Below are 57,671 nucleotides of genomic sequence, written 5' to 3'. Positions count from 1 at the left end.
CCCGGCACCACCAAGCGCATCTTCGGATACATTCTCCAATACAAGCTGCACGTCGCGCTCGTCGTGGTCTGCATCCTCGTCGGCGCCGCCGCGCAAGCCGGATCGGCGTTGTTCCTGCAGTCCCTCATCGACAGCTACATCCTGCCGCTGGTCGGCGCGGACAACCCCGACTGGGGGCCGCTGGTGCGCGCCGTCAGTCTCATCGGATGCCTCTACGCCGCAGGCATCTTCTGCAGCTGGCTGTGGCAGTGGCTCGTCGTCGCCGTCGAACAAGGCACCCTGAAGAAGATCCGCGACGACATGTTCGCGCATCAGCAGAGCCTGCCGGTCCGCTACTTCGATGCCAACGAGCACGGCGATATCATGAGCCATTACACGAACGACACCGACACGCTGCGACAGGCCATCAGCCAGTCGTTCCCGCAGATGCTCGCCTCCGCGGTCTCCTCGTTCGCGGCGTTCATCTCGATGCTGTGGCTGTCCGTGCCGATCACCGCATTCGTGCTCGTCTTCACCGTGCTGCTGTTCGTCATCGTACGCAAAGTCGTCTCCCGCTCCGGACGCTACTTCGTCAAACAGCAGAAGGAGCTCGGCGACGTCAACGCCTTCGTCGAAGAGGCCGTCAACGGACAGAAGGTCATCAAGGTCTTCAACCACGAAGACGCCACCCAGGCGACCTTCGACGAAAAGAACGAAGCGCTGTTCGAGGCTTCGGCCGAAGCGAACACCTGGGGCAACGTCACCATGCCGATCGTCGGCAACATGGGATACCTGCTCTACATCCTTCTGGCGATCGTCGGCGGCGCCATGGCATTGGGCGGCGTCGGCAACATCGGACTGTCCGGCACCGGCACGCTCACCCTCGGCACACTGGTCTCCCTGCTGACATTGAGCCGTTCTTTCATCAACCCGCTCGGCCAGGTCTCCATGCAGTTCAACATGGTGATGATGGCGTTGGCCGGCGCATCGCGCATCTTCGCGTTGATGGACGAGCCGTCCGAAAGCGACGGCGGAACGGTGACGCTCGTCAACGTCGAACTCGGCGAAGACGGCCGCACCATGACCGAAGTCGACCATGAGACCGGCCACTGGGCATGGAAGCGCGAACCCGGCGACGACGGCACCCGTTCGCTCAAAGCCGCCGAAAAGCTCAAGGGCTCCGCCCGTGAAGTCGCATTGAAGGCCAAGGAACAGGCCATCACCTCGCCCGACGGCCGTCTGACCCTGCTGCGCGGCGATGTGCGCTTCACCAACGTGACCTTCGGCTACAATCCGGACAAGCCGGTGCTGCACGACATCACCTGGTTCGCCAAGCCTGGTCAGAAGATCGCGCTCGTCGGCGCGACCGGCGCCGGCAAGACCACGGTGACCAACCTGATCAACCGCTTCTACGACATCCAGGAAGGCCAGATCCTGTACGACGGCATCTCCGTGCGCGGCATCCGCAAGCCGGACCTGCGCCGTTCACTGGGCGTCGTGCTGCAGGACGTGAACCTGTTCACGGGCACCGTGATGGACAACATCCGATACGGACGACTCGACGCCACCGATGAGGAATGCATCGCCGCGGCGAAACTGACCAACGCGGACGGCTTCATCCGCATGCTGCCCAAGGGCTACCAGACCGTGCTCGAAGGCGACGGCTCCGGGCTGTCGCAAGGCCAGCGCCAGCTGATCTCCATCGCACGCGCCGCAGTGGCCGACCCGCCGGCGCTGATCCTGGACGAAGCGACCTCGTCGATCGACACCCGCACCGAAGAAGTGGTGCAGGCCGGCATGGACAACCTGATGAAGGGACGCACCGTGTTCGTCATCGCACACCGCCTGTCCACCGTGCGCAACTCCGACGTGATCATGGTGCTCGACCACGGCCGCATCATCGAACGCGGTTCGCACGACGAGCTGATCGCGCTCAAGGGCGAATACTACCAGCTGTACACCGGAGCGGTGGAACTGGAGTAGTTTGCTTTGGCTGAGGCGGCGCTGAGGCGGCGCCTCGCGTGCATGAGAGGGGAGGGGCTTTCCGCAGGGATTGCGGGAGGCCTCTCCTTTTTTGGTTTTGTGAGGGGGCGCTGCGGGCGGGAGTCAGCGGCATTTGGCATGTATTTGGCCAATTGTGCGGTGCCTTCCGACCTTGTTGTCTTTTATCTGACACTTTTGGTCGCAACATGCCGTGTATTGCGACCAAATGTGCTACCTACCTTTGTTGAATGTGGCATGATTGGTCGCAACATGCCGTGTATTGCGACCAAATGTGCCACATGCTTTCGTTGTAGATGGCAGGATTGGTCGCAATGTGCCGTGTGCAGCGACTCAAACTGCCACCTGCTCTCGTTGAAGGTGGTAGTTTGAGTCGTTTACATGATTCGAAGACCCCCTTAAATAGTTAATTGTGTTTGCGTCGTAGAATTGGAATAAGCGGAGGGAAGAGTACTACGCGGATGAAAAGGGTCAATGATGAGTTCCTATTATGCACGAAGTAGTGATCATGGATATGAGACATGTGTTGAACATTTAAGTATGGCTGCGTGCTTGTCTGGCGCTTTCGCACAACAATTTGGTTATTTGTATGATGGTTTGCTGTCTGGTTTGTTTCATGATCTTGGTAAATATTCCGACGCATTCCAGCACAGAATTCGTAATCCAAAGGATTCCACGCGAGTCGACCATTCCACTGCTGGAATGCTCCTGTTAGGGAACCATGGTCGTTTTGAAGATGCAATGGTAGTGGCGGGGCATCATGCCGGCTTATCTGATATGGGTTCCGCAGGCGATATAGATGCTCCGACTTTTATGAGTCGTGTGCAAAAGGCGGTAAATGCTAGCAATAATAATTTACTTGATCAAGCCAGTGCATGGCAGACGCAGATGCATATTCCAGATGAAATAATCGATGCCGATACTCAAGCAGATCCTGCATCTCCATACGAAGCCATGATGCGTATTCGAATGTTGTTGTCTGCATTGGTGGATGGAGACCGTCTCGATGCTGAGTTCTTTACGGAAAATCGTCTGGATCGTGCTGAGCATGAATTGCTGGATCAAATAAAGCATCAACTTGGAGCGGAAGATTTAGCTGCAGAGCATGCTCCAACGTGGAATAAGCTTCATGAGACTGCGCTGCAGGCTGCATCTGAATACGATAAGGAGGCCAGGCTGGTAATCCGTCGACTTGCTGAAATTGTCGAACATGAAGCTCGCCGTTATCTTGACAAGCCGAGTAAAAGTCCATTGGACGTCAAACGTTGTGAATTGCTTCAGCAGTGTATTAGTGCCGGGAAAGATTCTTCGCGCAAGCCAGGCCTATACACGTTAACAGCACCTACAGGTAGCGGCAAGACGTTGTCTTCGATAGCGTTCGCTCTTGAACATGCCCATGCGCAGGGATTGCAGCGCGTTATTTACGTGATTCCGTATATGTCGATTATCGATCAGACTGTCGAAGGATTCGAAAGAATATTCGGCGAGGAAGCAGTATTACCTCACTATTCCGAAGCGTCATATCAGCTTAAAGATGAGTCTGATATGAGCGAGATTGATCTGAAACGTGCGCTCGCATCGGAGAACTGGAATGCTCCCATCGTGGTCACTACCGCTGTTCAATTCTTTGAAAGCCTATATTCAAATAAGACTTCGCGTTGTCGCAAACTGCATAATATTGCGAATTCCGTCGTCGTGTTTGATGAAGCGCAGACGTTGCCGGTCTCTTACTTGCGCCCATGTGTTAAGGCTATCGCCGAGTTGGTGCAGCATTATAATATCAGTGCCGTCTTGTGTACGGCCACCCAGCCTGAACTTAGGCCATTGTTTGATCGAGCATTTGAAAACAAGTGTCCAAAGATTTCTGAGATATCGCCATTTTCTGGCAAAGATCAAAAGGCATTTTCTAGAACGACGATTGCATCACTTGAAGGTGATATCGGTTTGGATGATTTGGCAGAGCATCTGCATAGGCATGATCAGGTGCTGTGCGTTGCCAATACTCGTAAAGATGTGCAATATCTATATCGGCAACTTAAAGAAATGACAATTGGTGAGGGAACGTACTGCCTAACCACATTGCAATGTGCTGCTGATCGAAAGCGATTGCTTAAGGAGATTCGTTTGCGGCTTGCAGAGGGAAAGCCTTGTCGTGTTGTATCTACGTCATTGATTGAGGCTGGTGTGGATGTCGATTTTCCGGTGGCGTATCGAGAAGAAACAGGTTTGGACTCCATTCTGCAGACAGCTGGACGTTGCAATCGAGAAGGGAAACGTTCGAAGCAAGAAAGCATTGTCTATGTGTTTTCCAGTGATGGCAATACTCCGCGTTTCCTTCTTCAAAACGTTGCCGTATTCCGTAGCGTGAGAAATCGTTATCATGATGACTTGGATACCGATGAGGCAATGCATGAGTATTTCCAGCAATTGCTGGAAATACGCGATGGCGTTGCGCTCGGTTCCAGAAATGATGCGCTGGATAAAAACCGTATTCTGTCGATGTGCGATGACAATACGATGCCGTTTTCTGAAATTGCTCGTCGATTTAATCTCATTGATGCTCCAAGTTCGGCGGTATATGTTCCGTTGGCTGGGGAAGGCGCGGCATTGTGTGAACGATTGGAATCAGGAGACGTTGATCGTGGGCTGTTTCGTCGTTTGGGCAAATATGCCGTTAATGTTTGGCCGCAATATTTAGAGAAGCTTTGTATAGCCGGTGCGGTTATGCCGGTTTCGCATGATGATAGCTGTTTTATTCTGCGCGATATGGAACTATATGCTTCCGACCTTGGTCTGGTACTGGATGAGGTCAATCCTGATGGCATCTTTATTTGAGAAAAGCGCATGCTCGTTTGCGGGGTGCAAACGAGCATGCGCCATATTGGGTAGGCAAATAAACAAAACTAACCGATTTCAATCCACACTCGGAAAAGGATGGTTCCTTGAGTGTCATAAACACAATAGCATGTAATTCTTATAGATTTCAGATCGTTGATAACAGAAAATTATCTTCCGGTTCGTTTTATTTAAAACATGTGTTATAGTTATTCATGTCAACGAGGACGCCTCCTAAAGGCTTTATCTCCAAACTAGAAAGGAGGAGGTATGTCAGTACAGCTAGAGGTCTGGGGTGAGCGTGCGCTTTTCAGTAGGCCTGAATTTAAAGCCGAGCGAGTCACTTATGATGTGATGACGCCATCGGCGGCAAGAGGCATATTGGAAGCAATATTTTGGCGTCCTGGACTCCAGTGGCGCATTGACCGTATAACGGTGATGAATCCTATTAGATTTGATACTGTTCGCCGTAATGAAGTTAGTAGTGTGATAAGTGCTCGTCAAATTCGTTCGATGGCAGAAGGGCACGGCGACGGCGGTACTATTTATACTGCGGATTCCATCCAACAAAGATCCTCCACGATTCTTCGTGATGTCAGATATGTAATCGACGCACATTTTGAAATTAATCACGCAAAAATGACTCCGACGGATTCGCCGGAGAAATTCCAGAATATGTTTCGCAGACGAGCTTCCAAAGGCCAGTGTTTTCATCACCCCTATTTCGGGACGCGTGAATTTCCGGTCGAGTTCCGGCTATGGGATGAAACCGATTCACCTGAAGGCTTTGAACAAGGCCAACGCGATTTGGGCTATATGCTATATGACTTTGACTATAGGAATCCGGCTTATCCTAAACCGTTGTTTTTCCGCGCGGCATTGAATGATGGCGTGCTGGATGTTTCGACTGTGCAGGTGAAATCATGATTATTAGTGATCTTCAAACGGAATACCAAGCGTTAGCGGATAAAGGTCAGGTTCCGGTTTATGGCTATGATGAGGCGAATGTACCGTATTCTTTGGTCATTGACGCGGACGGGGCGCTAGTTGATGTGCGTTTTTTGGGAGACCGCTCAGAGAAAAAGGCACGTCATATTATCCAAGTGCCTCATCGTTTCACCAGATCTTCGGGCATCGTGCCTAACTTTTTGTGCGACACCGTTACATACATGCTTGGCTATGATTCCAAGGGCAAACCTGAACGTGCTGCGACATGTTTTTCTGAGTGCGGCGAGCTGCATCGCCGTGTGCTTAACGGAGTGGATTCCCCTGCGGCAAAAGCGACGCTTGCTTTTTTTGAACGGGGACCGCAGTGGGAAGCTGCCGAACGGATTGTTCGAGGAAATTCAGATAAGGAGTGGAAGGCTGCGCAGACGGCGAACTTTATCTTGCAGTTTCAATCCGAGTCATCGATTGAATTTATTAAAGATGATCCAGCTGTCAGGCAGGCATGGGATGCATACTTTAATCAGGAAGATGACGAGGATGAGACGGTAAAGGCCTCTAGTCTTCTTTCAGGAGAATCGATTATTCCTGTGAAAACTCATCCGAAAATTAAAGGTGTTATGGGAGCGCAGTCTGCTGGTGCTTCATTAATTTCATTTAACGCACCAGCATTTTGTTCTCGTAATCTTGAACAATGCGAGAATGCGCCTTTAAGCAAGCGAGAAGCATATGAGTACACAACGGCGTTAAACACTCTGCTCGCTGATTCGAATAGAGTGATGCATATTGGTGATGACACTGTGGTGGCGTGGGCGAAATGCGGAGAAAATACATATTCGGATGTTCTTCGGAATGCGTTTTTCCCGATGACATCATCGCAGAGGGCCACACGTAAAAGTTCAGATGGTATACACCTTGATGAAGATGTGCTTAAAGCGAGCATGAGATCGCTCGCTCAAGGCAAATCATACAAATACAAAAATGTCATCCTTGATCCTGGTGAAGAATCCCATATTCTTGCTTTATCTCCGAATGCTGCGCGTGTATCAGTTCGCTTTTATTTAACCAATACGTTCGGTAAATTTGCGGAAAATATCGAGCAGCATTATCAGGATTTGAGCATTGTCCGTCCGGTAAATGATAAAACGGTTTTTCTTCCAACCTGGAGGTTGTTGAGACAAACAGTGAATCAGGAGACGGAGAGAGCGAAAATATCGCCAGAAATTGCTGGTGCGGTGATGAAAGCTATACTCAATGGCACGCCATATCCGGTGACACTGATTAATGCAGTGGAACGGCGCATTATTGCAGAACACAAAGTTTCTCCGGATAAAGCGGCAATCATTAAAGCATATTATCTGCGTAAAACAAAAAATCCAAAATTTAAGGAGGTATTGCAGATGAATATCAATGAAGATAGCGATTATCTACCATATGTACTTGGTAGGTTATTTTCAATTTATGAGCAGATTCAATTAGCTGCTATACCGGGCATAAAAACAACAATCAAAGACAAATATTTTACAAGTGCTTCTGCTACTCCGGCACGTATCTTTCCGATTTTGGGCGATCTTGCGGCGAAGCATATGCGCAAAACTTGGCGCTCGGAAGGGTATAAAGTCAAGCTCGATAAAGCGCGCGGGGAACTATCCGGCAGAGTTGGGATTAGATATCCGTTGCGATTGACGTTGGAAGAACGTGGAGCCTTCCAACTCGGTTATTACTTTGAAAATCAAAAACGGTTTAATAAAACCGTGAGTGATGAAGCAACTAACAAGGATTAAGAAGTGCATCATGTCTGACTACAAACCAATTGAAAACCGGTATGACTTCAGCATTCTCTTTGATGTGGAGAATGGTAATCCCAACGGAGATCCTGATTCCGGTAATATGCCTCGTGTCGATATTGAAACAGGACAGGGGTTGGTGACCGATGTTTGTATCAAGCGAAAGATTCGAAATTACGTGCAGATGGCCAAAGACGAGGTTTCACCATGGCGAATTTACATACAGAATCAACAGACGTTGAATCGTCTTGATTGTGAGGCTTTAGCCGCTTCTAATATTGACACGAGTCTTGAAGGTAAAGAACTTGTTGATGCGATTAAGGTATCTAAAAAGAATGATCCCGAATTAGATCGGCGACTGCGCGACTATATGTGCGATAACTTTTTCGATATTCGTACATTCGGCGCAGTCATGACCACCTTTGTTAAAGGCAGCTTGTCTTGCGGTCAAGTGAGAGGTCCCGTCCAACTTGGGTTCGCTCGTTCTATTGATCCTGTCGATGTGCAAGAAATCAGCATTACTCGCATTTCCGTAACAACTGAGGCGGATGCAGCCGAAAAGAACAACACAATGGGTAACAAATTCATTGTTCCTTACGGTTTGTATCGTATGAATGGCTATATTTCAGCGAAATTTGCTCAAACTGTCACAGGTTTTAGTGATGAGGATCTTGACATGCTATGGCAAGCGATTCTAAACATGTTCGAATTCGATCGCTCTGCAGCACGTGGCAATATGGCGGTCCGAAAGCTGTACGTATTCAAACACAGCAGCGCACTTGGGAATGCGCCTTCGTATAAGCTGTTTGATCTAGTCAATGTGAAAAGGCGAGAAGACATAACGGTTGCCCGTAGCTTCAACGATTATGCTGTCACTTTTAATAGTGAAGACATTCCCGAGGGCGTTGAGGTTGATGAATTAGTCGATCACATGCTGTGAGTATTGAGGTCAGCCGGGCCACCGTATCGCGTGAGCCCGGCTTTTGAATAAATAAACTTGGTCCGTTTTTAGTCAGGGAGAATGGCTTCGGTATACCCAAAGAAGGGTGTGTTCATACAATGACTGAGTATCGGGAAGACGATTGGCTTGCCTTGTCAGGCATTCAACACTTTGCATTTTGCCGTCGGCAGTGGGCCCTTATTCATATAGAGCAGCAATGGGAGGATAATTATTTAACTACATCCGGCAATCTGGAGCATGAACGTGCACATGATTATGCTGCGTCGGAAACGAGGGGAAAACTTCTGATTATGCGTGATCTTCGAGTCTTCTCACGCTATTTGGGTGTAACGGGTGCGTGCGACGTTGTTGAATTCCATCAATCAGAAGATGGCGTTCCTTTACGTGGAAGGCAAGGAAAATGGCTGCCTTATCCCGTGGAATACAAGCACGGCTCACCCAAGGAGAACGATGCCGATCGGCTTCAGTTGTGTGCGGAGGCTATATGTTTAGAAGAGATGCTTGGTTGTGACATTTTAGAAGGGGCGCTGTTCTATCAAAAAATCCGGCATCGTGAAATTGTTATTTTTGATACTGAAATTCGCAATAAAGTTGTCGAGATGTTTACTCAAATGCATGAGTGGTATTTGCATGGCCATACTCCAAAGGCTCGAATATCAAAAAAATGTAAAGCATGTTCCTTGTGGGGTGTGTGTCTTCCTCAAATGGTCAAGGAATCGCATTCTGTACAAAAATATATTGATTCTGTGATTGTTGCCGAATGAAGCTGGTAGATGACCGCTTGATTAATGGTAGTGAAAAGAGATAACGATGAGACAATTATTAAACACGTTATTTGTTACGTCTGAAGATGCGTATCTATCTCTCGAAAACGATAATGTTGTAGTGTCGAAAGCAGAAAAATTGCTTGCTAGGATTCCGTTACGTTCGTTAGAAAATATTATGAGTTTTTCGTACAAAGGTGCGTCGCCTGCATTAATGGGAAAATGTTCCGAATTTGGTGTAGGCTTATCCTTTTTCTCGCCGCGTGGACGATACTATTGTTCCATTTTGGGTGAAAATAATCGAAATGTTTTACTTCGTCGTGAACAATTTCGTTTTGCTGATGAGGAGAATGACTCTTTGCGTTTTGCAAAATCATTCATTATGGGGAAAATATATAATTGTCGTTGGGTCCTTGAAAGAACTAAGCGTGACCATGCGCTGCGGGTTGATTCTGAACGACTTACAAATCAAAGTAAAAAGCTTCATCAAGAACTTCTAAATGTAAAAAAGTCTGCTTCGCTTGATGAATTGCGTGGAATAGAAGGTTTGGCCGCAAAAGAGTACTTTTTCGCTTTTGATGATTTAATTCTACGTCATAAGGATGAGTTTTTCTTTCAAGAGCGTAGTCGAAGGCCTCCGATGGATCGAATGAATGCTTTACTGTCATTCCTGTATTCAATCTTGTCTAATGACTGTATTGCTGCTTTGCAGGGGGTCGGGCTTGATCCCTATGTCGGATTCCTTCATACTGATAGGCCTGGTAGAGCGTCTTTGGCATTGGATCTACTTGAAGAACTTAGACCAGTCGCTGCGGATCGGTTTGCGTTATCATTGATTAATACTGGAGTGGTTAAGCCTTCGCAATTTGATGTTCGAGAGAATGGCGGAGTGTTTCTTTCGGATAGCGGACGAAAGACTGTACTGGCTTCATTTCAAAAGAAAAAGCAGGAAATTATTATTCATCCATTTATCAATGAGAAAATTCCATGGGGATTGGTGCCGTATGTGCAAGCGTTACTGTTAGGGCGTACAATTCGTGGCGACCTGGATGCGTACCCACCGTTTCTGTGGAAATGATGAATTAGTTTATTTGGACGTTGCGTGTAAGGTGATTTTGGAATGATGGTTGTAGTAACTTATGATGTCAACGCTGAAACGTTGGAGGGAAAACAGAGACTTCGACGGGTAGCTAAAATATGTATGAAGTATGGTCAAAGAGTACAGAATAGCGTTTTTGAATGTTTGGTGACTCCATCTGACTATTTGAGTTTAAAGCATGATCTTGAAAAGGTTATGGATAAATCGTGTGATAGTTTGTGCTACTACAATCTAGGTTCAAAATATGAGTCGAAAATTGAGTATTGTGGTAAGTGTAATCATTTACCTGTTGCTGAGGTGATGATAATTTAAGTGTCCTGTCGATACAGAGATAAAAGAACTACGGTTCTGGGAATCAGAAGTACGGTGCGAGATTCAAGTTCTCATAAAAATAATGAGTATTCGCACTAAAATCTTAAAACTTTGGAAGCGTCCCGTACGTTCCCTGTTGTTTGATAGCTAAATAGTGGATATAGAAATGAGATTTTGGTGATGTTTGGATATTCTAAGATGGGGCTGAAGATAAGTTGCAGTCGTCTTGTATCACCAGTATTCTTCGGTTGAAGATCCCATAACCACAATGTGAGAGATGGTGATCATTTTTGCAGTCGCCTCCCACACGGGAGGCGTGGATTGAAATTCCTGATCCAAGACGACGTTGATGGTCTCGGTGCGTCGCCTCCCACACGGGAGGCGTGGATTGAAATCTCGACACCCACGACGACGAATCAACGCAAACCGGTCGCCTCCCACACGGGAGGCGTGGATTGAAATAGCGAATCCGTCGCATCATTGACCGACTCGCTGACGTCGCCTCCCACACGGGAGGCGTGGATTGAAATCTCCAGGCGACCGACGCGAACGGACGCCCGCTGCGTCGCCTCCCACACGGGAGGCGTGGATTGAAATATCGTCCGCGACAAGAAGAAGTTCGTGGTCATCGTCGCCTCCCACACGGGAGGCGTGGATTGAAATTGGGACAGGCCCGCGGCCTGCGCCGCGTTCCTGGAGTCGCCTCCCACACGGGAGGCGTGGATTGAAATATGCCGGCGTCCTTGACGGTGTCCCAGTTCGCGAGTCGCCTCCCACACGGGAGGCGTGGATTGAAATAAATCGTCGCCGGCGCGTTTGAGGCCCCGGGCGAGTCGCCTCCCACACGGGAGGCGTGGATTGAAATCTCGATGGACTGCCATGATGTCGCATCCGGTTCGAGTCGCCTCCCACACGGGAGGCGTGGATTGAAATAAGGTCTACCGCAAAAACACGTCGGGCGATGCGGAGGGTCGCCTCCCACACGGGAGGCGTGGATTGAAATCTTCCTGAGATGCGGGCATGTCCCGTCGAGAACGCGTCGCCTCCCACACGGGAGGCGTGGATTGAAATACGGGACGAACTGCGTGGAGCCTCGAAGATATAGTCGCCTCCCACACGGGAGGCGTGGATTGAAATCATGATTGTGTTCCGGTATTCTCCGATCAGGCGGTCGCCTCCCACACGGGAGGCGTGGATTGAAATCTCAACATCACAATCGACTGACCACGCAGAATCGTCGCCTCCCACACGGGAGGCGTGGATTGAAATCTCGACATCACGCTCGGCCGCACCTCCGACACGGTCGCCTCCCACACGGGAGGCGTGGATTGAAATAGCGAAGGTGTATCGAAAATCGTCATCCATCGTGGTCGCCTCCCACACGGGAGGCGTGGATTGAAATGAGACCCGTGTCAAAGAATTTTTGACAAGTGAAGGGTCGCCTCCCACACGGGAGGCGTGGATTGAAATGGAATACGTCGCCCATCGTAGATTATCTAGAGAGGTCGCCTCCCACACGGGAGGCGTGGATTGAAATCAGCAGGTGAAAAAAATCAGCGGCAAGTACGATGTCGCCTCCCACACGGGAGGCGTGGATTGAAATTTGATGGTGTCGCGTTGGATCTCGGCGAGCGCGGTCGCCTCCCACACGGGAGGCGTGGATTGAAATTGAAGCGGCATCATGTCGCCGGTGACGATCATCGGTCGCCTCCCACACGGGAGGCGTGGATTGAAATCCGCTGCGCAAGGCGAAAGCGGTAGCGAAATGAGTCGCCTCCCACACGGGAGGCGTGGATTGAAATCCCGGGCAGAAGGTGGAATACCAGCTGCTGACAACGTCGCCTCCCACACGGGAGGCGTGGATTGAAATCAAGCCAAGCCTCCAGATCACGCCGAAACAGTACGGTCGCCTCCCACACGGGAGGCGTGGATTGAAATAGATACCTGTCGGATCAATGATTCGAACCGCAGGCCGTCTCTCATGCGGGGAGGCGCGGCCTGCAATAAAAGACATCTGTCAGCTTGACGTCTCGAATCGTAGAAACCCGCATGCATTACAAATTGTCATATAGCAGAAATTGATGAAGCGCCCGCTATCGCCTTTGGAGTAGTAGCCGAGGCGCTCATCGTTTCTCTGTGGTTTTGTGGTTCTTTGTTGCTTACGTCGATCAATGGTTTCATGAGAACGCCTACCGCTTTCTGTTGACTGTATCCTATTCTCGTTCGTATGCCTAGCTTTACACGCAGCTTAAAATCGGCCACCTTCTATGAATGAAACAAGTGCCTGGTCCATCACACATGGGCAATGGCTGAGACACTTGCCGATTGCGATAATGCCACCATTTGCTGATTGTAGAAGTCCTCATTTGCCTTCATTATCGCTTCATCCACTTCCTATGTAATCCTTCCCCAAACGCCTCAGCACCCCCTAAAAAACTTATCCACATATCCCCACCCCACATTTCAATCCCACCCACATCCCTCAACCCGACCTACACTGGAATTGTGCGCAGCCGCACACGCGCAGCCGCGCGCACAGCAGCATGCTGCACACTGCCGCGCGCAACACACAAAACGACGCCATACGACGCCGCACAACGGACAAGCGCCGCGCAACGCAAAACGAAACACCACAAAACCACACAACCCGTCAAATCGGAGGCGATAGCAATGACGCTGCAACATAGGGCATCATCGTATTCGATGGACGAGGTCAGCCGCATGTCGACGGATGCCGTCTACAAGGCCATGCGTACGGGCGAGGACGGTCTTTCCGCCTCGCAGGCGCGGATTCGCTTGGATGCGTACGGCCCCAACGCCATTGAAGAGGAACATAAGACGCCGACGATCATCGTGTTCCTGCAAAGCTTCACCCATCTGATGGCGATGCTGTTGTGGGCGGCTGGTCTTATCGCTTTGATTGCGGGAATGCCGGAACTGGGCATCGCCGTGTGGCTGGTCAACATCATCAACGGCGTGTTCAGTTTTTGGCAGGAGTATAAGGCCGGTAAGGCCGCCGAAGCGTTGAAGCGCATGCTGCCGCAGTATGTGACGGTGATCCGCGACGGCGAAACGAATCGCATTCTCGCCGAGGAACTGGTTCCCGGCGATGTGTTCACGGTCGAGGAGGGCGATCGCATTTCCGCGGATGCGCGCTTGGTCGCGGCGAGCCGTCTGCAGGTCGACCAGTCCACGTTGAACGGCGAATCCACGCCGGTGCGCAAGCATGCGGACGCCGCGGATACGGAGGGGCTTCCTGCCGCTGAGATGCCGAATCTGCTGTATGCGGGCACGTCGGTCGCGGGCGGCAACGGCCGCGCCGTCGTCATTCATACCGGCATGAACACGCGTTTCGGCAAGATCGCGCGCCTGACGCAGAATACGCAGGACAATGGCAGTCCGTTGCAGCGTGAGTTGAATCATGTGACGCGGCGTATCACGGTGTTTGCGGCTCTTATAGGGGCCGTCTTTTTTGTTTTGGACGTGCTGTTGGTCAGGAACGCGGTCGCTGAGGCGTTTATTTTCGCGCTTGGCATGATGGTCGCGTTCATTCCCGAAGGACTGCTGCCGACGGTGACGTTGTCGTTGGCGATGGCGGTGCAGCGCATGAGCAAACGCAATGCGCTGGTCAAACGTTTGTCGAGTGTGGAATCGTTGGGCTGCACGTCGGTTATCTGCACGGATAAGACGGGTACGTTGACGCGCAATGAGATGACGGTGGAACGTTTGTGGACGTTGGGTCGTGAATATGCGGTCAGTGGAACCGGATATGCGCCTGAAGGCGATATCACAGCGGATGGCCGACAGTGGAGGGCTGATGACGACGCCGATCTGCGCGCGCTCGTCTTGGGCGGCGCGCTCTGTTCGAACGCGCATGTGATCCGTTGCGATGATGACGAAAACATCGCTGATGCCGCTTCAAAGAAGATCGTCGATGATAAGGCCGGCATCAATGATGACATCATCAGTGAAAACGCCTCCGACAGGGACGCCTCCGACAAGGACGCCGCCAACAGGGACGCCACCAAAGAAGACGCCAGCAGAAACAATGACGCCGCCAAAAACACCCCCTGCCAGCACTGGCGCGTCACGGGCGATCCGACGGAAGCCTGCCTGCTGGTGGCCTGCAATAAGGCGGGCGTCGATCCCGATGAGGCGATCCGCAGATTGCCGCGCGTCGCTGAATTGCCGTTCGATTCACGCCGAAAAATGATGTCCGTCATCATCCGCGATGACGGCAGTATCGAAGACGGCGACGCCGGCCGCCTGATCGCCGTCACCAAAGGCGCCCCCAACGAAGTGGCGCGCCTGTGCACGCATGCGCATGTCGGCGGCAGGACCGTGCCGCTGACGGGCGTCATGATGGATGACATCAATCATGTGAATGATGTTTACGCCGACAAAGGATTGCGTGTCCTCGCCGTCGCCTGCCGCCGTATCGGTCTGGACGAGTCGACGTTGCAGGATTGCGCGCCGGAAGACGTCGAACATGATCTGACTTTTCTTGGATTGGAGATCATGGTCGACCCGCCGCGTCCGGAAGTCGCCGACGCGGTGCGCGTATGCCATGAGGCTGGCGTACGCATCATCATGATCACCGGCGATTACGGGCGCACAGCCAAGGCCATCGCCCGACGCATAGGCATCATCCGTGACGACGACGCCCGCGTCATATCGGGTGCCGAATTGGCGATGATGAACGACGCCGACCTGACCGAAGCGCTGCGCGGCGAGGTCATTTTCGCCCGCATGGCGCCCGAACAGAAGCTGCGCGTCGTCGCATGCCTGCAGGCGATGGGCGAAATCGTCGCCACCACCGGCGACGGCGTCAACGATGCTCCCGCTTTGAAGAAGGCGGATGTCGGCGTCGCCATGGGCATCACCGGCACAGACGTGGCGAAGGAGGCCGCCGACATCGTCCTGACCGACGATAATTTCGCCTCCATCGTGTCCGCCATCGAGGAAGGACGCGCCGTGTACGCGAACATCCGCCGTTTCCTGCTGTACATCCTCAATTCGAACATGCCGGAGGCTGTGCCGTCCGCCGTATACCTGTTCTCCGGAGGCGCGGTGCCGCTGCCGCTGACCACCATGCAGATTCTTACCATCGACTTGGGCACCGACATGATTCCCGCCTTGGGCCTTGGCACGGAGCCGCCTGAAAAAGACGTGATGAAGCAGCCGCCGCGCGATCCGAACGAACGTCTGCTGACCGGCCGCATCATGGCCAAGGCGTTCCTCTGGTATGGCCTGATCGCCGCGGTGCTGTCGATGCTCGGCTATTTCTACGTCAACATGCTCAACGGCTGGCCGAATGTGCCGCTGGCCGGCCTCGACGATGAAAGCGATCCCGTATACGCGCTCGCCACGACGATGACGCTGGCGTCCATCGTGTTCGCGCAGATCGGCGCGGTCTGGAATTGCCGCACGGAAACCGAATCGACGTTCTCCGTGGGCCTGTTTTCCAATAAGACCATCAATCTGGGCATCATCATCGAAATCATTCTGCTGGTGTTGATCGCGACGGTGCCGGTTTTGCAGGGCGTCTTCCACACGGCCCCTTTGGCGTGGGCGGATTACCTGTATTTGGCGGTGCTGCCTTTCATCACGCTCGGCATCGAGGAATTGCGCAAGCTGATAACGCGTCGCCTGCACAGGCGTCGCGCGGCCGTGCGGGATTGATTTGCCGGTGTGCGTCGGCGGCCGGCCGCCGTTGGGCGATCCGAAATCAATACCCTGCACAATGCGGCCGTCTCCCGCGATTTACGATGGAACAATGCGGGAAACGGCCACATTGTGCAGGGATAGGCATAAAACACGATTGATTATGACGAAATCCGCGATTCCGCATGTAACGTGACGTCCGCATCCCGGTGATACAATATGCGGCAGTGTGGCAGTGATCCGTTATCAGCGGGGAGCCATCGGAAGAACGGCGATTACACATCGTGCGGCATCCACGCGGCATTGCGTATTCGCTTATTAGACCCGACGGGACCGGCCCGACACAGCCGGAGACAAGCGGTCGTTCGCCCGCCCACGCGCTTCAAGCGCGAAAAACGGCGGACGGCAAGCGAGGTGGTACCGCGGTGGAGTCGTGATGCATACGATTCCGTCGTCCTCGTGGCAGTAGAAGTAGCGAAACACCTGCACGAGGAGACCAATGGTGAGCGAATCCACCAATCATGTGTATCCGAAGGCCGCGGCCGGCGACCAAAGCGCCAACGTCGCGCCGAACCCCAGCTTCCCGAAGCTGGAGGAATCCGTTCTCGATTATTGGGATAAGAACGACACCTTCCAGAAGTCCATCGACCGCAATCCTTCCGGCGACCACAGCCAGAACGAATTCGTGTTCTTCGACGGCCCGCCGTTCGCGAACGGTCTGCCGCACTACGGCCACCTGCTGACCGGCTATGCCAAGGATGTGATTCCGCGCTACCAGACCATGAAGGGCCATAAGGTCAATCGTGTGTTCGGTTGGGACACGCACGGCCTGCCGGCGGAATTGGAAGCCCAGAAGGAGCTCGGCATCGATTCGGTCGACCAGATCGAACAGATGGGCATCGACAAGTTCAACGACGCCTGCCGCGCCTCCGTGCTCAAGTACACGAACGAATGGAAGACCTACGTGCACCGTCAGGCACGTTGGGTCGATTTCGAGCACGGCTATAAGACCCTTGACATTCCGTACATGGAATCCGTGATGTGGGCCTTCAAGACGCTGTACGACAAGGGCCTGGCCTACCAGGGCTACCGCGTGCTGCCGTACTGCCCGAAGGACCGCACGCCGCTGAGCGCGCACGAGCTGCGCATGGACGCCGACGTGTATCAGGACCGTCAGGACACCACCGTCTCCGTCGCGGTCAAGCTGCGCGACGAAGAGGACGCCTACGCGGTGTTCTGGACCACCACGCCGTGGACCGTCCCGACCAATTTCGCCATCGTCGTCGGCGCCGACATCGACTATGTCGAAGTCAAGCCGGCCGAGGGCAGGTTCGCCGGCAAGAAGTTCTACCTGGGCAAGGCGCTGCTGGGCTCCTACACGAAGGAACTCGGCGAAAACTACGAGATCGTCCGTGAGCTCAAGGGCGCCGACATGGAAGGCTGGCGCTACTGGCCGGTGTTCCCGTACTTCTCCGGCGACGAAGCGGAAACCGAAGGCAATGTGCCCGGCCCGAACGGCTACACGATCTTCACCGCCGACTACGTCGACACCGTCGAAGGCACCGGCCTGGTGCATCAGGCCCCGTACGGCGAAGACGATATGAACACGTTGAACGCCAAGGGCATCAAGAGCGTGGACGTGCTCGACGCCGGCTGCCGCTTCACCTCGCTGTGCCCCGACTATGAAGGCATGTTCGTGTTCGACGCCAACCTGCCAATCCTGCGCAATCTGCGTGCAGGTGACGGCCCGTTGGCCTCGATTCCGCAGGAGCGTCGCGCCATCCTCTTCCAGGAGAAGAGCTACGTGCACTCCTACCCGCACTGCTGGCGCTGCGCGACCCCGCTGATCTACAAGCCGATCTCCTCCTGGTTCGTGTCCGTCACCAAGATCAAGGACCGTCTGCTGGCCCACAATCAGGAAATCAACTGGATCCCGGGCAACGTCAAGGACGGCCAGTTCGGCAAGTGGCTCGCCAACGCCCGCGACTGGTCGATCTCCCGCAACCGTTTCTGGGGTTCCCCGATCCCGGTGTGGGTGTCCGACGATCCGGCATATCCTCGCGTCGACGTGTACGGCTCGCTTGAAGAGCTCAAGGCCGATTTCGGCGACTATCCGCGCGACGACAAGGGCGAAATCAACATGCACCGCCCGTGGATCGACAACCTGACCCGCGTCAACCCGGACGATCCGACCGGCAAGAGCCACATGCACCGCATCACCGACGTGCTTGACTGCTGGTTCGAATCCGGTTCCATGCCGTTCGCCCAGTATCATTACCCGTTCGAAAACAAGGAAACCTTCGAACAGCACTTCCCGTGCGACTACATCGTCGAATACATCGGCCAGACCCGCGGTTGGTTCTACCTGCTGCACGTCATGGCGACGGCGCTGTTCGACAAGCCGGCCTTCAAGAACGTGATCTGCCACGGCATCGTGCTCGGCTCCGACGGCCAGAAGATGTCGAAGCATCTGCGCAACTATCCTGACGTGAACGGCGTGTTCGACGACTTCGGCTCCGACGCCATGCGCTGGTTCCTCATGTCGTCGCCGATCCTGCGCGGCGGCAACCTGATCGTCACCTCCGAAGGCATCCGCGACACGGTCCGCCAGATCATGCTGCCGGTGTGGAGCTCCTACTACTTCTTCACGCTGTACGCCAACGCCGCCAACAATGGCGCCGGCTATGACGCCCGCATGCTGAAGGCCGACGAGGTCGCGTCCCTGCCGGAAATGGACCGTTACCTGCTGGCCCGCACCCGTCGTCTGATCGACAAGGTCGAGCGTTCGCTGGACGAGTTCCTGATCTCCGACGCCTGTGAAGCGGTGTCCGATTTCATCGACGTGCTGACCAACTGGTACATCCGCAACACGCGCGACCGCTTCTGGAACGAGGACGAGAACGCGTTCAACACGCTGTACACCGTGCTGGAAGCCTTCATGCGTGTGCTCGCCCCGCTCGCCCCGATGGAAGCCGAAGCGGTGTGGCGCGGCCTGACCGGCGGCGAATCCGTGCATCTTCAGGATTGGCCGTACCTGACGGAGAACGGCGAGAATGACGGCGTGGCCACCGAACTGGGCGCCGTGCTGGTCGACGATCCGGCTCTGGTCGCGGCGATGGAGAAGGTCCGCGAAGTCGTGTCCTCCGCGCTTTCGCTGCGTAAGGGCGAACAGATCCGCGTCCGTCAGCCGCTGGCCCGCATGACCGTGGTCGTCTCCGATCCGGAAGCCGTCGCCGCCTATACGGAAACGTTGAAGTCCGAGCTCAACATCAAGAACGTGGAGTTCTGCACGCTCGAAGACGCTCCGGAATACGGTTTGAAGATCGTCAACGAGCTGAAGGTCAACGCCCGCGCCGCAGGCCCGCGTCTGGGCAAGCAGGTGCAGTTCGCCATCAAGGCCTCCAAGTCCGGCGCCTGGTACGTGAACGGCGACGGTGCCCCGGTCGTGGAAACGCCGAACGGCGAGATTGCACTGGTCGAAGGCGAATACGAGCTGATCAACCGCGTTGAGGAGGCGAATCCGTCCGACAGCGACAACATCGTGTCCGCGGCCCTGCCGACCGGCGGCTTCGTCATCCTCGACATCACGCTGAACGACGAGCTCATCGCCGAAGGCTACGCCCGCGACGTGATCCGTTCCGTGCAGGACGCCCGTAAGGCGGCCGATCTTGACATCGCCGACCGTATTACGCTGAACCTGACCGTTCCCGCGGCGGACGTCGACAAGATCGAACGGTTCCGCGAGCTGGTGGCGGGGGAGACCCTGGCCACGATGCTGAACGTCACCGCCGGCGACGAACTGCAGGTGGAGGTCGCAAAAGCTTGATTCCGTCCCCGTCGTGAGACGGGAGCGGAATCACCGCGAATGGTTCTCAGGATTACCCATGTGAGTCAAGCACACAGATGAGAAGCAGTCGCAACAGATAGACCGTAGGCGGCCGTCCTGTACAAGGCGGCGGCCTACGGTTTTTATATACGTCATGCAGCGGCGTCATATCACGTTGCGGAATGTGTCAGGGAGCGCGCGCATCATCGCGTGAAAGGAACAATCATGCATCATATCGTCACCGGCATCCTCGCCCACGTCGACGCGGGCAAAACCACCCTGTCGGAGGCGCTGCTGTATTCAAGCGGGACACTGCGCAAAATGGGGCGCGTCGATCACGGCGACGCCTTTCTTGACACGAATGCGATGGAACGGCAGCGTGGCATCACCATTTTCGCCGAACCAGCCGTCATTCAGACCGACGATGCGACGCTGACGCTGCTGGACACTCCGGGGCACGTCGATTTTTCCGCCGAAACCGAACGCACATTGCGCGTCCTCGACTATGCGATCCTCGTGATCAGCGGCAGCGACGGCATACAGGGCCACACCGAGACGCTGTGGCGGCTTTTGGCGCGATATAACGTGCCAACTTTCATCTTCGTCAATAAAATGGACGCGCCCGGTGCCGACAAGGCCTCGCTGCTGGCACAGCTGCGCCGTCGCCTGGGCGACGGCTGCATCGATTTCGAAGGAGACGTCGTACCTGAAGCGCAGGAGGAGGTCGCCGTACAGGATGAGACGGCGATGGAGGAGTTCCTTGAGAACGGCGGCGTCAGCGTTGATGTGATCCGCGATATGATCGCCGCGCGGAAGATCTTCCCCTGCTATTTCGGCTCGGCGCTCAAAATGGAAGGCATCGGCGCCTTCATGGCCGGCTTCGGACGGTATGCGCGCACGCCGCGGTACGGCAGTGAATTCGGCGCGCGCATATATAAGGTGTCGCATGATGCGCAAGGCAATCGTCTGACGTGGATGAAGATCACCGGCGGCACGTTCAAGGCGAAGACCATGCTGAGCGGCGCAATGCACGGCGGCGCGGAGGATGATGCGGACGTCATCGCGAACAGTGCCGCCGACAATGGCGCAAACGCTGTCGGCGCCGCCGACGCATGGCGTGAGAAGGCCGACCAGGTGCGTGTCTATTCCGGCGCGAAATTCACCACGGTCGACGCCGTCGCCGCCGGCACGATCTGCGCGGTGACCGGCCTGACGCACACTTTTCCGGGGGAGGGGCTGGGCTGCGAGCAGGATGCGGAAAATCCCGTATTGCAGCCCGTGCTGACCTACACGCTGCTTCCGGGCGACAACGATATGCATAAATGTCTGCAGGCCCTGCGTCAGCTGGAGGACGAGGATCCGCTGCTGCATGTCGTCTGGCAGCCTCGCCTGCAGGAGGCCCACGTGCAGTTGATGGGCGCGGTGCAGCTTGAGATCATCCAGCAGATGATGCTTGACCGTTTCGGCTTGGATGTTTCCTTCGGGCAGGGCGGAATCCTCTACAAGGAGACCATCACCGAACCTGTCGAAGGCGCGGGGCATTTCGAGCCGCTGCGGCATTACGCCGAAGTGCACGTGTTGCTGGAGCCGTTGCCGCAGGGCAGTGGCATGCGGTATGCGACCGTTTGCAGCGAAGACGTATTGGATCGCAATTGGCAGCGTCTGATTATGACGCATTTCCGTGAGCGTGAACATCTGGGAGTGCTGACAGGTTCGCCCCTGACGGATGTGAAGATCACCTTGTTGACCGGCCGTGCCCATTTGAAGCATACGGAGGGCGGCGATTTCCGACAGGCGACCTATCGTGCGATCAGACAGGGATTGATGGAGGCGCGGGCCGGAGTCCCGACGGCAGCGACGCCGTTTGACATCGCGCAGCGTTTTGCCGGCGACACGTCTGATGATGCGCCGTCTGACGGCGGGACGGCGGATGCCGTTTCGTCGGCGGCCTCGGCACAGGCGAGGAACACGCCCAATACGAAGGCCTCGTCCGATTCGAAGGCCGATTCGGATTCGTCCTCGTCGGATGACGCGCGGCCTGCACGCGCCTCCCGCATCGCGGGCGTCGGCAATTGCCGTCTGTTGGAGCCATGGTATCGGTTCCGTCTTGATGTGCCGCAGGATATGCTGGGCCGCGCGATGAGCGACGTGCAGCGTATGGGCGGCGATTTCGACGCGCCGGTTTCGGACGGCGAATACGCGGTGCTGACGGGCTGCGCCCCGGTCGGCGGCATGCGCGACTATGCGATGGACGTGAACGCCTACACGCATGGGCGCGGCCATATCAGCTGCGTATTCGACGGATACCGGCCCTGCCACGACGAAGACGCGGTGGTGGCGCAGCTGCGATACGATCCGGAATCCGACCTTGAGAATACGCCGGATTCCGTTTTCTGCGCCCATGGTGCGGGCTACCCGGTCAAATGGTATAAGGTCCCCGAATTCGCGCATCTGGAATACGCGCAGTAGGGATCCGGCCCCGCAGCCCCTGCGCTGGCTGCGGGGCCGTCGCTGTCGCGCGGCTGCCGGGCCGGGATACGCGAAAGGCCTCCCGTTCGGGAGGCCTTTCGAAGTGGAGCGGACAACGGGACTCGAACCCGCGGTCTCAACCTTGGCAAGGTTGCGCTTTACCAACTAAGCTATGTCCGCAAGAGGACTCTCGCCGTGAGAAGCGAGACTCCAGTGGGTGATATAGGAATCGAACCTATGACCCCTTCCGTGTGAAGGAAGTGCGCTAGCCGCTGCGCCAATCACCCGCAGAATGACATGCATGCCGTCGCATGCTTCATTCGCTTTCGTGGGCGATACAAGATTCGAACTTGTGACCCCTTCCGTGTCAGGGAAGTGCGCTACCTCTGCGCCAACCGCCCGAAGCGAGTGCTAACTTACCGGCGTTTTTGCGAACAGGCAAATCCTTCGGCGTGTCGCGTGTGAAATCGTTGGAATTCCAACAATCCGCAAAAACGCCACATTCGTGCGGCATGCGGCAGGATACGTGTCAAACGGGCGAAAATACGTCGGAAAAATCTGCCGTGCCGGCGTGTCGCATCGGCAGAAGCGGTGCGGCATCGTGATGTGCGGCGTGCCGCATTCAGAACGTCAGCCGCATCTGATGCCATACGACATCGCCATGCGTCGAATCGGAGACGCCTTCATCGACGAATCCGACGTTCGCATAGAATCCCAGCAGGCGTTCCTTGCAGGTCAACACCAGTCCGCGGCGTCCCAGGTCATGCGTTTCTTCAATGACATGACGCAGCAGCTTCGTCGCATATCCGCGATGCTGGTATGCCGGCGAGGTGTCGACGCCGAAAATCATCTGCCATGCGCCTGCCGGATCGTGCATGGCGGCGTCGTCATACATGTCGTCCAGCAAATCGGAGATATCCGTCGCCATGCCATTGACGAAGCCGGCCAGCGGGCCCTCCGCGACGCGAGGCGTCCCGTATCGTGCGGCATCGGCTGCGTCAATATCGGCGGCATCGTCGATCATCAGCCAAAAGCAATCCGGAAACGTCTTCAGCCGTTGTCCGATGGAATCCCTGCCGGCGGCCTCCGCGGCGGGGAAGCACACCGCTTCCACTCCTGCGATCGCGTCAAGGTCATCAATGGTGGCATGTCGTACAATCATGCCTCCCACTTTCCACCCATCCCTACCCAACATGCAGGCGTATTCGCCCGCCCGACACCCACCGGTGTGGGGATGTCGAAAAGGGCATTGCCGGCTGTTATTCTTGGGATTGAGTCCGGCGAAGCCGCTGGTCCAAAAGTCGTATAAGGGGGAGCCATGATAGTGGTTATACTCATCCTCGTCCTGCTGATCGTTTTCCTGCTGACCTGCGTGTTCATCGTGCCGCAGCAGCAGGCGTACATCATTGAACGATTCGGCAAGTTCAAGGACGTGCGATTCGCCGGCATCCATGCGAAGATCCCGCTCGTGGACCGCATCGCGATGAAGACGAACATGCGCGTCTCCCAGCTGAACGTCCAGCTGGAAACCAAAACCCTTGACAACGTGTTCGTCACCGTCGTCGCGTCCACGCAGTTCCGCGTCAATCCGAACGATGTCGCCACGGCATACTACGAACTGCGCGACCCCGCCGGGCAGCTGCGCTCCTACATGGAGGACGCGCTTCGTTCCGCGATTCCGGCATTGACGCTTGACGACGCCTTCGCCCGCAAGGACGATGTCGCCGCGGACGTGCAGAAGACCGTCGGCGCGGAAATGGCGCGTTTCGGCTTCACCGTGGTCAAGACGCTGATCACCGCCATCGATCCGAGCCCGCAGGTCAAGAACGCGATGGACTCCATCAATGCCGCGCAGCGCGAAAAGGAGGCCACGCGCCAGCGTGCCGAAGCCCAGCGTATCCAGATCGAAACGCAGGCGGCCGCGGAAGCGGAGAAGACGAGACTGCAGGGCGAAGGCCAGGCGAATTACCGTCGTGAGATCGCCAGCGGCATCGTCGACCAGATCAAGAGCCTGCAGGCCGTCGGCATGAACATCAACGACGTCAACAATGTCGTGCTGTTCAACCAGTATCTCGACGTGATGCGCGAGCTCGCCGATTCGAAGAACGCGAAAACCGTGGTGCTGCCGGCTTCCACGCCGGGCGGCTATCAGGACATGTATGAGCAGGTCACCAAAGCCATGATGACCGCCAACGAAACCGCCGAATAATATCCGAATAATCCCGCATCGATATGCCGAAGGGCCGCCCGCGTCTCATCACGCGGGCGGCCCTTCGACATACCGGCGTGCGGGCTGCCTGTCTGCCTCGCAACGTCGCCTTTCGCCGTCTATAACGAAGCCACTGCGCAAAAAGTGATGTTCGGCATGCTCCAAACATCACTTTTTGCGCAGCGGCCTCGTCTGATACGGCGGTTTCGGACGAAAATCAGCTGTTCAGAAAATCGCCGATTCGCGCGGCGTCCGCATAGCCGGCGCGATACATGCGTTCCAATCCTTCGAAGTTTTTGCTCAGCGTGTTCAGCCCGTACAGGCTTTCCGGCGCGACGATCAGCAACTTGCCTTCCCTCTCGTACTTCTTGGCCAGCGCCACCTCGTCGTTGTACGTCTTATAGCGCTGCAGCAGACGCTCCGCCGCGGCCGGGTAGGAGCGGCGCAGAATACGCGCCGGCGCGACATCATGATTCTGCTTGCGCAACGTATCCTTCGGACGTGTCAACACCAGCACCACACGGTCGGCGCCGTCGTCAAGCGCCTTCTGCACGGGTACGGGGTCGGCGATGCCGCCGTCGAAATACGGCACATCATCGATCACATACGGCTCGCACGCCACCGGCACCGTGGAACTGGCCTTCATCACATCGTAATTGTCGAAGGACACGTCGGATTTGTCGAAATATTTGGCCGAGCCGTCGCGCGCGTCGCAGGCCACCACGGTGAACTGCGCGGGATTCGCCGCAAACGTGTCGTAATCGACCGGATATTCGCCGTCATGATTCGACAGCGTGCCATACGCATAGTCGAGATTCACGTAATTGTGGTTGTGGATGAAGCTGTCCATGCTGGCATATTCCTTACGGAACGCGTATTCCGTATAGAATTTGTGATTGCGGCCATGCTGCTTCGACAGGAACGATACAAGATTGGCGCTTCCCGCGGAAACACCGTAGCAATGATCGAATGAAACGCCGTCCTCCAGACAGCGGTCCAACAGACCGCATCCATAGATCGCGCGGAATCCGCCGCCGACGTCGATAAGCGCCGTCCTGTGCTCTGCCATGAAAACCTCTTTCTGTATATGAGACGAGCTTACTCGTCTGATCGGGACATGGCCGTCGAAAACGATCCGATTGCTGCGATGGCGACAATGCTGATTCCGGCACCGTCAGCGATTCAGCAATGCGTCTGCCAATCGCGCCATGCGCTCGCTGGCGTCGGAATTCGACAATATGACCTCGCCCTGCGCGTTTTCGGGAGCGAGATCACCGAGCGATTCGAGAACGACGCGAAGATGGCGGACGGTGCCTTCATTGCCGTCGATGATCGCTGCGGTCGCCGGCAGCAGTTCGCGGAAATAGTCGCGGTAGAACACGAAATGCGTGCAGCCGAGCACGACGGCGTCGATGGCGGAAAGATCGTATTGTTCGAAATAGCCGCGCAAGGTGTTCATGACCAGATCATGATCATCGAGACGTCCGCTTTCGACGATGTCGACAAGGCCGGGGCAGGGTTCCGGGAAAATCGTATGGTCGGCGGTGAAACGGTCCATCAAGGCGGCGAATTTATGCTCGCGCAGCGTCAGCGGCGTGGCCGCGACGATGACGCGCTGACGCTGGCCATGCCCGCGGTCGCAGGCGACTTTCAAGGCCGGCTCCATGCCGATGATCGGAATATCGTAGACGTCTCGCAGGTCGTTGACCGCGGCCGAAGTGGCCGTATTGCAGGCGATGACCACGGCTTTCACGCCTTGTTCCACGAATTGTTCCACGATATTGAAGGACAGTTCGCGCACTTCCTCCGGCGTTTTCGTGCCGTACGGCGCATGCGCGGAATCGCCGAAATACAGCACCTGCTCATTCGGCATGGCATGCCGGATCTCACGGACTACGGAAATGCCGCCCAAACCCGAATCGAAAACGCCGATCGGAGCCGTAGAAGCCATCATCCCTCCCATGAACGAATCGCGTGCAGTCACGCCGCGCCATATGCGCGATACGCGTCGAATGCGGTATATGCCGCCATATTCCGCCGGATACGCCTCTAGACTACTCGCTGAAACGCCGTTCGCGGGGCGGGGATTGTGGAAACGTTGTGCGGGGAACGCCTGTGCGACGGCATCGCCGTGTCGTGTGTCACACGTCATACGTCATATGCCGTATGCCACATGCCATATGGCGTGCATCGTTATGCCGTGCATCACGCGCTATGCGCGCAGCGCCTGCGGTTCGCCGCACGGACGAAAACGCGTGCATGCCCCGCGGCACGGTACAGTGGAAGCCATGAGCATTCCGAACAAGGTGTATAAGGCGCATGCGACCGGCAATGATTTCGTGGTGTATGCGGATCCGGATGGCGTTTTCGAACCGACCGCCGACGAAGTGCGTTGGCTGTGCGACAGGCATTTCGGCATCGGCGGCGACGGCCTGATCCGCCTGACCCCGCCGGACGCGGTGTCCGACTTGGACGCCCCCACCGTCGAAGCCTGCCTGGAAGGCGGCGCTCGCTGGTTCATGGACTATCGCAATGCCGACGGCAGTCTTGCGGAAATGTGCGGCAACGGCACGCGCGCCATCACCTTGTTCGCGCAGCGTCAGGGCTATGCCGAAGGACCGGGCGGCGAGCCGTTCAGATTGGCGACGCGCGCCGGCATCAAGACACTCACCTCATTGGGTGACGTGGAACCGTACGGCCGCGATGTTTTTCAGGTGGATATGGGCGCATGGAAGCGCGGCGACGTCGGCGCGTTCGAAGTGACGATCCCCGGCACAAGCGGCTCCGCCCGCGGCACCTTCGTCGATATGGGCAATCCGCATGTCGTCGCGCTTGTCGGCGGCGATGACTTCGTCAACCGGTATGAAGACGCCGCCTGCGGCAATCTGCCGGATGTCGAAGCGCTTGATCTGGTGACGAAGCCGGTCGTGTCTCCGGTGTTGGAATCCGATCAGAACGTCGAATTCGTACGCATCGATGGCGTGGACGCGGCGGACGGCGGTGATGCCGCCGGCACCGGTGTCGCTGAAGACGCCGCTGCGGCAACCGTTGCCGACAACACCGCAGCTGTAGGGCGCGCGACCATGCGCGTCAACGAGCGCGGTTGCGGCGAAACGCTGTCCTGCGGCACCGGCCTGTGCGCGACGGCGATCGTATTGCGCGCCCACACCGGCATCGATCATTGGAACATCACCGTGCGCGGCGGCACATTGCGTGTCGACGTCACCGATGATGACGTGAGGCTGACCGGCTCCGCCACCATCGTCGGCGCCGTCACGCTGCATGAATAAATCGTGCGGACGGGCTACGCGAACAGCGCCGGCCCGTCCTTGACCAGGATCAGCGTGACCAGGGCGACGATCCATAGCATGTCGATCATCAGGTCGTAGTTGAGACGGTAGTACGTTGTCAGGCGGCCTTCGCGCGACGGCAGGCCCTGCACGGCGACGGTCGCATGCGACAACGCCATGAACTGGACGGTCGTCGCGAACATCAACGCCAGGCACCACGGGCACAACGCGTTGATGACGAACAACGACTGCGACGTCAGCCAATACGAATAGGCGAGCGCGGCCAGTCCGCCCAGCCATGTGCATGTGGCGAACCAGCGCGGCACCGCGATGCGGGCGATGCCCAGCACGGCGATGGTGACGAAGACGGATTCCGCGGCGATGCCGAAGAACGCGTTCGGATAGCTCAGGCCGCCGAATTTGATGATTTCGGCCTGCCATGATTGCGCCACCGACGAGCATGACATGACGGCGTTGATGTCGCAGTCGAGTTTGCCGCCGGGATTGCGGGCAAGCTGCAGCGTTTCGGCGGACAGTACGAAGGATACGAGCAGCGCCACGGCGGAGGCGACAAGCATTACCAGATACGTCCAGGTCGCGCCGTGCCGCCATCCGCGCAACGTCGGATGGGCCGGCATCGTCGGCGGCGTCGCGGCCGTTGATGTCGCCGTCGCCGTGCCTGGAATCGTTTCTGCTGTATGTTCTTCGATGCTGGAATCGGTCATGCTTGTTCCTTTGAACCGGTCGGAGTGAATCGTGTGGAACGCTCCGAAAGCGTGCATGCGCGACGCGGCCGTTGCCTCACGTCACCGAAACCAGTATACGCAGGAACGCCGTGGCATCGTGGTGTCGCCGATGTGGGTTTTCTCATCTACGATGGAGTGTATGACAAACGTCGATGTTCCTCTGATCGCACCCAAGGCGGGGTGGGATATCCATTGCCATACCGTGTTTTCGGATGGCACGGAGACGCCGCGGACGCTGGTCGAGCAGGCTAAGGCCGCGGGATTGCACGGCGTCGCGATCACCGACCATGACACGACCGCCGGCTGGCAGGAGGCGCAGGATGCGGCGCGTTCGGCAGGGGTGACGCTGCTGCGCGGCACGGAGATCACCGCCGTCGACGAAGGCGTTTCCGTGCACATGCTGGGCCTTCAATACGATCCGGACAATCGGTATATTCGTGACTTGTTCGCGCGTACGCGGGCGGCGCGCCTGGAGCGTACGAAGCGCATGGTGGAGCGTATCGCGCAGGATTATCCGATCGATTGGGATGCCGTGCAGGCACAGGTGAAGAAGGGCGGCCGCACGACGGTCGGACGCCCGCATATCGCCGATGCGCTGGTCACCGCCGGCGTATACCGGACGCGGTCGGAGGCCTTTGACGGCGTGGTGAGCGCGTCCAGCAGATACTACATTCCGACTCCGTCGCCGACGACGCATGATGTGGTGCGCGCGGTCGGCGAGGCCGGCGGCGTGACGGTGATCGCGCATGGGGCGGACCCCGGCCGCAACGAACGTCTGCTTTCCGACGAACAGATCAGAACATTGGCCGATGAAGGATTGGACGGCCTTGAAGTGTGGCATCGCGGCAATCCTGAAGCGCAGCGCATGCGTCTGCTGGAATTGGCGAAACGTTTTGATCTGTTGGTGACCGGCGGTTCGGATTGGCATGGCAAAGGCAAGCCGAACGGGCTGGGGGAGAATCTGACCGACGATGAGACGGTCGCTGAAATAGTGCGACGCGGCGCGATTCCTCTATGGCGTTGAACGCCGGGTGGGGATCACGCCGCGTCGTATGCGCGGTATAAGCGGTATAAGTCGTGCACCGATACCGAATCGCGTGCTGCGGATTGCATGTTGCGCCGGCCGCGCGCGGTATCGGCACACGGCCGGCGTCACATGGCGCCGAAGCCGACCGCATGCTTCGTTTCGGAGCCGACGATGGCGTAGCCGAACGCGCCGGCCGGAACGATGATGTCGCGGCCCTTGTCGTCGGTGAGCTTGACCGGCTGCTTGTCGGCCAAAGCCTTGGTGATGATGCCGCTGACCTCTTCGGCGCTGGCCTCCGTGCGGAACGTGACGGTGCGGGCGACGTTCTGGATGCCCAGTTCGATATCCATGAATATTCCTCCTTGTATTGCCCTATTGCCTGCAATTGTCGCATCAACGGTAATCGTTACGCTTGCGGCGATTCATTCGTGTGGTCGCCGTCGGCCGGCGGCCCGCCGTTGGCGTCGTCCCGAACATGCCTGTGCGTTCCGGTGCGTGTGGCCGTCAAACCAAGCTGCGCGTCATGCATGGCGCGCTCTTCCCGCTCCAACAGCGGGATCAGCATCGTGGCGACCTCGCCGGACGCCTGATCGGGCGCCTGCGCCTCACCGGTGTAATCGTTGTACTCATCGAATTGATGGTCTTTGATGTTGACGGTCTGTCGCATTCCGTCGGTGCCATCCGACTGCGCCGCCTCCATATTGGCGATCAGCATGGTCGCCGACGACGATGGGGAAGCGTACTGCTGGTATGCCGCCGGCTGTGTGCCCGAATTGGTCTGGTCGGAGGCGGCGGCATAGCTTACCGTTGCGCTGGGGGAGCGATCCGCGGTGGAATCGGAAGCGGCTCCGGCCGGCGCTTCCGATGTGAAGCGGATCTCCTTGGAACCGGTTTTATCGGTTTCGCCGGTCGCATCGGTTTCGCCGGTCGCGTCGGCGGTGTGTTCGGCGGCGGCGTTGCTGCGATTCTGCGATTCGCTCAACAGCGTGCCCACCGTAATCGTATGCGGCGAGGAATTCGTCGAATCGGAAGAGCCGGACGACGCCTTGGACGGCCTGGTCGAATGCGTTCGGGAGGTCGTCAGACTCAGCTGATGCGCCAGACGCTCGACCTGCGCCTTGAACTGCATGATCTTCGTGGTGTCGGCGGTGTTGATCGCCTGAATGAAATCGCCGACCTGCTCCATCTGCAGCCACAGATTGGCGCGCAGCATGATCAGATCATCCAAACGCGAACCCAGCATGCGCGCATAAGCCGACAGCACCGCATTACGATGCGTCTCATCCAGTTTCGCGAAAATCCAGGCCAGATCGCGGGCGGGATCATTCATCTGCATATCCTGCCAATTCGTCACCGCCGTGACCGAAGACCCCGAAAACAGCAGGTCGCCATCCTGAAAACCGCCATGGACGGTGCAGGTGTTGAACGACCACAATCCGTCGGTTTCCAAAATATCCGCCCAACTGGTCGTGATCTCCTGCGGAACATGGCCGGCCTGACGCAGACGTTTGATCCAGGCGGTCAGCTGCGCGCGGATCTGACCGGTGGTGAACATCGGATAATGGCCTTCTTCAAGGAACGTCGGGCGCAGTCGATGAATCGCGCCGATCGTCGTGCCGACACCGGCGCAATCATCAAGCGTCAACAGGTCCAACTGGCGGGCCTGCCCGTCATGATGCAGCGTGACCAGCACCGCCGTGTCGCCGGTCGCACCGCGCGGATTGGCCCCGTCGTTAAACGCCAGCACACGATCCGTGCCGAAGCCGAGGCCAGCGAGTTCGCGAGCATGCTCGATCGTCTGCGCCGCACGAGCCCTGCCGGACAGGCGCTTGCGCCCGGCCTCGCTGTTCGTGGCGAACACGTCATACGACCTGCCCATCGAATCCTGCACGACGGCATAGTCGATGCCGCAACGCTCATCGGTGGAGTTCTTCTGCGCGCCGTCGCGCACCCCGGACACGACGACGGATGGCAGCACCGCGCTGGCCAGCGCCGCCAATTTCAGCTTGCTACGTTCAGTCACAGTTCAACACTAATACACGTTAAGCGCAACATGAAGCCGACTTGCTCGAAAACAGGCGATTTCCGACTGTTCCGGCGCGCTCCGCCCGGACTCGCCCGGCGGATGCGGAACGGCGCGGCGCCTGCCACAATGGAGGGCATGGAATCATCGGCTCAGGCAATTCTCGAAGGACTGGACGATGCGCAATTGGCCGCGGCAACCACATTGGAAGGTCCGGTGCGCATCGTGGCTGGCGCAGGCGCAGGCAAAACCCGCACCGTCACGCGCCGCATCGCCTACGCCTGCGCCACAAAGACATGGAATCCCTCACGCGTGCTCGCCGTCACATTCTCCGTCAAAGCGGCCGCCGAAATGCGTTCGCGACTGGCCGGCCTCGGAATCGGCGACGCCGTCAACGCGGCGACCTTCCATTCGGCGGCGCTCCATCAGCTGCGCCGCGTATGGAACGACATCTGCGAAGCGCCGTTCCCGCACATCAGCCGCGATCCGCGTGATCTGGTCGCGCGATCGCTCAAACGCGTCACCGCCGCCGCGCATGTCGATGACGCCATCATCCGCGATCTGCATGCCGAAATCAATTGGGCGAAGATCTCCCTGATCGCGCCCGACGACTATGCGCGCGTCTGCGCGGCAGGCCATCGAAATCCGCCGGCCGGACTCGAAGTCGGCCAATTCACCGATGTATACCAGGCGTATGAGCGGGAGAAAACGTCACGCGGCGAAATCGACTTCGACGATATTCTTCTGATGACCTGCCATGTATTGAACGAATTCGACGACGCGGCTTCCGCGATTCGCTCATCGATCGGCTGGCTCACCGTCGACGAATATCAGGACGTCTCGCCCTTGCAGCATCTGCTGCTGACCTTATGGCTCGGCGACAATCGCAATGTGTGCGTCGTGGGCGACCCGGCGCAGACGATCTATTCGTTCGCGGGCGCCAGCAGCTATGATCTGCTGAACTTTCCCAACGAATTCGCGCCGGTCAGCGCCGACATCAGCCTCAACCGCGACTACCGTTCCACGCCGCAGGTCATCGCCTGCGCCAACCGAGTGCTGTCCAAAGCGCCCAACCGCGACGATTACCTGAAATTGGAGGCGGTACGCGGCGACGGCGCGAAGATCGTGCGCACCGTCTATGGCAGCGACATGGAGGAAGCGCAAGGCGTCGCGCAAAGGATTACGCAATTGGTCGCAGACGGCGTCTCGCCCTCCGACTGCGCCGTACTCACCCGCATCAACGCACAGCAGGCGGCAATCTGCCAGGCGTTGCGCGCGCAGGGAATACGTTTCCGCATCAAGCGCGACGCCGGATGGGAGAATTCCGCGCTCGCAGACGACGCGCAAATGAAGCAGGCGATGCTGGAAACGTTGGGTGTTTCCGCTTCCGGAGCGGCCTTGCAGGGTGTGACGATCACCACGATTCATGCGTCGAAGGGCCTGGAATTCAAGCATGTCTTCCTGATCGGATGCTCGGAGGGCCTGCTGCCATACGCCTCGCCGCAAGGTGGCGAGGCGCTGGAGGAGGAGCGTCGCCTGATGTATGTCGGCATCACCCGCGCCGAGGATTCGCTGCACCTGTCCTACGCCCGCAGCAAGGACGGCCTCGGCGGCATGCCCCGCACACCCAGCCGCTTCCTCGTCAATTAGCCGTGGGGCGCTTACCGTCCGCCGTCTGTTCTATCGCCTGCCGTCCTTGTTTGCCGTCGCCTGCCCCCTGTATCGCCCCGCCTTCTCATCGCCGCTTCGCTCTCTTGACGCTTCTGACCGCGTATTCCGGCGTGTTGCGGTCAAAAGCGTCAGGGGATGGACGGCTTCGGGTTTGACGGTTCCCGTCCTTGACGCTTTTGATCGCAGTCGCCGGCGTGTCGCGGTCAAAACTGTCAGGGGATAGGCGGGTTTCGGGGTTGGCGGCTCCCTTCTTTGACGCTTTTGGCCGCAGTCAACGGCGTGTCGCGGTCAAAAGTGTCAAAGGACAGGCCTATTTCGGGGTTGCCGTCTTCGGTTTTGTCGGTCTCCTTCTTTGCCGTCCGGATTATGCATGTCACCTTGATTTTCGAGACTGATTTTTGTATATGTAGTAATTGTTCTTACGCGCAATGCGGCGTGCTGTTTATTCGATGGAAATATTTACGAAAGGCGGCTTGACATGACGCTTTCCTGTGATATTTTCAAGACAGACAGACAGACAGGGATAAGTCTGCCTTTTTTCGCGTTTGCAGTCCGATTTTCTGTCAAAGGCGGGATTCTCCATGTTGTGACAAACAGGGGAATCCCGCCTTTTTGTCGTGTGCGAAGGCGTCGTATTGGCGATGAAATACGAAAAACAAATACACGAGAGAAAGGGCCGGTCATGAAAAAACGAATATTGGCAGGATTGGCATGTTGCGCCATATGTGTTGCCGCCTTGCCCGACATCGCGTTCGCGGATGGGCCTGATCCGGGGAATGCGGCGATGGATCGGTCGATTCAGCTTGGCATAAGCGGCGTCGACGGCTATGGCGCTGCCGGGTATGACTACATCTATTACGGCGATTCGAACGGCAGCCCCATCAAATGGCGTGTGTTGGACGACCAGACCAACACCGGCGAGGACGGTTTGTTCCTGCTTTCCGACATATTGATGACAACCGACACTTCTGAAGGCATTTATTTCGACAATACGAGTCCTTACAGGAATACGTGGCAGGAAAGCGACGCCCAGCAGTGGTGTGAGGATTTCTACGCCAGCGGTTTTACGCAGCAGGAACAGTCCGCGATCATGCAGACAGTGAAGAACGATTCGGAATTCACGGCGGGATCGGATCTCACCAGCGCTATGGAAGGAAGCGTTACGTATGCGCAATCCGATGGCATTCTGAATGGCGATACGGTGTTCTTCCTTTCGGCGGAGGAATTGAGCAAGGCCGGATACGGCTTCGCCACACGATCTGCTCGCGTTGCTCATGATGCGCAAGGCAATACGGGTATGTGGTGGCTGCGTTCACCCGATGCGACTGTTTCGACGGGCGTGGGCGTTGTATCTAAAGGTGGATGGGTCAACAGCAATCTTGCGTATTTCTCCAAGATTCCGGCCCGCCCTGCCTTCAACGCCGACGCTGACGACATCCTGTTCACGTCCGCGGCGGAAAACGGCAAAATCAGCGATAACAATGGAACATTGTCGGTGGTTACGGATTATTCCGGCAATGAATGGAAGGCCACCATTCGAGACGACACCCGCAATTTCAATGCTGCAACTTTGGAATATGATGCTGCGGATTCCCGCCTGGACATCGCCTATTCCGGTGCGACCGTAGGCGCGAACGAATGGATTTCCGCCATCATCGTGGACGACGCCGATGCCGTCATATATTACGGCCGCATGCTGCAGCCCAGCAGCACCGACGGCACGGCAAGCATCGATCTGTCGGACATTGCGATACCGGCCGGCGGCAAGATTTATGTTTTCTCCGAGCAGTACAACGGCGACAAGCAAACCGACTATGCCAGCGCCCTGCAGGAAGTGCCTTTGCGCAAAAACGCGGTCACGGTGACCGGCAATGTGCGGCATCTTTCCTTCACCGGCATGCCGTATGCGGTGATGGGCATGACATATCAAGGCGGGTTGGCTGTTACCGATGACGCTTATATGCTGCCATCCACCATTGAAGTGACTGCAGGCAACACGTCGTTGCTTGAGGGCGCGGATTACGAATATGATCCAACTACCGGAGAACTGAGCATTTTCAATTCAGGCATTACCGGCGATCTCGTGATTACGGCGGCCGGCATCGAGAAAAGCTATGGCATTTCGGTTGATACGGTAGCGTTGGATTTCGGTGATGCCGTGGAAGGATACGATACACCGGAAGCGAAGGAGCTGACGGTCAGCAATACCGGCAACCAGCCGGTGGCAGTCGCTCTGTCTTCTGTTGCCGGTTATGAGATTGTGCTGAATCCTGATGCCACTGGTGACGCGAGCATGTCTGCCACCGGTGAGTTGAGCATAAAGCCGGGAGCGCGGGCGGTGCTTTCCGTTCGTCCGAAAACAGGACTTGCGCCTGGAACCTATGATGAACAGCTCACTATCTCCGGCGATACTGTGGGCAGTGAGATTGTGCGGCTTTCCTTTACGGTGACCCAAGCCACGTACACGCTTACCGTGCAGCTGAACGGTGGCGATGGCAAGAGCGCAAGCGCCGACTATCGCGAAGGTGAAACCGTCACCATTGACGCAGGTGTAAAGGACGGGTATCGCTTCGATGGATGGACGTCATCCAATGGCGGTGTTTTCGCCGATGCCGCCAGCGCCTCGACGGTTTTCACCATGCCCGGCGCCCCCACTACGATCACCGCACATTGGCGGCGCATCGATGTCGCATCCACGGGCGATGCCGGAACGCCGGACGATAAACGGCCGTCCGTCATCGCGACGACAGGTGCCGGCGTGACGCCTGTGATGTTGACTGCGGCCGCCTGTCTGGTCGGTTTTGCCGTAGTGACCGCTATCAGGATGCGTAAGGCCCGCAAGGAGTAAGGCCGCTCAGACCCGCTTCGGGCTTGGAAGTCCCCTCACTGACGCTTCTGACCGCGTATTCCGGCGTGTTGCGGTCAAAAGCGTCAGGGGATGGACGGCTTCGGGTTTGACAGTTCCCGTCCTTGACGCTTTTGGTCGCAGTCAACGGCGTGTTGCGGTCAAAACTGTCAGGGGATGGGCTGGTTTGAGGCCGGTGGTCTCCTCCTTTGACGCTTTTGGTCGCAACACGCCGGTGATCGCGGTCAAAAGTGTCAGGGGAGGGGCGGCTTATCGTCAGGCGTTGCCGGCGTCGCCTGTGTTGTCAGCGTCGCCTGTACCGGCATCGCCTGTGTCGGCGTCACTGGTGTTGCCGGCGTCGCCATTCGTGCCGTCCTCGTTGCCGCCGTTGTTCTCCTGGTCGAGGAGCTTGCTCAATTCCGCGTCCCAATCAATGGACGATGCTCCTTCCCATGCGTCGGCCAGCGGCGCGGCGGCGGCAGCTCCGGAGGCGACGCTTCCATCCAGCGCGGCGCCGGCGGCGTCAGCGGCATCGGAAACACCGCCCGCGATACCGGCATCGGCGCCATCCGCATCATCCGCCGGCAACACCGGCAGCAAATCAGGATGCGACCACTTCGCGTCACGTGCTTCCGCGCCTTCTTCGGCGCCGATGCGCTCCCACAGGGCGGCCGCCTCGCGCATGCGCTTCGGGCGAAGCTGCATGCCCAGCAGACTCTCGAAAGTGCGCTGCGCCGGGCCTCCGACGGCACGCTCACGGCGCATCATCTCACGAAGCTGTTCGATATGTGGAATGTGTGCCATGCCGGCGCGCCATACCACGCAATCAACCCAGCCTTCCACCAATGCCAGCAGCGTCTCCAAGGACGCCAGCGCCTGCCGCTGTTCCGGCGTATCCGGAATACCGACCTTCGTCAGATTCACCGCGTCGGACAGCGAATCCGGATCCATCGCGCCGGCATCGCGCAACTGCTCCTCCATCGCGTCCAAATCGATATCGACGCCGCGCGCGTACTTGCCGATCAGCGCCTCGAAACGCGGCATCAGCCACGGCACGGCGGCATACAGGCGGGCATGCGCCAATTCCTGCAACGCGAGGAATGCCGTCACTTCCTCGGCATCAAGTTCCAGCGACTTGGCATATTCGACGACGTTCTGCATGATCAGCGCGCCGGCGGGATTCGACAGCAACGCGATGCCCTGATCGAAGCCGCCGCGCACTTCATGCGAAAGATTGCCGGCGGCGCGGCCCAGCTGCATTGCGAACGACGTGTTGCCGAGCAGTTTGATCATCTGGCCCGGATCCTTCATGCCTTCCGGAATCGGAATCGGCACGGGGCCGGCGAACATGCCGGAAATCTCGCCATGGAACGCGTCGCCGAGCCGGTCGGCGATCACGGACGCCAGCGCGTCGTTCATCGACTGCGCGACAGGGGCCGCGAACTGCGCCCACGCGTCGATGGTGCCATCCACCCAGCCATCGCGAGTCAGCACCTGCGTCTGGCCGGCGACGGGATCGAATTCGCAGGCGGTGTCCAGCCACAGATTCGCTTCACTGATGGCGTTGCGGGCCATCGAACCGTTCTCCGCGCTGACCGTGCCGTCCGAACCTGCGTCGCTTGCCTGCTGATGCGCCAACGACTTCGCGAGTTTGACGTTGATCGGGCCGGTCTCTACGGCCTGCTGCATATCGCCCATCGTATTCAGGCCGCCCGCCGCAAACGCCTGCATCATCGCCTGCACTTCAGCCGGTTTCGGCAGCTTGCCGGGATCCTGGCTCATCAGCTGCTCGCGGATCTCCTCAGGCAGATTCGCCAGCTGATTCCAAGCCATTTCTCCCTGAATCGGGCCGAAACATTCAATCAGCCATTGGTGGATTGCGTTTTCGTCCATGTCGGTCTGCCGTCCTTATTTCGATTTCGTCGGGTTGATGCCTTCATGCAGCTTGCATGCAGCCTTCGCTGCTTGTGACCGCGTATGCTATGAAAGTCAATTGCTTCCATAGTATGGGAGGTATGCCCCTTATGCATGCAAAACGCCCGGATAAAGCCAAAGGCGCATTCTTTCGTTCCACGTTTGGCGCCGCGATCGATATCGTGTCCGCCGCCGTTTCCAGTGCCCGCACGTATGTTGATGCGCATTCGCTGCGCTATATGACGGGATCGCTGACCGCCGTACTGTGCGTGGTCGTGCTTGTGTTGCCGAGCGCCTATAGCGTGGAAACGCCGGGACCTACGCAGGATGTGCTGGGGAAATCGGGGCGGACCGAAGTGATTTCGGTTTCCGGCGCGAAAACATACAAGGATGACGGGCAGCTGCGTTTGGTGACCGTCAATGCCGCCGGCGTGCCGGGATATCCGGTCACCAATGCGCAGGCGCTGTGGGGTTGGCTGGATTCGTCCACTGTGGTGATGCCGAATGAGGTGATCGTTCCGGTGGGGCAGACCGCCGAGGAACACGCGGATGAAAGCGCCGAGGAGATGACGTCGTCGCAGGATGCCGCGACGCGGGCGGCGTTGTCGTATCTGCAGGCGCAGGGTATGGATACGAGCGGCGTCACGGTGAAGATGCATGTCGACGATATCGGCGGCCCCTCCGCCGGCATGATGTATTCGCTGGGATTGATAGATAAACTGACCGAAGTCGATGAGACGGGCGGCAATATCATTGCCGGCACAGGCACGATGGATGCGGACGGCAATGTCGGCGAGATCGGCGGCATCCGTTTGAAGATGCTGGGCGCGAAACGCGATGGCGCGACATGGTTTTTGGCGCCCGCCGGCAATTGCGATGAGGTGGTGGGCAATGTGCCCGACGGTCTGCGCGATGTGTCGGTGTCCACTTTGGACGAGGCGTACCAGGCGTTGACGGCCATCGGCGAGGGGAATGGCGAGAGTCTGCCGCATTGCGCGGTGCCGGCGCAATGATGCCGCGGCTTTATGACGGTGCGCCGCGATGATGGAAATCATGAAAATCTCGAAAAGTGGCCGTGTCGTGACGTAATTACGTGTCCTGTTCGCCGAGTGTTGGTATATTGGCGTTTGTGAATCAAACGGCAACTGATAACGCTGAAGAATTCGGATTCCACGCTGGCGACCTGATCCAGGAATGGCTGTGGGACGACGATGTGGACGACTCGATCCGTGCCAGGATCGAGGAGCTGACCGGTGAGGAGCTGGTCGACGAGGATTATGATTCCGCCGTCGACGGCGTGATCATCTGGTGGCGCGATGGGGATGACGAGGACGAATTGTCCGACACCATCGTTGATGCGTATGCGGTGCTTGGCGAGGACGGTCCGTTGTGGGTGCTGACCCCGAAGCCTGGGCGTCCGGGGGCAGCAAGCTCCAGCATCGTGCAGTCCGCGGCGAAGACGGCCGGTATGAACGCCGCGACCCCGCTGACCGTGAACCAGGATTGGAATGGCATTCGGTTGAGGGCTTTCGGCAAGGGCAAGGAAAACAAGTAGCCGTAGGCCATATTCGACTGCGCAAACTCATATGAATTCATACGGACATAGGCGGGCGGCGAGTATATGCCGTCCGCCTTTTCCGTTCATCCATTGCCGAAACATCGATTGCAGACCGTCAATCGCAATCAATGGATGAAACCGGAATCGGCGAACCGCAATGAACCGGTATGCTGGTAAAGCATCAAAGCATAATGATTGTGGGCGATGAGGGACTCGAACCCCCGACATCCACCGTGTAAAGGTGGCGCTCTAACCAACTGAGCTAATCGCCCGCAACGTCATACTGTACAGCATCATCCCGCCATCCGCACCCGCGCGCGTCGTCAGACGGGACGTTTTTGCATGAAATGCAGGCGGAGGTCTCAAGAATCGCGTAGAGTTGAGCCGTTGAACACTTATTCCGTAGGAGGTCGATGGCTGTGGAGCAGGAGACGAGGACCGGAAAGAACGCGTCGGGTATCTCTCGAACGGGCAAACGCAAGTGGGGATATGATTGCGCGCAGGTCGATGCTTTCCTGGAACGTGCGCATGCTTTGTATGAAAGCGAAGACGCCCAGCTGAACCAGCAGGAAATCCAGAACGTTTCTTTTGATTTGCGCAAGGACGGATACGACATCACGCAGGTCGACGCGACGTTGTCCCGCCTGGAACGTGCGGTTGTGGACAAGCGCACCACGTGGGAGCTGACCCATGACGGGCGTATCGCCTGGAAGGCGCAGACGGAGGCTCTGTATCGTCGGATCGCGCAGCATGCCGAGCGCGATCCGAAGCAGCGTTTCATGCCGGGCGAGGCGAAAACGCCGTCGTATGACCGCAAGCAGGTCGACCGACTGATCGATCAGATCGTCAGCAAGGTCGCTTCCGAATTGGGCGTTGACGGCCTTGACGACAACACGGCCAAAGATCTTGTCGATTTGAATTCGAATACCGTCGGCAATGTTATTTTCACGCAGCGTCGCGGCAAGCGCGGCTATGACGAACGGCAGGTGGATTATTTCCTGAATTCCTGCATTACGCTGCTCGGCCGCCTCGAATCCTATGCCCGTGTCGGCGATCTGGTTTCCGAAGAGGAAAGCGCCGCAGCGGATGCTTCGCATGACGCCGCCGACACCGCAGTTTTGCAAGGCGGCCTGTTGCGGGGTGGCGTTCCGCAGTCCGTCGCTCCGTTGTTCGCCAATGCGCAGGGGGGCGGCGTGCCGGCGGCCGCTGCCGGCGATGAGACGCCGCAGCAAGGGGATTCGTTCGCACAGCTGCATAAGGCGGAACGGGAAATCTTCGCAGCCTCCGCTGCCAATTCGACGATGCCGGATATCCCGCCGCTTGTGACCTCTGCAATGCCGGCGGCATCGGAAGGAGCGCAGGAGACGCACAAGTCCGCTGCGACCCCGGTGTCTTCCCTGTCCGCATTGGTGGCGGAGAGCTCCGAAGCGGAGACCACTCAGGCGTTCAGCCCGATTGCCGAGTCCAATGAGCCGACGAACGCTTCACCGCTGTTCGTCTCGAATCCGGCGGCGACTTCCGAGGAGGCGTCCTCTTCGCTGGCGGCTTTGGCCCATCTGGCGCAGGCCACGCAAGACAGCAGCATTTCGGAATCGGAGAACAGCTTGCCCCCGATTCCGAAACTGAGCGTTGAAGGCGTGCCGGCATTGGATCTGGAACAGTCCATGTCCATTCCGGCCATTCCGCCGCTGCCGGAGCCTCCGGCGGCGATGGCCCAGTCACGTTCCTCCGCATATGGCGAGCCGGTGGATTCCCCCCAGCCTTCCAGCGCCGATGCGGCATCGGCGGCTCCCGTCGTTCCTGACGAAGCCGCGGTCGGGACGCCGGTTGATATGTCGTTCGACAAGCCGTCCGAGAAGGCCGAAGAAGCCGACGAAGCCAAGCATGAGACTTCGGATGCGGCTCCGCTGTTCCCGTCGCTGTTCCCGGATTCGCAATCATTGAATATCGATATTCCCGATTTGTCGTTCCCCAGCTTCGATATGGGCATGACCGGCGCGTCATCCTCCGACGATTATTCGGATGAGGAGGCGAACCGTTGATAGGCCATCGCAATGTGGTGATTCTCGGTTCGACCGGTTCGATCGGCACGCAGGGTCTTGACGTCATCAGGCGTCATCCGGATACGTTTACCGTGACCGGCCTTGCCGCCGGCGGCGTGCATGTCGAACTGCTGGCCCGGCAGGCTGTGGAATTCCATGTGCCGCGTATCGCGGTTTTCCGCGTGGACGCGCTCGACGCATTGCGTGACGCCCTGCGGCAGGCCGGCGCGCCCTCTTCGATCAAGGTCGAGGCCGGCCCGGATGCCGTGCTGGCGTTGGCCGGGAGCGGCGCCGACATGGTGCTGAACGGCATCACCGGATCCATCGGTCTTGAGCCGTCCATCGCCGCATTGCAGGCCGGTTCCCAGTTGGCGCTTGCCAACAAGGAATCCGTCGTCGCCGGCGGCCATCTGTTGTTCAACTCGCAGGTGCGCGACAACCAGATCAATCCCGTCGATTCCGAACATTCCGCCATCTGGCAGGCGCTGCGTTCCGGCACGCGTCCGGAGGTCGCCAAGCTGATCGTCACCGCTTCCGGCGGTCCGTTCCGCGGCATGCATCGCGGCCAGATGGCCGACATCACGCCGGAACAGGCGTTGAATCATCCGACGTGGAATATGGGCCCTGTGGTCACCATCAATTCCTCGACGCTGATGAACAAGGGCCTTGAAGTCATCGAAGCCAGCCGACTGTTCGATATAGCGCCCGACCGCATCGAAGTGACGGTGCATCCGCAATCCATCGTGCATTCGATGGTTGAATTCGTCGACGGCGCCACCATTGCGCAGGCGTCGCCGCCGGATATGCGTCTGCCGATCGCGCTGGGCCTGTCCGCGCCGGACCGCCTTGGCGATGTCGCGGCCGCCTGCGATTGGACGAAGGCCGCCCAGTGGACCTTCGAGCCGTTGGACGACGAGGCGTTCCCCGCCGTCCGACTGGCCCGTCACTGCCTGGCCGCCTCCGAAAAGCATACCGCCGTCCTGAACGCCGCCAACGAGCAGGCCGTGCACGCTTTCCTCGAGCATCGCCTGCCGTATTTGGGCATCGTCGACATGGTGGAGGAAGTCCTTGACGACATGGACGCCGAATTGCGCGGCGCTCCACTGTTCGAATCCGTGGAGGAAATGAGCCGAATCGAGCAGGAGGCTCGACAGCGCGCCGACAGTTTGATAGACAAACAGCAGTAGCGCAGCAATGCGGAGCACACAGCGATAACGATTCAGAGAGGCAAGACGCAATGATTTCGATGCCATTCGACGAAACAGCATCCGAAACAGCATCCAATATCGCAGATGACGGCGCATCCACGCCGAACAGGCCGTTCCGCAAAACCGGAGCGGCCGCGATCAGCGAAAGCCCGCTGCATCCGCGTCGCCAGTCGCGTCGCATCATGGTCGGCCCCGTTCCCGTCGGCGGCGGCGCGCCCGTCTCCGTGCAATCGATGACCAACACGCTGACCGCCGACATCGGCGCGACGCTGCAGCAGATCGCCGAATTGGCCGCGGCCGGCTGCGATATCGTGCGCGTCGCCGTCCCCAGCCAGGACGACGCCGACGCGTTGCCGCAGATCGTCTCGAAATCGCCGATTCCGGTCATCGCGGACATCCATTTCCAAAGCAAATACGTATTCCAGGCCATCGATGCCGGCTGCGCCGCCGTGCGCGTCAATCCCGGGAACATCCGCAAATTCAACGAAGTCGGCCCCTCCATCTGCAAGGCCGCGACCGACGCCGGCATCTCGCTGCGCATCGGCGTGAACGCCGGCTCGCTCGACAAGGACCTGTACGCGAAATACGGCGGTCCGACGCCCGAGGCGCTGGTCGCGTCCGCGCTGAAGGAAGCGCACATGTTCGAAGACGTCGGCTTCCACGATTTCAAGATCTCAGTCAAACACCACGATGTGATCACGATGGTGCAGACCTACCGTCTACTCGCCTCCAAGGGCGACTGGCCGTTGCACCTGGGCGTCACCGAAGCCGGTCCGGCGTGGCAGGGCACCATCAAATCCTGCCTTGCGTTCGGCGCGCTGCTGGCGGAAGGCATCGGCGACACGATCCGCGTGTCCCTTTCCGCGCCGCCCGTCGAAGAGGTGAAGGTCGGCTGCAAGCTGCTCGAATACATGGGATTGCGCCAGCGCAAATTCGACATCATCTCCTGCCCGAGCTGCGGCCGCGCCCAGGTGGACGTGATCCAGCTGGCGACCGCAGTGACGGAAGGCCTGAAGGATGTGACCGCGCCGATTCGCGTCGCCGTCATGGGCTGCATCGTCAACGGTCCGGGCGAGGCGCGCGAGGCCGACTTGGGAGTGGCCTCCGGCAACGGCAAGGGGCAGATCTTCATCAAAGGCAAGGTCGTGGAAACCGTGCCGGAAGACCGCATCGTCGACACGCTGCTCGCGTATGCGCAGGATATCGCGGCGCAGATGGAACGCGACGGTCAGGTGCCGCTGGGCTCCACGGGCCCGGTCGTCGTGCCGATCCAGAATCCCGGCCATGCCAACGGCGCAAGCCATGTCGCCTGACAGCGGCGAATTCCGGCCGTTCAATATCCATTGGCCCATTCGGCAAGTGATTTCCGATGCCGCTGTATCGTGACGAAGGCGTGGTGCTGCGAACGGCCAAACTGGGGGAGGCCGACCGCATCATCACATTGCTGACGCGTGGCCATGGCAAGGTGCGCGCGGTGGCCAAGGGCGCACGCCGTACGAAATCCCGTTTCGGCGCGCGGCTTGAGCCGTTCATGCGCGTGGACGTGCTGATCGCGCAGGGCCGTTCGCTGGACGTGATCTCGCAGGCGGAATCGATTCGCGCCTACGCCGGGCATATCGTCGACGACTACGATGCCTATGTCGCCGCAAACGTGATCGTCGAAACCGTGGACAAGCTGATCTCGACCGAGCATGAGCGCAACGCGTCGCAGTATCAGCTGGTGCTTGGCGCGTTGCATGCGTTGGCGTCGTGCGCGCATGATCCCCGCATGATCGGTGCCTCCTATGTGCTTCGCGCGTTGGGATTGGCCGGCTGGTCGCCGCGTCTGAGCCGCTGCGTCGTATGCGGTGACGCGAAGCCGGTGCGGTTCTTTTCGGTCGCCGCCGGCGGCGTGATGTGCGCTACCGACCATACGCCTGATTCGCGGCCGATCTCCCAGGATGTCGTTTTCCAGCTGGACGCGTTGATGCAGGGGGACTGGCAGGCGCTTGACGGACGTCCCCTGCTGGCCGCCGCGGAGCATATCGTCGAGGATTGGGGCGAATACTATTTGGAACGCCCGTTGCGGGCGATGCGCATGCTGGAAGCCTGATCGTTGAGCGATGGAGGCATGATCGCGGCGGCGGCATGACGTTTGACGGCGTAACGCGGTATCAGGCACTTGGTAGATTGGACGCATGGCTTTTGAGAACGTGGATTACAAGTCGTTGAACATTCCGGCCGCGCCGTTTTCCGATCCGTCCATCATTCCGGATTTCCCGAAGGGCAAGGTGCCGAAGCATGTCGGCGTGATCATGGACGGCAACGGTCGTTGGGCCCAGCAGCGTGGGCTGATTCGCACGGAAGGCCATCAGGCCGCCGAACCGGTGGTGTTCGACACGATCGCCGGCGCGATCGAAGCGGGCGTGCGCTATCTGAGCCTGTACACGTTCTCCACGGAAAACTGGAAGCGTTCCCCGCAGGAAGTGCGTTTCCTGATGGGTTTCTCGCGTGACATCATCCGCCGCCGCGTGGCGCAGATGGATGAGTGGGGCGTGCGCGTGCGCTGGTCGGGCCGACGTCCGAAGCTGTGGAAGTCGGTCATCGACGAGCTGGAATCGGCGATGGAACGCACGAAGAACAACAAGGTCATCGACGTCGTGTTCTGCATCAACTACGGCGGCCGTGCGGAAATAGCCGACGCTTGCGCGCAGATCGCGAAACTGGTGCGTGACGGCAGGATCAGCGGCGATCGCGTGACGGAAAAGATGATCGCCGAACATCTGTATAACCCGGATATTCCGGATTGCGATCTGGTGATTCGCACATCCGGCGAGCAGCGCACTTCGAATTTCCTCCCTTGGGAGGCCGCCTATGCCGAACTTGATTTCGTGCCGGAACTGTTCCCCGACTGCGGCCGTGAAGTCCTATGGCGTTCCATCGACCACTACATCCACCGCGATCGACGCTTCGGCGCGGTGAAGAAGTGATCGATCGCATCAAGGAAGTGAGGAAAGGGAAAGCCCGTGGGCTTTCCCTTTTTCGTTGTTCTTTTCCATGGCCGGAACCGTCCGCCGGAATCCTTCCGTCATTCGGTCCGCCCATGCCGTATAATTGCAGACGCTTATCTGCCAATGTGTGGCAAACCGCGCCGGCCCCATGGCCGGTCGGGGGCATTGGACGAGCGGAACGTAGGCCCTCCGTATCGTTTTCTGCCGACCCGCTCGAAGTCTCCCAGAGAACGATACTGGTAATGATTTAGGGAATCATATGGGTTTGTGGCACAATCCGCGCGTCTCTTCCATCGCCGGCAAAGGCATCGGCAAAAGCGTCGTCAAAGACACCATCACAAAGGCCGCCGCCGTTGCGTGCGGCGTCGCCGTGATCCTGGCGTCCTCCGCATGCGGCGCTTCCGACGGTACGGCGTCGAACAATCTGCGCAAAACGACGTTCATGCTTTCCTGGGCGCCCGATACGAATCATATCGGCGTATATGTCGCCAAAAACATGGGCTGGTTCGCCAAGGCCGGCCTTGACGTCGATATCGTCGCGGTGGCGCAGGCCGGCGCCGAACAGGCCGTCAACAACGGCGTCGCCGATTTCGCATTGTCGACTCTGACGAATCTGGGCGTCTACAGCATCAAAGGCGCGAATCTGACGCAGGTGCTGCAGGTGCAGCAGAAGCCGAGCGCCATCTGGTGCGGGCTTGCCGGCAATGCCGATATCGCCAGCCCGAAGGATTTCGACGGCAAAACCTTCGCCACGTTCGGCTCAAGCGAATCGGATGCCGTGATCAAGCGGATGATCCGATTCGATGGCGGCAAGGGCGAATTCGACAAGGTGACGGTCGGCACGTCCACTTTCCAGACGCTGTCAAGCGGCAAGGCCGATTTCGGCGGCTTCTACGCGACATGGGAGGGCGTGCAGGCCGACATGTACGGCCCGGCATTGAACTGCTTCGCCGAACCGGATTACGGTGTGCCCGGCAATGCCGACACCATCGGCATCATCACCCGCGACGACGTCATCGAAAACGATCCCGGTCTGGTGCGGTCCTTCACGCAGGCGGCGCAGCGCGGCTACGAATACGCGTATGCGCATCCTGACGAAGCAGCGAAGATCCTCGTCGATGAGGCCGCCGACGCGAATCTTGACATCGAGTTCGTCAAGCGCAGCATGCAGACGATCGTCGACGGCGAGTATTGGGGGAGCCGCGACGCCATCGCGGACGGATCGTTCATCCTGGGCACTGCGGACACGGAAAGCGCGCAGGAATATTTCGATTTCCTCGCCCAGGAGGACGCGTATACGGATGCCGAGGGCGAAATCGTGCATGACGCGCCGCAGGCGGCGTCATTGGCGACGGATGAATTTCTGCCCGGCAAAGCGGCGTTCTGATATCGCCGTGTTCGATGTCGTGACTCTCTGATGTCGCTTTTGACGCTGCATCGTGATGATGCGGTTTGAGATGATGTGAGGATTGCCGATGAACGGTATGAAAACGAAACGTGCGCTGCTGCGCCGCCTGCCCACGATGATCGCGGTGCTGGCGTTGCTGGCGGTGTGGGAATTATGGGTGCGTGCCGGCGATGTTCCGGCGACGATGATCGCCGCGCCGAGCGATATCGTCGCGGCCACGGTGAAGGCGTGGCCGACGTTATGGCCGGCGACGGCGGTCACCGCGATCGAAGGCTATGTCGGTTTCCTGCTTGCGGTGGTCTGCGGCGTGTTGGTCGGCATCGTGCTGCATTGTTCGCGCACCGCGCATGCGGCGCTGTTTCCGCTGCTGTCCGCGGCGCAGACGATGCCGCTGATTTCCATCGCCCCGCTGTTTTTGATCTGGTTCGGTTTCGAAATATCCGGGAAAATCGCGATCGTGACGATTTTCGGACTGTTCCCGATCGCCGTGCAGACGATTCGCGGGCTTGACGCCGTGCCGCGTTTCTACGTGGACGTCGCGCTGACGTGCGGCGCGACGGAACGCTGGACGCTGTGGCATGTGAAACTGCGCGTGGCGGCGCGCCAGATCTTCGGCGGCGTAAAGGTGTCCGCGGCATATATCTTCGCCACGGCGTCCACCGCGGAATATCTGGGCGCACGCGCCGGCCTCGGCATCTGGCTGCAGGCCGCCTACAACTCGTTCCAAACGCCGCTGATCTTCTCCGCGACGCTGATGATCGTGGTCCTGACCGGCATCCTGATGCTGCTGGTCAACCTCGCCGAACGTCTGCTGCTGGGCCCCGCCGATTCCGAGTCGACCGCCGACCCCGACGCCGACCAGCTCTGACCTGTTGCGGTCTTCCGCTTCGGGCCGGCAATGGGAGACGAAACGGAGGGTTCGTACAGGTTGTGCATGATGGGCGGTATTGACGGGAATCCGGCGGATGCATCGCTTCCATCGAGAATGGTATATCGTTTTACACTATGACGACGATGAAAGAAGTTGCGCAGGAGGCAGGGGTCTCGATTTCGACGGTGTCCCTGGTATTGAACGGGCGCGATGAGGGGCGCGTCAAGCCGGAGATCGCGCGGCGCGTACGCGAAAAAGCGGATCGGCTGGGGTACAGGCCGAATCAGCTGGCGCGCAGTCTGCGGACGAATCAGACGAAGATCATCGGCTTCATCAGCAAGGAGGTCGCGACCACGCCGTATGCGGGCGGCATCATTCTGGGCGCGCAGGATGCCGCCAGCGCGCAGGGCTATGTGATGATCACCGTCAGCATCGACGATCCCGACAGGGCGGAGGACGAGATCGCCGCTCTGAAGCGTTACGGCGTGGACGGTTTTCTGTATTCGGCCATGTCGAATCGTATCGTCGACGTTCCCGATTCGATCGCGCGGTATCCGTTGGTGCTGGTCGACGCCACCGATGAGCGGCATCGTTTCCCCAGTGTCGAGCCGGATGAGTTCCAAATCGGATATGACGCGACAAAGCGATTGATCGATGCCGGCTGCAGGCGCATCGCCTATGTCGGATGCTCGGAGCCGATGATCGCGCAGGACGGCCGCTTGGCGGGGTATCGCGCCGCGTTGCGGGACCACGGCCATGTCTTCGATGAATCCTTGGCCATTGCGGTTTTGAACAATGGGCCCGCGCTGCAGGCGGTCGGCGACCTGTTCGACGGCCGGCATCCTGACGGATTCTTCTGCTTCAACGACGCCCGCGCGTGGTATGTGTATGAATGCGCTGCGCGCCGCGGATTGCGGATCGGCAGGGATGTCTCGGTGGTCGGCGTCGATAACTACCGTGTGTTCGCCGAAACGTTGGAGCCGCAGTTGACCACCGTGGAGCTTCCGCATTACGAAATGGGATACTGGGGCGCCAGCAAGCTGATCGAAATGCTGGAACGCCGCCGTATCAAGGATTTCGACAAGGTGCGCACCACCGCTGCGATGCCGCCGTTGGACGCCCCGTCTCCGGCGCAGGTCCATTGCGCGCTGATCGAAAAGGACTCCGTGATCACCGGGCGCGATTAAACGCGACACGCCGTAACGGCCGGCGTGGGTCTTGGCGTGGAACGCTTTATTTCAATCGTTTGATGTAATTTTCGCAGGCTAGGATGTCAATCGCTTGACGTCAAACGATTGACATCCTATACTTTCCATACAGGTTCCAGCAACGGCGCAGCGCCCCGCGCGGAACCGACATGGAAAGATCTCGGCACGGCACACGGCGGTCCATGCCGAAAACGGAGAAAAGGAAACACATGGCAAACGCAAAGGCCGTATGGAGGAATCCCTCCTATCTGCAAAGCTCGTTCGGCATCTTCATGTTCTTCTGCTCTTGGGGCATCTGGTGGTCCTTCTTCCAGCGCTGGCTCAACACCATCGGCCTGAGCAGCACCGAAGTCGGCACGCTGTATTCGATCAACTCGCTGGCCACGCTGATCATCATGTTCGTGTACGGCACGATCCAGGATCAGCTCGGCATCAAGCGCAAGCTCGTCGTCTTCGTGTCCATCGTCGCCGCACTCGTCGGCCCGTTCGTCCAGTTCGTCTACGCTCCGATGATCCAGGCCGGCGGCGCCACCCGCTGGATCGGCGCCTTCATCGGCTCCATCGTGCTGTCCGCCGGCTTCATGGCCGGCTGCTCGCTGTTCGAAGCCCTTACCGAACGCTACTCCCGCAAGTTCGGCTTCGAATACGGCCAATCCCGCGCCTGGGGATCCTTCGGATACGCCATCGTCGCGCTGTGCGCGGGCTTCCTGTTCAACATCAACCCGCTGATCAACTTCTGGCTGGGCTCCGTCTTCGGCCTCGGCATGCTGCTGATCTACGCTTTCTGGGTTCCGGCCGAGCAGAAGGAGGAGCTCAGGAAGGAAGCCGATCCGAACGCGGCGCCGACCAACCCGTCCGCCAAGGAGATGCTCGCCGTCCTGAAGATGCCGACCCTGTGGGTGCTGATCGTCTTCATGCTGCTGACCAACACCTTCTACACCGTGTTCGACCAGCAGATGTTCCCGACCTACTACTCCAGCCTGTTCCCGACCACCGAAATCGGCGACGCCACCTACGGCACGCTCAACGGCTTCCAGGTCTTCCTCGAATCCGCGATGATGGGCGTCGTGCCGATCATCATGCGCAAGATCGGCGTACGCAACGCCCTGCTGCTCGGCGCCTTCGTGATGTTCGCCCGCATCGGCCTGTGCGGCGCCTTCCACGATCCGGTCTCCGTATCCATCGTCAAGCTGTTCCATTCCATCGAAGTGCCGCTGTTCTGCCTGCCGGCATTCCGCTACTTCACGCTGCACTTCGACACCAAGCTGTCCGCGACGCTGTACATGGTCGGCTTCCAGATCGCATCCCAGGTCGGTCAGGTGATCTTCTCCACGCCGTTGGGCGCCCTGCATGATTCCATGGGCGATCGTCCGACCTTCTTCACCATCTCCGCCATCGTGCTCGCGGCCCTGATCTACGGCTTCTTCGTCATCAAGAAGGACGATCAGGACGTCGGCGGCGACCCGTTCTACACCGACAGGCAGCTGCGCGCGATGAAAGCGGCCAAGGCCTGACGGTCACGTTTTCGCATCGCCGGTCGTGCCGCATCGGAACATTCGCGGCGCGTCACGACCGGCGGGCGAACCCCGACATGATCGCAGGAAACAGCGCACATATATTTCCATGAGGCATTCATAAGAAAGGCATTCAACGATGAGTGATTCCATCAGCAACGTCACCGAACCGGTGCTCACCCCCATCAAGGACCATGCCGAAGAGCTCGCCAAGGCCGAAGCCGGCGTCGCCGCCCTGGCGGCGACTCGCACCAACCGCTGGTACCCGAAGTTCCATATCGCCTCCAATGGCGGCTGGATCAACGATCCGAACGGTCTGAGCTTCTACAATGGCCGCTGGCACGTGTTCTACCAGCTGCATCCGTACGGCACGCAGTGGGGGCCGATGCATTGGGGCCATGTCTCCTCCGCCGACATGCTGACCTGGCGTCGCGAGCCCGTGATGTTCGCGCCGAGCCTTGAGCAGGAAAAGAACGGCGTCTTCTCCGGCGCCGCCGTCATCGGAGACGATGGCAAGCTGCGTTTCTATTACACCGGCCACCGTTGGGCCAACGGCGTCGACAACACCGGCGGCGAATGGCAGGTGCAGATGTATGCCACGCCGGATGACGACGAACTGACCTCCGCCACGAAGCGCGGCATGATCGTCGACTGCCCGCGCGACCAGGTGGATTCCCACTTCCGTGACCCGAAGGTCTGGAAGACCGGCGACGTCTGGTACATGACCTTCGGCGTGTGCTCCAAGGACCGTCGCGGCCAGATGTGGCTCTACACCTCCGACGACATGGTGACCTGGACCTTCGACCGTGTGCTGTTCGAACATCCGGACCCGGACGTCTGGATGCTCGAATGCCCCGACTTCTTCCCGATCAAGGACGCCGAAGGCGACGAGAAGTGGGTCATCGGCTTCTCCGCAATGGGCGCCAAGGCCAACGGATTCATGAACCGCAACGTCAACAATGCCGGCTACATGATCGGCACGTGGGAGCCGGGCACCTCGTTCAAGCCGGAAACCGAATTCCGTCTGTGGGATTGCGGACATAACTTCTACGCGCCGCAGTCGTTCACCGATGCCGACGGACGTCAGATCATGTACGGCTGGATGAGCCCGTTCACGCAGCCGATCCCGATGGAAGACGACGGCTGGTGCGGCAACCTGACGCTGCCGCGTGAAATCACGCTTGGTGCCGACGGCGACCTGCATACCGCCCCGGTGGCGGAAATGGAAGGCCTGCGCGCCGACACCCGCGATTTCGGCGCCGTCGAATTGGACGTCAACGGCGGGATGACGCTGGCCGACGATGCCGAAGCGGTGGAGATCGAAATGACCATCGACCTGAACGATTCCACCGCCGAACGCGCCGGTCTGAAGGTGCACGCCACCGAAGACGGGTCCTGCACGTATGTGGCGTTCGACGATCAGATCGGACGGGTCGTCATCGACCGTCAGGCCGCCAAGTACGGCGACCGCGGCTACCGTGCCGCTCCGCTCGACGCCGATGAACTGGCCGGCGGTGTGCTGAAGCTGCGCGTCTTCGTCGACCGCGGCTGCGTGGAGGTCTACATCAACGACGGACGTCAGGCGATGAGCTCCTACTCCTACGCCGCAGAAGGCAAGCGTGCCATCAAGCTGGTCGCCGAATCCGGCACCCTGAAGGTCACCGACCTCAGGCTGCATACGCTCAAGTCCATCGGCTTGGAGTAGCGCCAGCCGGGCGGGTCGCCTCGGTCCGCCCGGTCCCTGGAATCGTCAAAACCCCGCGGCTCATATGGTTCAGGCCCTGATAGACGGCCGTTCCATGGAATCCACGGGGTTTTGACGGATCGGACGCAGTGCCGGTCCATCGCCGAATCAACGCGGATTCACTGTCGATCCAGCAGGGAATCGACCAGCTGCTGCTTTTCGCTGATCTGGCCGGTGAAACCGGGACGGATGTCCAGCTTCAGCGTCACGCCGGTGCGGTAGCCCTGCCCGGCCAGCTTCATCGTCGCGTCGCGCACGACCTTCAGCACTTCGTCGAGGTCGCCTTCGATGTTGGTGAACATCGCGTTCGTCTCATTCGGCAGGCCGGAATCACGGATCACGCCGACGGCCTGCGCCACGTATTCGCTCAATTCCGAGCCCACGCCGCTGGGCGCGATGGCGACGGCGGCGACGGTATTGATATACGGTCTGCCGGTTTCGGCGTTGACGGGCACGTCCTGTTTGACGGCATTGCGGTCGACCATGTGATTTCGCCTTCCCTTACGTAAGATTTCGCTTGAGATGATTATTTTCGCCTGAAGGCTGATTCGGCGCGGTTCAGCGCCACTTCCAGGCATGGTCCATCGGGCCGGAGCCCGATCCGAGATCAAGCTGCGCCTTCAAAGCGCCGGTCAGATAGTCCTTCGCCGAACGGATGGCCTGCGGCAGCGTCTCGCCCAACGCCAGATGCGAGGCGATGGCGCTCGACAATGTGCAGCCGGTGCCATGCGTGTTCGGATTGTCGATGCGCGGGCTGGAGAACCAGGTGGCGGTGCCGTCCGTCTCCACCAGCACGTCATTGGCGTCCTTCACGCCATGGCCGCCCTTGACGAGCACGGCGCAGCCGAAGTGTTTGGCGAGAATACGTCCTGCCTTCTCCATGTCGGCTTCGCCGCCGATATCCATGCGTTCGCCCTGTGCCTGCCCGAGCAGCGCTTCGGTCTCCGGCATGTTCGGCGTGATCACGGTGGCGAGCGGGAACAGTTTCGTCGTCAGCGCGGCGATGGCGTCGTCGTCGATCAGCTTCGCGCCTGAAGTGGCGACCATCACCGGGTCGAGCACGATATTGCGCGCCTGATGCGCGGCGAGACGGTCCGCGATGACGGTGATCAGTTCGGCGGAGGAGACCATGCCGATCTTCACGGCTTCGGGGCGGATATCCTCGAACACCATGTCGATCTGGTCGGCCAGGATCCGCGGTTCGGTGTTCTGGATGGAGCGCACGCCCGTCGTGTTCTGCGCGGTCAGCGCGGCGATCGCGCTCATGCCGAACACGCCGTTCGCCAGCATCGTCTTCAGGTCGGCCTGGATGCCGGCGCCGCCGGAGGAGTCGCTGCCGGCGACCGTCAGCACGCCGGGCAGCGTCGAACGCACCTGTCCGGCGGCGGAATCGGCAGCGGCGATATCGACAAAACCATGCCGCGCGTCGCCGCGCAGCGCAGTCCAACGTCCGACCAAGGCCTCGGTCGCAGCCTTCGGATCCGCAGCGGCGGCGATCGCCGAAACGACGAACCAGCCATCGGCAGCGGTCGCGGCAAGCGCCTCCATGTCATCGGCATGCACGCCGCCGCCGACCACCACCGGGTAATCGCTGGCCTTGCAGATCGCGTCGGCGCCGTCGAATTCCAATCCGACCTTCCTGCCGTCCACCTGTCCGGCGGCGGCTTCCGGCTTGGTCGCCGTCAAATGCAGCGGGCCCGCGCCCAGATAGTCGACGATGCCTGCCGGCAGCGCGTTCGCGGCCTCGGCCTGCGCCACCGTCTTCACGGACAAACCGATGATGGCGTCGTCGCCGAGCATCGCGCGCACCTGAATCGGATCCATGTCGGTCTGCCCGACATGCACGCCGTCCACTTTGATGCCCATATTCCGGCACTGCCAGGCGACGTCGACGCGGTCGTCGATGACGAGCGGCACGGTGTCGGCGAGGCCGCATCCGGCGATGACGTCGGCCATGCGGCGCGCCATTTCGGTGATTTCGGACGCGTCGGAATGCTTGGCGCGCAGCTGGATGAACGTGGCGCCGCCTTGCAGCGCCTCGCGAGTCACCTCCTCGACGGGACGGCCTTTCGTGTCGTCAGGACCGAGCACGAAATAAAAACGCAGATCGAAGCGGCGGCGCATCGACGGATAAGGAAATGCTGGGATTGTCATTTTCGGCTTTCTGTAGTGATTGATGGCGAAATCGATAACGGTGCTGATATGGAATGCCGTGAACGGTCACGCGCGGATGATGGGGGATTGCGCGATCTGTTCGGCGGTGACGTTCCACAATGCGTCCAGGAAATGGACCTGGAACGATCCCGGCCCCTCCGACTGGCCTTCGGCGATTTCGGAAGCCCTGTTGTAGAGCAGGGATGCGCCCAATGCGGCGGGCAGCGGGTCGGCGACGGCCAGATACGTTGCGGTGACGCCGCCCAACGAGCAGCCTGCGCCGGTGATCTTCGTCATCAGCGTGCTGCCGCCGGGCAGGCGGTATACGGCGTCGCCGTCGGTGACCAGATCGACCGCGCCCGACACTGCGACCGCGGCCTTGCCGTTCGGCGCATGCGCCGCCATATGGCGGGCGAGGCGACGCGCGGCGTTCACGGCGGAATCGACTTCGTCGACCGATTCCACGCCGGCCGGACGTGTCTTGTCGTCCGTGGCGTCGCTCAGGCCCCATATGGCGTCCAGTGCGATGATTTCCGACGCGTTGCCGCGCACGATGGTGGGCGGCGCATCGCGGAATGATTTGAGAATGGCGGTACGGGTCTCGCCGATGCCGGCGGCGACCGGATCGAGCACCCACGGTTTGCGCATTTCGTGCAGACGCTGCGCGATCCGGGCGAGGGCCTCCTCGTAGAACGGCAGCAGCGTGCCGACATTGACATAGGTGGCGCCTGCGATCGATGCGGTGTCGATGACGTCGCCCGGCAGGAAGCTCATCGCGGCGGTGCCGCCGGAAGCCAGCTGCGCGTTGGCGACGAGATTGATGGTGACGAAATTGGTGAAGGATTGCGCCAGCGGCGTCGTGCCGCGCACGTCGAGCGCGGCCTGCTTGATGCTTGTGCGCAGAGGGTCGTCGGCTGCGATACCGACGCCGTCGACCGCGCATCCGTCCGCCGTGCGGCCGTCCGCTGCTGAATGCTGAGATTCGCTCATGATCATGCTCCCTACCATGGTGTTAACCAACAGGTTCAAAGGGTCAGGCCGTAGGGCCTATCTCAACTTCCGAACTTCCCGGAAGTTCCCCCGATTTATGCGATTGCCACGCTACGCCGTCTCATGGACGCCGCCCATCCATGATCCCCACGTATTGTCCCCACGCATCCGCAATCCTCGCCAGACCGGAAATTCCCGTACCGTTCTTCCATTTATGGCGTTGCGGCGGGCCGTCTGCGTATGCCGATATTCTTGATGTCCTGTAAAGACCCCAAACCGTTCAAACCAGAAGGTGCATTGTGGCTGTTTCCAAACTTGATGAAGTCGTATCCCTCGCGAAGCGTCGCGGATTCGTTTTCCCCGCCGGCGAAATCTACGGCGGAACCCGCTCCGCATGGGACTACGGTCCGCTGGGCGTCGCGCTGAAGGACAATATCAAGCGCGAATGGTGGCGTTCTATGGTCACCACCCGCGGCGATGTGGTGGGCGTGGATACGTCCATCATTCTGCCTCCGGCCGTATGGGTGGCTTCCGGCCACGTTTCCGTGTTCAACGACCCGCTGATCGAATGCCTCAACTGCCACAAGCGCCATCGCGCCGACAAGCTCGAGGAATCCTACGCCGAGAAGCACAACGACCAGATGCCGCCGAACGGCCTGAAGGACATCGCCTGCCCGGATTGCGGCGCCCGCGGCAACTGGACCGAACCGCGCGACTTCAACATGATGCTGCGCACCAGCCTTGGCCCGGTCGAGGACGAGAATTCGATGCATTACCTGCGCCCGGAAACCGCGCAGGGCATCTTCGTGGACTTCAAGAACGTGATGACCTCGTCCCGTTCCAAGCCGCCGTTCGGCATCGCCAACATGGGCAAGAGCTTCCGTAACGAGATCACGCCGGGCAACTTCATCTTCCGCACCCGCGAATTCGAACAGATGGAAATGGAATTCTTCGTCGTGCCGGGCACCGATGAGGAATGGCATCAGTACTGGATCGACGCCCGCACCCAGTGGTACATCGACCTTGGCGTCAAGCCGGAGAACCTGCGCCACTACGAGCATCCGAAGGAGAAGCTGTCCCACTATTCGAAGCGCACCGTGGACATCGAATACAAGTTCGGCTTCCAGGGCTCCGATTGGGGCGAGCTCGAAGGCATCGCCAACCGCACCGACTACGATCTGACGGCCCATTCCAAGCATTCCGGCGAAGACCTGAGCTACTTCAACCAGGCCACCGGCGAAAAGTTCATCCCGTACGTCATCGAGCCGGCCGCCGGCCTGACCCGCTCCCTGATGGCCTTCCTCGTCGACGCCTACGACGTGGACGAGGCGCCGAACACCAAGGGCGGCGTCGACAAGCGCACGGTGCTGCGTCTCGACCCGCGTCTGGCCCCGGTCAAGGCCGCCGTGCTGCCGCTGAGCAAGAAGCCGGAACTGCAGGCCGTCGCACAGGATCTGGCCTATGACCTGCGCCAGCATGATTGGATGATCGACTATGACGAGGCCGGCGCCATCGGCCGCCGCTATCGTCGTGAAGACGAGATCGGCACCCCGCTGTGCGTCACCGTCGACTTCGACACCCTGGAAGACCAGGCCGTGACCATCCGCGAACGCGACA

The 57,671-nt window shown here is 58.8% G+C and carries 39 protein-coding genes, 4 tRNA genes, 1 pseudogene and 1 CRISPR repeat array (2 of these 45 only partly in view); of the genes and pseudogenes, 29 read left to right on the top strand and 15 right to left on the bottom strand.

Annotated elements, in window-relative coordinates:
* The 11 genes from AC1AX7_RS01635 to AC1AX7_RS01585 all read left to right on the top strand — a co-directional run.
* Positions 1-1,962 carry the 3' portion of an ABC transporter ATP-binding protein gene (locus AC1AX7_RS01635; protein WP_476508343.1) on the top strand. It extends 54 nt beyond the left edge of the window, so the window shows 1,962 of its 2,016 coding nt (coding positions 55-2,016); its start codon lies off the left edge, out of view; the stop codon is at positions 1,960-1,962.
* Between the two features lie 492 nt (positions 1,963-2,454).
* Positions 2,455-4,815 carry a CRISPR-associated helicase Cas3' gene (gene cas3, locus AC1AX7_RS01630; protein WP_476508342.1) on the top strand — a complete coding sequence of 787 codons (2,361 nt, stop codon included), beginning with the start codon at positions 2,455-2,457 and terminating at the stop codon, positions 4,813-4,815.
* A 270-nt stretch (positions 4,816-5,085) separates the two neighbouring features.
* Complete coding sequence (gene cas5c, locus AC1AX7_RS01625) at positions 5,086-5,742, top strand: type I-C CRISPR-associated protein Cas5c (protein ID WP_476508341.1); 657 nt, start codon at positions 5,086-5,088, stop codon at positions 5,740-5,742.
* Positions 5,739-7,544 carry a type I-C CRISPR-associated protein Cas8c/Csd1 gene (gene cas8c, locus AC1AX7_RS01620; RefSeq protein WP_476508340.1) on the top strand — a complete coding sequence of 602 codons (1,806 nt, stop codon included), beginning with the start codon at positions 5,739-5,741 and terminating at the stop codon, positions 7,542-7,544. The genes cas5c and cas8c overlap by 4 nt, the downstream gene beginning before the upstream one ends.
* Before the next feature lie 10 nt (positions 7,545-7,554).
* Positions 7,555-8,487 (top strand): type I-C CRISPR-associated protein Cas7/Csd2, encoded by a 933-nt coding sequence (cas7c, locus tag AC1AX7_RS01615; protein ID WP_476508339.1) that lies wholly within the window; start codon positions 7,555-7,557, stop codon positions 8,485-8,487.
* A gap of 119 nt (positions 8,488-8,606) precedes the next feature.
* Entirely contained in the window at positions 8,607-9,272 is a 666-nt protein-coding gene (cas4, locus tag AC1AX7_RS01610) for a CRISPR-associated protein Cas4 (RefSeq protein WP_476508338.1), read from the top strand.
* A 46-nt stretch (positions 9,273-9,318) separates the two neighbouring features.
* Complete coding sequence (gene cas1c / locus AC1AX7_RS01605) at positions 9,319-10,350, top strand: type I-C CRISPR-associated endonuclease Cas1c (RefSeq protein WP_476508337.1); 1,032 nt, start codon at positions 9,319-9,321, stop codon at positions 10,348-10,350.
* 42 nt (positions 10,351-10,392) lie between these two features.
* Positions 10,393-10,683, top strand: a complete 291-nt coding sequence (cas2, locus tag AC1AX7_RS01600) for a CRISPR-associated endonuclease Cas2 (protein ID WP_476508336.1) — start codon at positions 10,393-10,395, stop codon at positions 10,681-10,683.
* 295 nt (positions 10,684-10,978) lie between these two features.
* Positions 10,979-12,621: a CRISPR direct-repeat array (repeat unit 33 nt; unit sequence GTCGCCTCCCACACGGGAGGCGTGGATTGAAAT).
* A gap of 732 nt (positions 12,622-13,353) precedes the next feature.
* Entirely contained in the window at positions 13,354-16,365 is a 3,012-nt protein-coding gene (locus AC1AX7_RS01595; protein WP_476508335.1) for a cation-translocating P-type ATPase, read from the top strand.
* Positions 16,366-16,849: 484 nt separating this feature from the next.
* A complete protein-coding gene (gene ileS / locus AC1AX7_RS01590; protein WP_476508408.1) occupies positions 16,850-20,173 on the top strand; it encodes a mupirocin-resistant isoleucine--tRNA ligase in 3,324 nt (1,107 codons plus the stop codon).
* 225 nt (positions 20,174-20,398) lie between these two features.
* Positions 20,399-22,642, top strand: a complete 2,244-nt coding sequence (locus AC1AX7_RS01585) for a GTP-binding protein (RefSeq protein WP_476508334.1) — start codon at positions 20,399-20,401, stop codon at positions 22,640-22,642.
* 104 nt (positions 22,643-22,746) lie between these two features.
* Here AC1AX7_RS01585 and AC1AX7_RS01580 read toward each other — a convergent pair.
* The 4 genes from AC1AX7_RS01580 to AC1AX7_RS01565 all read right to left on the bottom strand — a co-directional run bounded on the left by AC1AX7_RS01580 (position 22,747) and on the right by AC1AX7_RS01565 (position 23,804).
* A tRNA-Gly gene (locus tag AC1AX7_RS01580) sits at positions 22,747-22,822 on the bottom strand.
* Between the two features lie 34 nt (positions 22,823-22,856).
* Positions 22,857-22,929 (bottom strand) — tRNA-Val (locus AC1AX7_RS01575).
* Positions 22,930-22,971: 42 nt separating this feature from the next.
* Positions 22,972-23,043: transfer RNA gene (locus AC1AX7_RS01570), tRNA-Val, on the bottom strand.
* Positions 23,044-23,264: 221 nt separating this feature from the next.
* Entirely contained in the window at positions 23,265-23,804 is a 540-nt protein-coding gene (locus AC1AX7_RS01565; RefSeq protein WP_476508333.1) for a GNAT family N-acetyltransferase, read from the bottom strand.
* A 156-nt stretch (positions 23,805-23,960) separates the two neighbouring features.
* On the opposite strand from AC1AX7_RS01565, the gene AC1AX7_RS01560 reads away from it, so the two are divergent.
* The gene (locus tag AC1AX7_RS01560; RefSeq protein ID WP_476508332.1) at positions 23,961-24,851 is read left to right on the top strand and encodes an SPFH domain-containing protein; all 891 of its coding nucleotides are present in this window, start codon (positions 23,961-23,963) and stop codon (positions 24,849-24,851) included.
* Positions 24,852-25,068: 217 nt separating this feature from the next.
* Here the strand turns inward: AC1AX7_RS01560 and AC1AX7_RS01555 are convergent, their stop codons facing one another.
* The gene (locus tag AC1AX7_RS01555) at positions 25,069-25,920 is read right to left on the bottom strand and encodes a patatin-like phospholipase family protein (protein ID WP_476508331.1); all 852 of its coding nucleotides are present in this window, start codon (positions 25,918-25,920) and stop codon (positions 25,069-25,071) included.
* Positions 25,921-26,025: 105 nt separating this feature from the next.
* Positions 26,026-26,802, bottom strand: a complete 777-nt coding sequence (murI, locus tag AC1AX7_RS01550) for a glutamate racemase (RefSeq protein WP_476508407.1) — start codon at positions 26,800-26,802, stop codon at positions 26,026-26,028.
* Between the two features lie 337 nt (positions 26,803-27,139).
* On the opposite strand from murI, the gene AC1AX7_RS01545 reads away from it, so the two are divergent.
* The gene (locus AC1AX7_RS01545) at positions 27,140-28,141 is read left to right on the top strand and encodes a diaminopimelate epimerase (protein WP_476508330.1); all 1,002 of its coding nucleotides are present in this window, start codon (positions 27,140-27,142) and stop codon (positions 28,139-28,141) included.
* A gap of 14 nt (positions 28,142-28,155) precedes the next feature.
* Here the strand turns inward: AC1AX7_RS01545 and AC1AX7_RS01540 are convergent, their stop codons facing one another.
* Entirely contained in the window at positions 28,156-28,779 is a 624-nt protein-coding gene (locus AC1AX7_RS01540; RefSeq protein WP_476508406.1) for a vitamin K epoxide reductase family protein, read from the bottom strand.
* A 238-nt stretch (positions 28,780-29,017) separates the two neighbouring features.
* Between AC1AX7_RS01540 and AC1AX7_RS01535 the strand changes: the two genes are divergently transcribed.
* The gene (locus tag AC1AX7_RS01535; protein ID WP_476508329.1) at positions 29,018-29,911 is read left to right on the top strand and encodes a PHP domain-containing protein; all 894 of its coding nucleotides are present in this window, start codon (positions 29,018-29,020) and stop codon (positions 29,909-29,911) included.
* A 128-nt stretch (positions 29,912-30,039) separates the two neighbouring features.
* Here the strand turns inward: AC1AX7_RS01535 and AC1AX7_RS01530 are convergent, their stop codons facing one another.
* Positions 30,040-30,264, bottom strand: coding sequence for a DUF3107 domain-containing protein (locus AC1AX7_RS01530; RefSeq protein ID WP_476508328.1), 225 nt, complete (start codon positions 30,262-30,264; stop codon positions 30,040-30,042).
* A gap of 56 nt (positions 30,265-30,320) precedes the next feature.
* Positions 30,321-31,937: a phosphotransferase gene (locus AC1AX7_RS01525; protein WP_476508327.1), complete on the bottom strand. Its 1,617-nt coding sequence runs from the start codon at positions 31,935-31,937 to the stop codon at positions 30,321-30,323.
* Between the two features lie 129 nt (positions 31,938-32,066).
* On the opposite strand from AC1AX7_RS01525, the gene AC1AX7_RS01520 reads away from it, so the two are divergent.
* Positions 32,067-33,587, top strand: a complete 1,521-nt coding sequence (locus AC1AX7_RS01520; protein WP_476508326.1) for an ATP-dependent helicase — start codon at positions 32,067-32,069, stop codon at positions 33,585-33,587.
* 499 nt (positions 33,588-34,086) lie between these two features.
* On the top strand, positions 34,087-36,456 hold the full coding sequence (locus AC1AX7_RS01515; protein ID WP_476508325.1) for an InlB B-repeat-containing protein: 2,370 nt from the start codon (positions 34,087-34,089) through the stop codon (positions 36,454-36,456).
* Positions 36,457-36,729: 273 nt separating this feature from the next.
* Here AC1AX7_RS01515 and AC1AX7_RS01510 read toward each other — a convergent pair whose 3' ends face one another.
* Positions 36,730-38,346 carry a zinc-dependent metalloprotease gene (locus AC1AX7_RS01510; RefSeq protein ID WP_476508324.1) on the bottom strand — a complete coding sequence of 539 codons (1,617 nt, stop codon included), beginning with the start codon at positions 38,344-38,346 and terminating at the stop codon, positions 36,730-36,732.
* A gap of 260 nt (positions 38,347-38,606) precedes the next feature.
* Here AC1AX7_RS01510 and AC1AX7_RS01505 point away from each other — a divergent pair, with 260 nt between their 5' ends.
* Positions 38,607-39,380, top strand: coding sequence for a YlbL family protein (locus tag AC1AX7_RS01505; RefSeq protein ID WP_476508405.1), 774 nt, complete (start codon positions 38,607-38,609; stop codon positions 39,378-39,380).
* Positions 39,381-39,487: 107 nt separating this feature from the next.
* Positions 39,488-39,922: a DUF3052 domain-containing protein gene (locus AC1AX7_RS01500; RefSeq protein WP_476508323.1), complete on the top strand. Its 435-nt coding sequence runs from the start codon at positions 39,488-39,490 to the stop codon at positions 39,920-39,922.
* Between the two features lie 201 nt (positions 39,923-40,123).
* Here the strand turns inward: AC1AX7_RS01500 and AC1AX7_RS01495 are convergent.
* A tRNA-Val gene (locus AC1AX7_RS01495) sits at positions 40,124-40,197 on the bottom strand.
* Positions 40,198-40,338: 141 nt separating this feature from the next.
* Here AC1AX7_RS01495 and AC1AX7_RS01490 point away from each other — a divergent pair.
* The 10 genes from AC1AX7_RS01490 to AC1AX7_RS01445 all read left to right on the top strand — a co-directional run bounded on the left by AC1AX7_RS01490 (position 40,339) and on the right by AC1AX7_RS01445 (position 52,871).
* The gene (locus tag AC1AX7_RS01490; protein ID WP_476508322.1) at positions 40,339-41,967 is read left to right on the top strand and encodes a DivIVA domain-containing protein; all 1,629 of its coding nucleotides are present in this window, start codon (positions 40,339-40,341) and stop codon (positions 41,965-41,967) included.
* Positions 41,964-43,154 (top strand): 1-deoxy-D-xylulose-5-phosphate reductoisomerase, encoded by a 1,191-nt coding sequence (gene dxr / locus AC1AX7_RS01485; RefSeq protein WP_476508321.1) that lies wholly within the window; start codon positions 41,964-41,966, stop codon positions 43,152-43,154. The genes AC1AX7_RS01490 and dxr overlap by 4 nt, the downstream gene beginning before the upstream one ends.
* 50 nt (positions 43,155-43,204) lie before the next feature.
* The gene (gene ispG, locus AC1AX7_RS01480) at positions 43,205-44,488 is read left to right on the top strand and encodes a flavodoxin-dependent (E)-4-hydroxy-3-methylbut-2-enyl-diphosphate synthase (protein WP_476508320.1); all 1,284 of its coding nucleotides are present in this window, start codon (positions 43,205-43,207) and stop codon (positions 44,486-44,488) included.
* Between the two features lie 56 nt (positions 44,489-44,544).
* The gene (recO, locus tag AC1AX7_RS01475) at positions 44,545-45,267 is read left to right on the top strand and encodes a DNA repair protein RecO (RefSeq protein WP_476508319.1); all 723 of its coding nucleotides are present in this window, start codon (positions 44,545-44,547) and stop codon (positions 45,265-45,267) included.
* Between the two features lie 85 nt (positions 45,268-45,352).
* On the top strand, positions 45,353-46,144 hold the full coding sequence (locus AC1AX7_RS01470) for an isoprenyl transferase (protein WP_476508318.1): 792 nt from the start codon (positions 45,353-45,355) through the stop codon (positions 46,142-46,144).
* A 280-nt stretch (positions 46,145-46,424) separates the two neighbouring features.
* On the top strand, positions 46,425-47,552 hold the full coding sequence (locus AC1AX7_RS01465; protein ID WP_476508317.1) for an ABC transporter substrate-binding protein: 1,128 nt from the start codon (positions 46,425-46,427) through the stop codon (positions 47,550-47,552).
* Positions 47,553-47,649: 97 nt separating this feature from the next.
* Positions 47,650-48,441 carry an ABC transporter permease gene (locus AC1AX7_RS01460; RefSeq protein ID WP_476508316.1) on the top strand — a complete coding sequence of 264 codons (792 nt, stop codon included), beginning with the start codon at positions 47,650-47,652 and terminating at the stop codon, positions 48,439-48,441.
* 137 nt (positions 48,442-48,578) lie between these two features.
* Positions 48,579-49,631, top strand: a complete 1,053-nt coding sequence (locus AC1AX7_RS01455) for a LacI family DNA-binding transcriptional regulator (protein ID WP_476508315.1) — start codon at positions 48,579-48,581, stop codon at positions 49,629-49,631.
* A gap of 230 nt (positions 49,632-49,861) precedes the next feature.
* On the top strand, positions 49,862-51,166 hold the full coding sequence (locus tag AC1AX7_RS01450) for an oligosaccharide MFS transporter (RefSeq protein ID WP_476508314.1): 1,305 nt from the start codon (positions 49,862-49,864) through the stop codon (positions 51,164-51,166).
* A gap of 139 nt (positions 51,167-51,305) precedes the next feature.
* Positions 51,306-52,871 carry a glycoside hydrolase family 32 protein gene (locus tag AC1AX7_RS01445; protein ID WP_476508313.1) on the top strand — a complete coding sequence of 522 codons (1,566 nt, stop codon included), beginning with the start codon at positions 51,306-51,308 and terminating at the stop codon, positions 52,869-52,871.
* Between the two features lie 158 nt (positions 52,872-53,029).
* Here AC1AX7_RS01445 and AC1AX7_RS01440 read toward each other — a convergent pair whose 3' ends face one another.
* From AC1AX7_RS01440 to thiM, 4 genes and pseudogenes are all read right to left on the bottom strand, one after another.
* Positions 53,030-53,395, bottom strand: a complete 366-nt coding sequence (locus AC1AX7_RS01440) for a thiamine-binding protein (RefSeq protein ID WP_476508312.1) — start codon at positions 53,393-53,395, stop codon at positions 53,030-53,032.
* Positions 53,396-53,468: 73 nt separating this feature from the next.
* The gene (gene thiD / locus AC1AX7_RS01435; protein ID WP_476508404.1) at positions 53,469-54,284 is read right to left on the bottom strand and encodes a bifunctional hydroxymethylpyrimidine kinase/phosphomethylpyrimidine kinase; all 816 of its coding nucleotides are present in this window, start codon (positions 54,282-54,284) and stop codon (positions 53,469-53,471) included.
* 132 nt (positions 54,285-54,416) lie between these two features.
* A pseudogene (locus tag AC1AX7_RS01430) lies at positions 54,417-55,034 on the bottom strand (thiamine phosphate synthase); the annotation flags it as partial.
* Positions 55,035-55,130: 96 nt separating this feature from the next.
* Entirely contained in the window at positions 55,131-56,054 is a 924-nt protein-coding gene (gene thiM, locus AC1AX7_RS01425; RefSeq protein ID WP_476508311.1) for a hydroxyethylthiazole kinase, read from the bottom strand.
* Positions 56,055-56,353: 299 nt separating this feature from the next.
* Between thiM and AC1AX7_RS01420 the strand changes: the two genes are divergently transcribed.
* Positions 56,354-57,671: the 5' portion of a glycine--tRNA ligase gene (locus tag AC1AX7_RS01420; protein WP_476508310.1), read on the top strand. 158 nt of this gene lie beyond the right edge of the window; only the first 1,318 of its 1,476 coding nucleotides appear in the window; it begins with the start codon at positions 56,354-56,356; its stop codon lies off the right edge, out of view.

Source organism: Bifidobacterium sp. LH_449, from assembly GCF_056356755.1.
This window is presented reverse-complemented; position numbering and strand designations above follow the sequence as displayed.

Coding starts and splice junctions, on each gene's coding strand:
- cas3 (WP_476508342.1), top strand. CDS start 2,455: ATGATGAGTTCCTATTATGCACGAAGTAGTGATCATGGATATGAGACA.
- cas5c (WP_476508341.1), top strand. CDS start 5,086: ATGTCAGTACAGCTAGAGGTCTGGGGTGAGCGTGCGCTTTTCAGTAGG.
- cas8c (WP_476508340.1), top strand. CDS start 5,739: ATGATTATTAGTGATCTTCAAACGGAATACCAAGCGTTAGCGGATAAA.
- cas7c (WP_476508339.1), top strand. CDS start 7,555: ATGTCTGACTACAAACCAATTGAAAACCGGTATGACTTCAGCATTCTC.
- cas4 (WP_476508338.1), top strand. CDS start 8,607: ATGACTGAGTATCGGGAAGACGATTGGCTTGCCTTGTCAGGCATTCAA.
- cas1c (WP_476508337.1), top strand. CDS start 9,319: ATGAGACAATTATTAAACACGTTATTTGTTACGTCTGAAGATGCGTAT.
- cas2 (WP_476508336.1), top strand. CDS start 10,393: ATGATGGTTGTAGTAACTTATGATGTCAACGCTGAAACGTTGGAGGGA.
- AC1AX7_RS01595 (WP_476508335.1), top strand. CDS start 13,354: ATGACGCTGCAACATAGGGCATCATCGTATTCGATGGACGAGGTCAGC.
- AC1AX7_RS01585 (WP_476508334.1), top strand. CDS start 20,399: ATGCATCATATCGTCACCGGCATCCTCGCCCACGTCGACGCGGGCAAA.
- AC1AX7_RS01565 (WP_476508333.1), bottom strand. CDS start 23,804: ATGATTGTACGACATGCCACCATTGATGACCTTGACGCGATCGCAGGA.
- AC1AX7_RS01560 (WP_476508332.1), top strand. CDS start 23,961: ATGATAGTGGTTATACTCATCCTCGTCCTGCTGATCGTTTTCCTGCTG.
- AC1AX7_RS01555 (WP_476508331.1), bottom strand. CDS start 25,920: ATGGCAGAGCACAGGACGGCGCTTATCGACGTCGGCGGCGGATTCCGC.
- murI (WP_476508407.1), bottom strand. CDS start 26,802: ATGGCTTCTACGGCTCCGATCGGCGTTTTCGATTCGGGTTTGGGCGGC.
- AC1AX7_RS01545 (WP_476508330.1), top strand. CDS start 27,140: ATGAGCATTCCGAACAAGGTGTATAAGGCGCATGCGACCGGCAATGAT.
- AC1AX7_RS01540 (WP_476508406.1), bottom strand. CDS start 28,779: ATGCCGGCCCATCCGACGTTGCGCGGATGGCGGCACGGCGCGACCTGG.
- AC1AX7_RS01535 (WP_476508329.1), top strand. CDS start 29,018: ATGGAGTGTATGACAAACGTCGATGTTCCTCTGATCGCACCCAAGGCG.
- AC1AX7_RS01530 (WP_476508328.1), bottom strand. CDS start 30,264: ATGGATATCGAACTGGGCATCCAGAACGTCGCCCGCACCGTCACGTTC.
- AC1AX7_RS01520 (WP_476508326.1), top strand. CDS start 32,067: ATGGAGGGCATGGAATCATCGGCTCAGGCAATTCTCGAAGGACTGGAC.
- AC1AX7_RS01515 (WP_476508325.1), top strand. CDS start 34,087: ATGACGCTTTCCTGTGATATTTTCAAGACAGACAGACAGACAGGGATA.
- AC1AX7_RS01510 (WP_476508324.1), bottom strand. CDS start 38,346: ATGGACGAAAACGCAATCCACCAATGGCTGATTGAATGTTTCGGCCCG.
- AC1AX7_RS01505 (WP_476508405.1), top strand. CDS start 38,607: ATGACGGGATCGCTGACCGCCGTACTGTGCGTGGTCGTGCTTGTGTTG.
- AC1AX7_RS01490 (WP_476508322.1), top strand. CDS start 40,339: ATGGCTGTGGAGCAGGAGACGAGGACCGGAAAGAACGCGTCGGGTATC.
- ispG (WP_476508320.1), top strand. CDS start 43,205: ATGATTTCGATGCCATTCGACGAAACAGCATCCGAAACAGCATCCAAT.
- recO (WP_476508319.1), top strand. CDS start 44,545: ATGCCGCTGTATCGTGACGAAGGCGTGGTGCTGCGAACGGCCAAACTG.
- AC1AX7_RS01470 (WP_476508318.1), top strand. CDS start 45,353: ATGGCTTTTGAGAACGTGGATTACAAGTCGTTGAACATTCCGGCCGCG.
- AC1AX7_RS01465 (WP_476508317.1), top strand. CDS start 46,425: ATGGGTTTGTGGCACAATCCGCGCGTCTCTTCCATCGCCGGCAAAGGC.
- AC1AX7_RS01460 (WP_476508316.1), top strand. CDS start 47,650: ATGAAAACGAAACGTGCGCTGCTGCGCCGCCTGCCCACGATGATCGCG.
- AC1AX7_RS01455 (WP_476508315.1), top strand. CDS start 48,579: ATGACGACGATGAAAGAAGTTGCGCAGGAGGCAGGGGTCTCGATTTCG.
- AC1AX7_RS01450 (WP_476508314.1), top strand. CDS start 49,862: ATGGCAAACGCAAAGGCCGTATGGAGGAATCCCTCCTATCTGCAAAGC.
- AC1AX7_RS01445 (WP_476508313.1), top strand. CDS start 51,306: ATGAGTGATTCCATCAGCAACGTCACCGAACCGGTGCTCACCCCCATC.
- AC1AX7_RS01440 (WP_476508312.1), bottom strand. CDS start 53,395: ATGGTCGACCGCAATGCCGTCAAACAGGACGTGCCCGTCAACGCCGAA.
- thiM (WP_476508311.1), bottom strand. CDS start 56,054: ATGAGCGAATCTCAGCATTCAGCAGCGGACGGCCGCACGGCGGACGGA.